This is a genomic window from Arthrobacter sp. Soil782, assembly GCF_001428435.1.
In the GTDB taxonomy this organism is placed as follows: Bacteria; Actinomycetota; Actinomycetes; order Actinomycetales; family Micrococcaceae; genus Arthrobacter_D; species Arthrobacter_D parietis.
The window spans coordinates 115344-173014 of record NZ_LMSO01000007.1; the positions used below are offsets into that span (position 1 = coordinate 115344).

At 64.1% G+C, this 57671-nt stretch carries 47 protein-coding genes, 1 tRNA gene and 1 riboswitch (2 of these 49 cut by a window edge); of the genes, 36 read left to right on the forward strand and 12 right to left on the reverse strand.

The genetic code is table 11. The features are described 5' to 3' along the window. Both ASH00_RS08100 and ASH00_RS08105 read left to right on the forward strand, forming a co-directional pair. Positions 1-286: the 3' portion of a DUF4192 domain-containing protein gene (locus ASH00_RS08100; RefSeq protein WP_056547212.1), read on the forward strand. 968 nt of this gene lie to the left of the window's left edge; the window shows 286 of its 1254 coding nt (coding positions 969-1254); the start codon falls outside the window, past its left edge; its stop codon occupies positions 284-286. Between the two features lie 343 nt (positions 287-629). After that, a complete protein-coding gene (locus ASH00_RS08105; RefSeq protein ID WP_235563232.1) occupies positions 630-1847 on the forward strand; it encodes an RNA polymerase sigma factor in 1218 nt (405 codons plus the stop codon). A gap of 124 nt (positions 1848-1971) precedes the next feature. On the opposite strand, the gene ASH00_RS08110 is transcribed toward ASH00_RS08105, so the two are convergent. Beyond that, a complete protein-coding gene (locus ASH00_RS08110) occupies positions 1972-2196 on the reverse strand; it encodes a DUF7455 domain-containing protein (protein WP_056547219.1) in 225 nt (74 codons plus the stop codon). 251 nt (positions 2197-2447) lie between these two features. Between ASH00_RS08110 and ASH00_RS08115 the strand changes: the two genes are divergently transcribed. Further along, positions 2448-4544 (forward strand): DNA gyrase/topoisomerase IV subunit B, encoded by a 2097-nt coding sequence (locus tag ASH00_RS08115; RefSeq protein ID WP_056547222.1) that lies wholly within the window; start codon positions 2448-2450, stop codon positions 4542-4544. A gap of 69 nt (positions 4545-4613) precedes the next feature. On the opposite strand, the gene ASH00_RS08120 is transcribed toward ASH00_RS08115, so the two are convergent. Both ASH00_RS08120 and ASH00_RS08125 read right to left on the reverse strand, forming a co-directional pair. Then, positions 4614-5606, reverse strand: a complete 993-nt coding sequence (locus tag ASH00_RS08120; RefSeq protein WP_056547225.1) for a M56 family metallopeptidase — start codon at positions 5604-5606, stop codon at positions 4614-4616. Positions 5607-5611: 5 nt separating this feature from the next. Beyond that, positions 5612-5983, reverse strand: coding sequence for a BlaI/MecI/CopY family transcriptional regulator (locus tag ASH00_RS08125; protein ID WP_056547226.1), 372 nt, complete (start codon positions 5981-5983; stop codon positions 5612-5614). Positions 5984-6194: 211 nt separating this feature from the next. On the opposite strand from ASH00_RS08125, the gene ASH00_RS08130 reads away from it, so the two are divergent. The 4 genes from ASH00_RS08130 to ASH00_RS08145 are packed head-to-tail and all read left to right on the forward strand — an operon-like array spanning position 6195 to position 13196. Next, entirely contained in the window at positions 6195-7769 is a 1575-nt protein-coding gene (locus tag ASH00_RS08130) for a cytochrome ubiquinol oxidase subunit I (protein WP_056547229.1), read from the forward strand. 39 nt (positions 7770-7808) lie between these two features. Further along, a complete protein-coding gene (gene cydB / locus ASH00_RS08135) occupies positions 7809-8831 on the forward strand; it encodes a cytochrome d ubiquinol oxidase subunit II (protein ID WP_056547231.1) in 1023 nt (340 codons plus the stop codon). Further along, complete coding sequence (gene cydD, locus ASH00_RS08140; RefSeq protein ID WP_056547234.1) at positions 8828-12217, forward strand: thiol reductant ABC exporter subunit CydD; 3390 nt, start codon at positions 8828-8830, stop codon at positions 12215-12217. Before cydB ends, cydD begins: the two co-directional genes overlap by 4 nt. Beyond that, positions 12204-13196 (forward strand): GNAT family N-acetyltransferase, encoded by a 993-nt coding sequence (locus ASH00_RS08145; protein WP_056547237.1) that lies wholly within the window; start codon positions 12204-12206, stop codon positions 13194-13196. The genes cydD and ASH00_RS08145 overlap by 14 nt, the downstream gene beginning before the upstream one ends. A 9-nt stretch (positions 13197-13205) precedes the next feature. On the opposite strand, the gene ASH00_RS08150 is transcribed toward ASH00_RS08145, so the two are convergent. Then, the gene (locus ASH00_RS08150; protein WP_056547240.1) at positions 13206-15683 is read right to left on the reverse strand and encodes a DNA gyrase/topoisomerase IV subunit A; all 2478 of its coding nucleotides are present in this window, start codon (positions 15681-15683) and stop codon (positions 13206-13208) included. A 122-nt stretch (positions 15684-15805) separates the two neighbouring features. On the opposite strand from ASH00_RS08150, the gene ASH00_RS08155 reads away from it, so the two are divergent. From ASH00_RS08155 to ASH00_RS08170, 4 genes are all read left to right on the forward strand, one after another. Continuing rightward, positions 15806-18520 carry a bifunctional acetate--CoA ligase family protein/GNAT family N-acetyltransferase gene (locus tag ASH00_RS08155; RefSeq protein ID WP_056547242.1) on the forward strand — a complete coding sequence of 905 codons (2715 nt, stop codon included), beginning with the start codon at positions 15806-15808 and terminating at the stop codon, positions 18518-18520. Between the two features lie 85 nt (positions 18521-18605). Continuing rightward, positions 18606-19283, forward strand: a complete 678-nt coding sequence (locus ASH00_RS08160) for a DUF5998 family protein (RefSeq protein ID WP_082565995.1) — start codon at positions 18606-18608, stop codon at positions 19281-19283. Positions 19284-19291: 8 nt separating this feature from the next. Next, the gene (locus ASH00_RS08165) at positions 19292-20485 is read left to right on the forward strand and encodes an alkaline phosphatase family protein (RefSeq protein ID WP_235563233.1); all 1194 of its coding nucleotides are present in this window, start codon (positions 19292-19294) and stop codon (positions 20483-20485) included. A 3-nt stretch (positions 20486-20488) separates the two neighbouring features. After that, a complete protein-coding gene (locus ASH00_RS08170; RefSeq protein ID WP_056547248.1) occupies positions 20489-21220 on the forward strand; it encodes a thymidine kinase in 732 nt (243 codons plus the stop codon). A gap of 12 nt (positions 21221-21232) precedes the next feature. On the opposite strand, the gene sepH is transcribed toward ASH00_RS08170, so the two are convergent. Continuing rightward, the gene (sepH, locus tag ASH00_RS08175; RefSeq protein ID WP_056547250.1) at positions 21233-22519 is read right to left on the reverse strand and encodes a septation protein SepH; all 1287 of its coding nucleotides are present in this window, start codon (positions 22517-22519) and stop codon (positions 21233-21235) included. Between the two features lie 277 nt (positions 22520-22796). On the opposite strand from sepH, the gene ASH00_RS08180 reads away from it, so the two are divergent. Next, the gene (locus ASH00_RS08180; RefSeq protein WP_056547253.1) at positions 22797-23096 is read left to right on the forward strand and encodes a DUF4193 domain-containing protein; all 300 of its coding nucleotides are present in this window, start codon (positions 22797-22799) and stop codon (positions 23094-23096) included. 50 nt (positions 23097-23146) lie between these two features. On the opposite strand, the gene ASH00_RS08185 is transcribed toward ASH00_RS08180, so the two are convergent. Then, complete coding sequence (locus ASH00_RS08185; protein WP_056547256.1) at positions 23147-23617, reverse strand: DUF3093 domain-containing protein; 471 nt, start codon at positions 23615-23617, stop codon at positions 23147-23149. 195 nt (positions 23618-23812) lie between these two features. Between ASH00_RS08185 and dut the strand changes: the two genes are divergently transcribed. The 4 genes from dut (at position 23813) to ASH00_RS08205 (ending at position 26204) form a co-directional block, all read left to right on the forward strand. Then, positions 23813-24292, forward strand: a complete 480-nt coding sequence (dut, locus tag ASH00_RS08190) for a dUTP diphosphatase (protein ID WP_056547259.1) — start codon at positions 23813-23815, stop codon at positions 24290-24292. Positions 24293-24347: 55 nt separating this feature from the next. Beyond that, positions 24348-25130 (forward strand): DUF3710 domain-containing protein, encoded by a 783-nt coding sequence (locus ASH00_RS08195; RefSeq protein WP_056547262.1) that lies wholly within the window; start codon positions 24348-24350, stop codon positions 25128-25130. Between the two features lie 79 nt (positions 25131-25209). Beyond that, positions 25210-25470, forward strand: a complete 261-nt coding sequence (locus ASH00_RS08200; protein WP_235563234.1) for a hypothetical protein — start codon at positions 25210-25212, stop codon at positions 25468-25470. Beyond that, positions 25467-26204, forward strand: a complete 738-nt coding sequence (locus ASH00_RS08205; RefSeq protein ID WP_442854347.1) for a DUF3159 domain-containing protein — start codon at positions 25467-25469, stop codon at positions 26202-26204. Before ASH00_RS08200 ends, ASH00_RS08205 begins: the two co-directional genes overlap by 4 nt. Before the next feature lie 10 nt (positions 26205-26214). Here ASH00_RS08205 and ASH00_RS08210 read toward each other — a convergent pair whose 3' ends face one another. Both ASH00_RS08210 and ASH00_RS08215 read right to left on the reverse strand, forming a co-directional pair. Next, positions 26215-26877, reverse strand: coding sequence for a potassium channel family protein (locus tag ASH00_RS08210; protein WP_056547268.1), 663 nt, complete (start codon positions 26875-26877; stop codon positions 26215-26217). Beyond that, positions 26874-27548 carry a potassium channel family protein gene (locus ASH00_RS08215; RefSeq protein ID WP_056547271.1) on the reverse strand — a complete coding sequence of 225 codons (675 nt, stop codon included), beginning with the start codon at positions 27546-27548 and terminating at the stop codon, positions 26874-26876. Before ASH00_RS08215 ends, ASH00_RS08210 begins: the two co-directional genes overlap by 4 nt. A gap of 93 nt (positions 27549-27641) precedes the next feature. Between ASH00_RS08215 and ASH00_RS08220 the strand changes: the two genes are divergently transcribed. The 4 genes from ASH00_RS08220 to dxs all read left to right on the forward strand — a co-directional run bounded on the left by ASH00_RS08220 (position 27642) and on the right by dxs (position 36046). After that, a complete protein-coding gene (locus ASH00_RS08220) occupies positions 27642-29618 on the forward strand; it encodes an APC family permease (protein WP_056547274.1) in 1977 nt (658 codons plus the stop codon). Beyond that, positions 29615-30916 carry a class I SAM-dependent RNA methyltransferase gene (locus ASH00_RS08225; RefSeq protein WP_082565996.1) on the forward strand — a complete coding sequence of 434 codons (1302 nt, stop codon included), beginning with the start codon at positions 29615-29617 and terminating at the stop codon, positions 30914-30916. The genes ASH00_RS08220 and ASH00_RS08225 overlap by 4 nt, the downstream gene beginning before the upstream one ends. A gap of 171 nt (positions 30917-31087) precedes the next feature. Continuing rightward, positions 31088-33895 (forward strand): aconitate hydratase AcnA, encoded by a 2808-nt coding sequence (gene acnA, locus ASH00_RS08230; RefSeq protein ID WP_056547277.1) that lies wholly within the window; start codon positions 31088-31090, stop codon positions 33893-33895. A 177-nt stretch (positions 33896-34072) separates the two neighbouring features. After that, complete coding sequence (gene dxs, locus ASH00_RS08235) at positions 34073-36046, forward strand: 1-deoxy-D-xylulose-5-phosphate synthase (RefSeq protein ID WP_056547280.1); 1974 nt, start codon at positions 34073-34075, stop codon at positions 36044-36046. Positions 36047-36061: 15 nt separating this feature from the next. Here the strand turns inward: dxs and ASH00_RS08240 are convergent, their stop codons facing one another. Continuing rightward, the gene (locus ASH00_RS08240) at positions 36062-36691 is read right to left on the reverse strand and encodes a vitamin K epoxide reductase family protein (RefSeq protein WP_056547283.1); all 630 of its coding nucleotides are present in this window, start codon (positions 36689-36691) and stop codon (positions 36062-36064) included. Positions 36692-37103: 412 nt separating this feature from the next. Here ASH00_RS08240 and ASH00_RS08245 point away from each other — a divergent pair, with 412 nt between their 5' ends. The 13 genes from ASH00_RS08245 to ASH00_RS08305 all read left to right on the forward strand — a co-directional run bounded on the left by ASH00_RS08245 (position 37104) and on the right by ASH00_RS08305 (position 50778). Then, on the forward strand, positions 37104-40469 hold the full coding sequence (locus tag ASH00_RS08245) for an Rne/Rng family ribonuclease (RefSeq protein WP_056547285.1): 3366 nt from the start codon (positions 37104-37106) through the stop codon (positions 40467-40469). A 93-nt stretch (positions 40470-40562) separates the two neighbouring features. After that, positions 40563-40678: riboswitch (TPP riboswitch) on the forward strand. Continuing rightward, positions 40670-42250, forward strand: coding sequence for a bifunctional hydroxymethylpyrimidine kinase/phosphomethylpyrimidine kinase (locus ASH00_RS08250; protein WP_056547288.1), 1581 nt, complete (start codon positions 40670-40672; stop codon positions 42248-42250). It overlaps the preceding riboswitch by 9 nt. Positions 42251-42403: 153 nt before the next feature. Next, positions 42404-42712, forward strand: coding sequence for a 50S ribosomal protein L21 (gene rplU, locus ASH00_RS08255; protein WP_056547291.1), 309 nt, complete (start codon positions 42404-42406; stop codon positions 42710-42712). A 56-nt stretch (positions 42713-42768) separates the two neighbouring features. Further along, positions 42769-43029 (forward strand): 50S ribosomal protein L27, encoded by a 261-nt coding sequence (gene rpmA, locus ASH00_RS08260; RefSeq protein ID WP_026545518.1) that lies wholly within the window; start codon positions 42769-42771, stop codon positions 43027-43029. Positions 43030-43160: 131 nt separating this feature from the next. Then, the gene (obgE, locus tag ASH00_RS08265) at positions 43161-44768 is read left to right on the forward strand and encodes a GTPase ObgE (RefSeq protein WP_056547294.1); all 1608 of its coding nucleotides are present in this window, start codon (positions 43161-43163) and stop codon (positions 44766-44768) included. Positions 44769-44811: 43 nt separating this feature from the next. Then, entirely contained in the window at positions 44812-45960 is a 1149-nt protein-coding gene (gene proB, locus ASH00_RS08270) for a glutamate 5-kinase (RefSeq protein ID WP_056547298.1), read from the forward strand. Positions 45961-46002: 42 nt separating this feature from the next. Beyond that, a complete protein-coding gene (locus tag ASH00_RS08275; protein WP_056547300.1) occupies positions 46003-47340 on the forward strand; it encodes a glutamate-5-semialdehyde dehydrogenase in 1338 nt (445 codons plus the stop codon). Between the two features lie 91 nt (positions 47341-47431). Further along, entirely contained in the window at positions 47432-47668 is a 237-nt protein-coding gene (locus ASH00_RS08280; RefSeq protein ID WP_056547303.1) for a hypothetical protein, read from the forward strand. Positions 47669-47709: 41 nt separating this feature from the next. Next, positions 47710-48369: a nicotinate-nucleotide adenylyltransferase gene (nadD, locus tag ASH00_RS08285; protein ID WP_268760498.1), complete on the forward strand. Its 660-nt coding sequence runs from the start codon at positions 47710-47712 to the stop codon at positions 48367-48369. A gap of 129 nt (positions 48370-48498) precedes the next feature. After that, entirely contained in the window at positions 48499-49479 is a 981-nt protein-coding gene (locus ASH00_RS08290; RefSeq protein WP_056547310.1) for a hypothetical protein, read from the forward strand. 25 nt (positions 49480-49504) lie between these two features. Continuing rightward, the gene (gene rsfS, locus ASH00_RS08295; RefSeq protein ID WP_056547312.1) at positions 49505-49912 is read left to right on the forward strand and encodes a ribosome silencing factor; all 408 of its coding nucleotides are present in this window, start codon (positions 49505-49507) and stop codon (positions 49910-49912) included. Next, on the forward strand, positions 49909-50610 hold the full coding sequence (locus ASH00_RS08300; RefSeq protein WP_056547315.1) for a histidine phosphatase family protein: 702 nt from the start codon (positions 49909-49911) through the stop codon (positions 50608-50610). The genes rsfS and ASH00_RS08300 overlap by 4 nt, the downstream gene beginning before the upstream one ends. 92 nt (positions 50611-50702) lie before the next feature. Beyond that, positions 50703-50778, forward strand: a tRNA-Ala gene (locus tag ASH00_RS08305). Positions 50779-50824: 46 nt separating this feature from the next. Here ASH00_RS08305 and ASH00_RS08310 read toward each other — a convergent pair. Next, positions 50825-52138: a DUF2252 domain-containing protein gene (locus ASH00_RS08310; RefSeq protein ID WP_056547317.1), complete on the reverse strand. Its 1314-nt coding sequence runs from the start codon at positions 52136-52138 to the stop codon at positions 50825-50827. 257 nt (positions 52139-52395) lie between these two features. Here ASH00_RS08310 and ASH00_RS08315 point away from each other — a divergent pair, with 257 nt between their 5' ends. Further along, the gene (locus ASH00_RS08315) at positions 52396-53598 is read left to right on the forward strand and encodes a MalY/PatB family protein (RefSeq protein ID WP_056547319.1); all 1203 of its coding nucleotides are present in this window, start codon (positions 52396-52398) and stop codon (positions 53596-53598) included. Here ASH00_RS08315 and ASH00_RS08320 read toward each other — a convergent pair. Further along, positions 53595-54524 (reverse strand): 5'-3' exonuclease, encoded by a 930-nt coding sequence (locus tag ASH00_RS08320; RefSeq protein ID WP_056547320.1) that lies wholly within the window; start codon positions 54522-54524, stop codon positions 53595-53597. The genes ASH00_RS08315 and ASH00_RS08320 overlap by 4 nt on opposite strands. 381 nt (positions 54525-54905) lie before the next feature. Between ASH00_RS08320 and ASH00_RS08325 the strand changes: the two genes are divergently transcribed. Then, positions 54906-56030, forward strand: a complete 1125-nt coding sequence (locus tag ASH00_RS08325) for an App1 family protein (RefSeq protein WP_056547322.1) — start codon at positions 54906-54908, stop codon at positions 56028-56030. Here ASH00_RS08325 and ASH00_RS08330 read toward each other — a convergent pair. Then, positions 56027-57142 carry an FUSC family protein gene (locus tag ASH00_RS08330; RefSeq protein WP_056547325.1) on the reverse strand — a complete coding sequence of 372 codons (1116 nt, stop codon included), beginning with the start codon at positions 57140-57142 and terminating at the stop codon, positions 56027-56029. The two genes, ASH00_RS08325 and ASH00_RS08330, sit on opposite strands and share 4 nt — an antisense overlap. 336 nt (positions 57143-57478) lie before the next feature. Between ASH00_RS08330 and ASH00_RS08335 the strand changes: the two genes are divergently transcribed. Then, positions 57479-57671, forward strand: the 5' end (the start) of a protein-coding gene (locus tag ASH00_RS08335; protein ID WP_056547328.1) for a methylenetetrahydrofolate reductase. Its footprint extends 752 nt past the window's final position; the window shows 193 of its 945 coding nt (coding positions 1-193); the start codon lies at positions 57479-57481; its stop codon lies off the right edge, out of view.

Here is a 57671-nt window from a genome sequence, read left to right on the forward strand (position 1 = left end):
CGTGCCGGACTGGGATCGCCTTGATGCAGCGCACACCCGCTTTCTCGGGTTGACCGCAGTGGCGAGCGGGGAGCCGCGGGCGGCTCTTCTCAGCATTCTGGGTTGGCTCGAATGGGCACGCGGCAGGGGGTCGCGTGCCCACTACTATCTGCAGGAGGCTTTGGACGAAGCTCCGGGATACACCCTCGCTGAACTCCTGATGACGCTGGTCGGAACCGGTTCCCTTGCACCGTGGGCTCGCCGGCGCGAGACCGCCTGGACCTCCGAATCCCGCAGCGCGGCCTGAACCGTACACGGAGTCGTTGAGGGATTCACCGGAAGCACCGGCTGTCGGTTCGGAATTTACGTGAGGTTCGCAAAGCGTGCGACAATGGAAACGAGACCCGGTTGGGTTCGTGTTTCAGATCGACGCGTTTCAGGCACTTCGGATGTTGGTATTCACACCACCACACGTCCGCAAGGGGAATAGCGCACTCGGCAGAGCTGTTGTACGTACGAACAGTTCCCGTTGATAGGTCTGATTTCAAACACGGACTTGACAGGGTCATAGTGGTGTTGCCCTCCTTGGCGGCGCCGCAAACCGCCGTATGAAAGGTTCTTGAGTGTCGGCCAAGAAGACAACAGCACCGGTGTTAACAGAACCCGGTACAACTGCAACCAAGCGCAAGACCGCCGCTGCTAAGCCGGCATCGAAGGCCGCTACTGCTCGTGGCGCCAAGACCGCGGCAGCCGAAGGCAGCGTAGACACGAAGGCCGCTGAGGGCAGCCCCGCAAAGGTTCCTGCAGAGCAGGAGACCGCGCCGGGTGCCGCAGAAGTCGAAGGTGCAGACACTGAGGCCGCGGAGCCGGAGGCGGCTGAAGCTTCGACTGGGAGCGGGTTTGTCTACTCGGATGCTGACGACGACGATGCACCGGCACAGCAGGTCGTTTCTGCAGGCGCTACTGCGGACCCGGTCAAGGACTACCTGAAGCAGATCGGCAAGGTCGCCCTTCTCAACGCCGAACAGGAAGTGGATCTCGCTCTGCGCATTGAGGCCGGCCTGTTCGCCGAGGAGAAGCTGGCGGCGAATGAGAACATCGATCCCAAGCTGCGTCGGGAACTTGAGTGGGTCATCCATGACGGGAAGCGCGCCAAGAACCATCTTCTCGAGGCAAACCTCCGCCTCGTGGTGTCGCTGGCCAAGCGCTACACCGGCCGCGGCATGCTCTTCCTGGACTTGATTCAGGAAGGCAACCTGGGTCTGATCCGTGCTGTAGAGAAGTTCGACTACACCAAGGGTTTCAAGTTCTCCACCTACGCAACGTGGTGGATCCGCCAGGCCATCACCCGTGCCATGGCGGACCAGGCCCGCACCATCCGTATTCCGGTACATATGGTCGAAGTCATCAACAAACTGGCCCGCGTCCAGCGGCAGATGCTGCAGGACCTCGGCCGGGAACCCACACCGGAAGAACTGGCACTTGAACTCGATATGACGCCTGAAAAGGTCGTCGAAGTTCAAAAGTACGGACGCGAGCCCATCTCCCTGCACACTCCGCTCGGCGAAGATGGTGATTCCGAGTTTGGCGACCTGATCGAGGACTCGGAAGCAGTCGTCCCCGCGGATGCGGTGAGTTTCACACTTCTTCAGGAGCAGCTTCACTCCGTCCTGGATACGTTGTCGGAGCGGGAAGCAGGTGTGGTCGCCATGCGGTTCGGTCTTACTGACGGCCAGCCGAAGACCCTCGATGAAATTGGCAAGGTGTACGGGGTCACCCGTGAGCGCATCCGCCAGATAGAGTCCAAGACCATGTCTAAGTTGCGGCACCCGTCACGTTCGCAGGTACTTCGGGACTACCTCGACTAGGAACGGCGGCAGCAGGCACATAAATAGGAAGAACCCCCTCCGCGGAGGGGGTTCTTCCTATTTATGTGCCATCCATTCAGGAGGCTCCAATTATGCTGCGCTTCGGCGGACGGCCTGTGCGCGGCTATGCCTCTACAGTGCTCTGCGCCTTTTCGGTCAGCCGGGCGGTTTCATCCTGCCACTCTGACGTCTGCGGCCGGAGAGTGCTCTCAACGGCGCGGGCGTGGTGCCCGCAGAAGAGAAGCTCACCACCGGAGGACTGAAGGACTGCGCGCACATAGGCCTGGGCCCCGCACCGGTCACAACGGTGCAAAGCGGTCAGCTCACGGGTTGCTGTAGCTGTTGTCATGGATGCCTCCTTAGTGGTTCCTGTAGTTCATATAACCACTATTCGTTGCCGTTTCTTCGCAAGCTGGGTGTGCTTTCGCTGAGCGCGTACGCTCGCGGGGAGGCATCCGGCAGGGACGAACCGCGCGCCCGAGGGCCCGGCATGCCTGCCATCCACAGCGGGGACAAGGGAATATGCTTGGGAGGGTGCGCCGCTCCCGGCTCGCCGACGCTCGCCGAGATAGACCGCAATCCCAAGGAGTTTCCAAGGAAGTGGCACCCCGCTCTGAATACACAGCCCGCCATCTTTCCGTCCTCGAGGGGCTTGAGGCGGTTCGCAAACGTCCCGGCATGTACATTGGCTCCACTGATTCCAGGGGGCTCATGCACTGCCTTTGGGAGATCATCGACAACTCGGTGGATGAAGCACTTGCGGGACACGGCCAGAGCATCAAGGTCATCCTCCATGCCGACGGTTCCGTTGAGGTGCATGACGATGGGCGCGGCATTCCGGTAGACGCCGAACCCAAGACCGGGCTGAGCGGCGTGGAAGTCGTCTTCACGAAACTGCACGCCGGCGGCAAGTTCGGCGGGGGCTCCTACACCGCGTCCGGTGGGCTCCACGGCGTCGGCGCCAGCGTGGTCAATGCGCTGTCCGCGCGCCTCGACGTCCAGGTTGACCGTGGGGGCAAGACGTACCAGATGTCCTTCCGGAGAGGTGAGCCCGGGCGGTTTGCCGATGAGCGCAAGCCGTTGCCTACAGCGGAGTTCTCCCCCTTCGTCGACAGCTCCCGCCTCGAGGTCGTCGGGAGCACGAAACGCGGAGTCACGGGAACGAGGATCCGGTACTGGGCGGACCGGCAGATTTTCACTCCTGATGCCAAGTTCTCCTACGAAGAGCTGCAGGCTCGTGCGCGGCAGACTTCATTCCTGGTACCGGGACTAAGCATTACGCTTCGCGATGAGCGTGCCTTACCCGGCACGGACGGGGTAGTCGAAGAAGTCTTCCATCACGACGGCGGAATTTCCGAGTTCGCTGAGTTCCTGGCGATTGACCACGCCGTCACTGATGTGTGGCGCCTGCATGGGTCCGGCCGTTTCAAGGAGTCCGTTCCCGTCCTCGATGATCAGGGGCACAGCCGGATCGCCGAGGTCGAGCGTGACTGCGAAGTGGATATCGCGCTGCGCTGGGGGATTGGCTATGACACCACGGTAAAAAGTTTCGTCAACATCATTGCTACGCCGAAGGGCGGAACCCACCAGTCGGGCTTCGAGCAAGCGCTTCTGAAAACCTTCCGGAAAGTGGTCGAGGCCAATGCACGCAAGCTCAAGGCGGGCAGCGACAAGCTGGAGAAAGACGACGTCTTTGCGGGTCTCACCGCGGTTCTGACCGTGCGGCTCGCGGAGCCGCAGTTCGAAGGCCAAACCAAGGAGATCCTCGGAACGTCCGCCGTCCGCGCCATCGTCGGCAAGGTGGTGGAAACGCAGATCCTTGCGAAACTGAATTCATCGGCCCGCGCAGACAAAGCGCAGTCTGCGCTGCTGTTGGAGAAGGTTGTCGCCGAGATGAAGTCCCGCGTATCGGCGCGCGTTCACAAGGAAACCCAGCGCCGAAAGAACGCGCTGGAGACATCATCCATGCCAACCAAGCTTGCAGACTGCCGCATTGACGATTCCGAGCGTTCCGAGCTATTCATCGTTGAGGGTGACAGCGCGCTGGGGACCGCGAAGCTGGCGAGGTCCTCCGACTACCAGGCGCTGCTGCCCATTCGGGGAAAGATCCTCAACGTGCAGAAGGCCTCGGTGGGTGACATGCTCTCCAACGCCGAGTGCGCCGCGCTGATTCAGGTTGTCGGCGCAGGGTCGGGCCGCAGCTTCTCTCTTGATGCGGCCCGCTATGGCAAGGTCATCCTGATGACGGACGCCGATGTCGACGGCGCGCATATCCGTACCCTGCTGCTCACGCTGTTCTTCCGGTACATGCGTCCGCTGGTTGATGCCGGGCGGGTCTTCGCGGCCGTTCCGCCGCTGCACCGGGTGGAAATACTCAACCCCGGCAGTAAAGCGAATGAAACCGTCTATACCTATTCCGACCAGGAGCTTCACCGGCTGCTCGCCGCCCTCGAACGGGAGGGCAGGCGCTACAAGGAACCCATTCAGCGGTACAAGGGACTGGGGGAAATGGATGCCGGGCAGTTGGCAGAAACCACCATGGATCCGCGCCATCGCACCCTGCGTCGAGTACGGATTCAGGAGGCCGAATCGGCTGAGCGGGTCTTCGACCTTCTCATGGGCAGTGACGTTGCACCGCGCAAGGACTTTATTGTGGCCGGCGCCGCGTCGCTGGATCGCGAACGCATCGACGCCTAATACAGGGTCATCGTCTACACAGCCAGCTTGCGCAGGAGCTGAAGCAGGGAGCCCTGGAAGCCCGGCGCGTCAGCCCAGGAAACCGGGCGCGATCAGCAGGGCGGTAGGCACGGTCAGCAGCAGCGCCGATGTGGCGAGGGCCGCGAAGGTCTGTGCGGGGGTGAGCGGCGCCTGCGGCTCGAGCAGGCGGCGCAGCCGGTGAACCGTTGAGAGCGAGGCATCATCCTGCTCGGGATCTTGCGTTGCTGCGGCATCGGCCAGTACATGATCCTGTGTCTCGCCCGAATGCCCGTGTGAAACAGACGGACCGTGCGAGCCCGTCGCCACAATGGCTATTGCTCCTACAAGGGTCTCCTGGTCCACTTCCTTGACGGCCTCGTCGTCCGCGAGCATCTCGATCAGCTCATTGACCGACCGCTGCGCCAGGCGCGACGTCGGCAGCCACGGGAGCGCTGAACGCCAGGCCGCAAAAGCCCAGAGCAGCAGGTGATGCCGCTGGCTCAGATGGGCACGCTCATGCACGAGAACGGCCCGCAGTTCATCTTCGGAGAGCAGCCCCATCAGGCCGTCGGAGAGGACCGTAACGGAGCGTGCGCCGCCGGGCAGGCAATAGGCAACCGGGGCCGGGTGCTTGATCACCAGCGTGGAGGGGTTGGTGCGTGAGGGTGAACTCAGCAGATTCAGCAGGTTGCGGTGCCGTCGTCGTTGGCCCTTGATCCGCGCATAGGTGATCAGCAGGGTGAACACGAGGTGCGCGGTCAGGAGGCTTGCGGCGCTGAGTGCGAAGACGTGGACGAGGCCGAGAGTGTCTGCCGGGCGGTTATTCACCAGGATGTCCCAGAGGCCGTGCAACGCTTCGAGCAGATTATCTCCCAGCGGTTCCAGTCCCCACACCAGCATGGCGCCGATCATTGAAAGACCTCCGGCGAGCGCAATTGCCTGCCACAGGATCATCGCGGTGAACGGCGAGCGTGAGGGCCACTGTGCGCGGGAAAGGGCGATCGGTGCGGGCCATGCCAGAATCACGGCCAGCGCCGCCAGGAAGTGGGAGACCCAGAACATGGCGGCTAGTTGCTGCCCAGGAGCCGCCGGAGTGTGCGGGCCTCGCTCTCAGAGACACTGCCGATGAAGCGGGCCAGTACAGCTTCGCGGTCGGGAGCGGTTACCAGTACCTCATGCATGAGCTCCGCCGTGTGGTCTTCGCGGCTGGTCACGGCGCGGTAGCGGTGAGGGCGGGTGTCGCGTTCACGCTCAACCAGGCCCTTCTTCTCGAGCCGGGACAGGACGGTCAACACCGTGGTGACCGCGAGTTCCTTGCCTTCCGCCGTACCTTCAGGAGCTAGCGCCAATGCATCACGAAGAGTGTTCGCGGTCATGGCCTCCTGGGTGCCCCACAGTAGGTCCATCACTGTGCGTTCGAGTTCACCGAGCGTGGCCATTCTTATTCCTTTGTTGATCCTGATCTGCGGCTGGACGGACTGATTGCGGTGCAATACCACTTCCAACCCGTCTTAATCTACAGCTTTTTCGCGCAAGGTTCTACGTCATGTAGAAGTGTGCGGGAAAGTTGTTCTACGATATGTAGAATATCTTTTCTACAGAGCGTAGAAGTCGCTCAAACATCGCCAGTGCTTGAGGAATTGAGGACCTGTGGAGGCACTTGAAATTGCACGGTGGCAGTTCGGTATCACCACCGTGTACCACTTTCTGATGGTGCCGCTGACGATAGGGCTTGGCCTCGTTGTCGCTGTCATGCAGACCCTCTGGTACCGGACGGGCAAGGACCATTACCTGCGGATGACGAAGTTCTGGGGGAAGCTCTTCCTCATCAACTTCATCATGGGGGTTGCAACTGGACTGGTGCAGGAGTTCCAGTTCGGGCTCGCGTGGAGCGAGTACAGCCGGTTCGTAGGCGATGTCTTCGGTGCGCCGCTTGCCATGGAAGCGCTGCTTGCGTTCTTCGTCGAATCGACCTTCCTGGGCCTGTGGATCTTCGGTTGGCAGCGGCTGCCGAAGGTGCTGCACCTTGGAGCGCTGTGGGCCGCAGTCGTGGCGTCGGTATTCTCTGCCTACTTCATCATCGTTGCGAACTCCTGGATGCAGCATCCCGTGGGCGTCGAGCTCGTGGACGGCCGTGCCCGCATGGTGGACGCCTGGGCAGTGTTCACGAACAACACCGCCCTCGTCGCCTTCACCCACACCATCTTCGGTGCCCTCGCTGTTGCGGGCGGCTTCCTGCTCGGTATTGCCTGGTACCACCTCTGGAAGCGGCGCCGTGACGGGCTGGACACGGTCGACGGCGACGGGAAGGTCGTCGTCGGAACTGACACTTTCGGTTCCCGCGGAGTGATTGACCACCAGGTGTGGCTGCGCTCAGCGCGGATCGGCGCCGTCGTCGCGTTGATTTCCTTCGCCGGAACCGCAGTGTCAGGTGATCTGCAGGCAAAGCTGATGTTTGAGCAGCAGCCCATGAAGATGGCGGCAGCGGAAGCCGCCTGCCACGATGGAACCGGCTTCTCGGTCCTCTCGGTCGGCAACCTGGGATCGCAGGACTGCGACGACATCGTTGCGGTTTTCGAGGTTCCGGGCCTGCTGTCCTTCCTTGCGAACGGTGACTTCACTACCGAAGTGAAAGGCGTGAACACGCTCCTGCCCGAGTACAAGGAGCAGTACGGACAGACCCTGCCGGACGATCCGATGTACGGCGAGCGCGCCGGCATGAGCATTGACTACCTGCCGGTCATGGAAGTCACCTATTGGGGCTTCCGCATCATGATCGGCTTCGGCGCACTCGCCGCCTTCGCTGCCCTGGTAGCCCTGTGGATTCTGCGGAAGGGGACGGTCCCTGAGTCCCGCTGGCTGATGCGGCTTGCGGTGTTCGGAATCCTCGCGCCTTTCGGGGCCAACTCCGCGGGCTGGATCTTCACGGAAATGGGCCGCCAGCCGTTTGTCGTGGCGCCCAACCCTGACCCCAGCGGCATCGACGGCGTCTTCATGTTCACGGCCGCCGCAGTGTCGCCGGGGGTATCGCTCGCCGAACTCGTCTTCTCGCTGGTCGCGCTCACTCTGGTCTATGCCGTCCTGCTGGTCGTCGAAGTGAAGCTGCTCTTCACCTACGTGCGTGGTGGGGTTGCCTCCGCCATGCCGGAGTTGGCTGCCAGGCACGATGACGACAGTTCCTCACGCGGAAAGGACGACGACGATGTGCTCTCCTTTGCCTACTGAGCCGATCTCCACTGCGCCGCGCGGAAAGGAACCACGCACATGACCGAGCTCCTGCCCACGATCTGGTTCATCCTGATCAGCGTGTTGTGGACCGGCTTTCTCTTCCTTGAGGGGTTCGACCTCGGCGTCGGAATGCTGATGAAGCTGTTCGCGCGAACCGACCGGGAACGGAGGGTCCTCCTCAACACGGTTGGGCCGGTCTGGGACGGCAACGAGGTCTGGCTCGTCACCGCGGTAGGTGCAACTCTCGCCGCCTTTCCGCTCTGGTATGCCTCGCTGCTTTCCACGCTCTACCTGCCCTTCATCCTGGTGCTCCTCGCACTCATTTTCCGGGCAGTCGCCTTCGAGTACCGCGGAAAGATGAACAGCGACCAGTGGCGCCGCCGCTGGGATTTGGCGATCTTCCTCGGCTCCTTCACCGCAGCGGCTGGAATCGGCGCCGCACTCGCCTTGACCACCTCCGGACTTCCGCTCAACGAGAACGGTGACCGGGTGGGCGGGCCATTCGTCTGGGTTACGTTTGACGCCTTCCTTGGCGCGGCCGCCGTCGTCCTCTTCTGCCTCGCCCACGCTCTGGCGTTCCTGGTGCTGAAGACCGACGGGCCCATCCGGGAACGAGCGAGAAAGCTCCTGATACGGCTGCTGCCGCTCGCCGTCGTGCCGTTGCTGCTTTGGGCAGCGACAGTGCACCTGGCCGGCGGAACCGTGTGGACCGGTCTTATCCTTGCCGTCGCCGTAGCTGCGGCGGCTGCATCCTGGTTTGCCGAGTGGTCCTCACATGATGGCTGGGGTTTCATCTGGCTGGGTGCCGCGCTGGCGGCTTCGCTGGCATGCATCTTCGGCTCGGCCTATCCGGTCGTGTTGCCGTCAACGCTCAGCGACGCCTTCAACCTCACGGTGGAGAACGCTTCGAGCTCGCCATACACCCTCGGATTGATGAGCATCGTCGCCGCTGTCGGGGTGCCCCTCGTGCTCGCCTACCAGGGCTGGACCTACTGGGTCTTCCGGAAGCGCGTCACCGAAAAGAGCATCCCCGACGCACACTCGGTGAGCCCCCTGTGATCGACCGGCTCCTGGCCCGCGGCCCCGCCGGCATGTCCGTTCCGGTTCGTCCCGTGTACCTCCTCGGTGTTCTTGCTGCGGTCAAGGCAGTGGGGCTGGTCTTGGTCGCGGAAGCGATCGCCCGCGGCGTCGCGGCTCTCGCCGGCGGTGCCCTGCCCTCGAGCGACCTGTTGGAGCTCGGGGTGGCGGGTGCAGTGCTGCGCGCAGGCGCTGCCTGGGCGCAGCAGGGAACCGCTCAGCGCCTGGCATACGGCGTGAAGGAGCGGCTGCGGCGTGAGGCGCTTGAGCGCGTGCTTTCCGACGGCGGAACCACGAGTGGGAAGCAGGGTACGGGCGCGCTCAGCGTGCTCCTCACCCGCGGGTTGGACGGCCTCGACAAGTACCACACGCAATACCTCCCCGCGCTTGTCACCTGCGCGGTGGTTCCTCTCCTGATCGGCGCGCGCATTCTGGCTGCGGATTGGGTGAGCGCCGCGGTGATCGTCCTGACCATCCCGCTGATCCCCGTCTTCATGGTGTTGATCGGTTGGCACACGCAGGACAGGACAGCTGAGGCGAGAGCGTCGCTCGATCGGCTCTCGGACCATCTGCTGGAACTCGCAAAAGGGCTGCCCGCCCTCGTTGGACTCGGCAGGGCAAGTGCCCAGACGCGGGCGCTGGAGGACATCGGCACCGGCTACTCCCGCCGGACCATGGAGACACTGCGCATCGCCTTCCTGTCATCCCTCGCGCTCGAACTGATCAGCACGATTTCAGTGGCGGTCGTGGCCGTGTTCGTGGGCGTGCGGCTGATCCACGGCGAGGTGGGGCTTGAAGTGGGCCTGCTCGCCCTGATCCTCGCGCCGGAGTGCTACCTGCCGCTGCGGGACCTGGGGGCCGCGCACCATGCGAGCGACGACGGGCTGGAGGCAGGACGGGCGGTGCGGCACATCATCGATGCGCCACGGACGTCCGCCGCCGTGCCGGTCGGCCGCCCGGAAAACGCCGACGACGGTGCGTCCGGCGCCGAAGGCCTCACCCTGCGCTTCGAAGGCTCAGAGGCACCGATCGTTGAGAATCTCACCTTCCGCCTGTCCCCGGGGATCACTGCGCTGAGGGGTCCCAGCGGTTCCGGCAAGTCAACGCTGATGGGGCTACTGGCAGGAGTTCCCCAGCCCGGCCTTCACATTGATGGCGCGGTCAGGCCGCTCAGCGGCCCGCTCGGTTGGGTGCCGCAGCATCCCGAGCCGCTGATGGACACCGTTCGTGAAGAACTTGCCTTCTACGCGGAGTCACCGCTGGAAGACCAGGCGCTTCTTGGGCTGCTTGCGGCAGTGGACGGAAGCCAGTTGCTGGAGAAGTCCACCGGAGAACTGAGCCCGGGCGAACTCCGGAGGGTTGCGCTGGCCAGGGCCCTGCTGCGCACCGGGCCCGCCGGGGGAACATTGCTGCTCGATGAACCCACCGCCCACGTGGATGAGAACAGCTCGGCGGTTATCCGCCGAACAGTACGAAACCTGCCGTCAACGGTAACTGTTGTGCTGATCGCCCATGATGAACAGACCGCACGCCTCGCCGACCGCACGGTCGACCTCGGGTCAGCCCGAAGCCTGGCTACAGCGCCGCACACCGCGCACACCCAGAATCGAACGGGCGGAAATAACCCCGACCTGCGCGAAACCTCGCCATCTGCGCCTGCTCGATCCGGGTTGGCCGAGCCCATGATGGGCCACGGGACCGTTCGGACAGCCCTGCGAGCGCTCGCACTGGTGCGCCCATGGTCCCCCCGGTTCCTCGCAGCACTCGCTTTCGGTACGGGCTCGTCTGTTTTCGCCGTGGCCCTCACAGCACTGTCCGGCTGGCTGATCGTCCGAGCGTCCGAACAGCCGCCCATCCTCTACCTTCTCGCAGCCATCGTGGGGGTTCGGTTCTTCGGTATCGGACGCTCCCTCTTGCGCTATTGCGAACGGCTGTGGTTGCACGAGAGTATCCTGCAGACCGCTGACGCTGTCCGCCTGCGGCTGTGGCATGCGTTGCTCGGCCGTGCGGAATCCTGGCGCTCGTTATCACGCGGATCGGGTGGCATCGAACGGCTCGTGGGCGATATTGACGAACTGAGGGACACCGCCGCGCGGGCGGTCTTCCCGCCGCTGACGGCGGTCCTGACCGGTCTGGCAGCCATTTGTACGACGGCGCTGCTGCTGCCGGACGCGATTCTCTGGCAGATCTTCGCCGTCGTTACCTGTCTACTGGCCGCCCCCGCCACCGCATTGCTGGCGGAACGGTCAGCGGGAGCAGCGGGCATCAGGCTGCGTGCGGCTTCCCTTGCCCAGACCACGGGTCTTCTGCGGGCATCACGAGATGTTGCGGTCAACGGGCTCACTGCAGGCGCTCTGAACCGCCTCGCTCGGCTGGAATCCCGTGCCGCCCGCGGCCTGCGCCGCAGCTCCTGGGCCGCCGGCATCGGGCAGGCACTCGTCGTCTTCGCGTGCGCCCTGGCCGCTGTCGCCGTCCTGGCAGGCTCGGCCGGGCAGAGCGCGGAAGTAGTGGCCGTCGTCGTACTCATGCAGCTTGCGCTCATTGAGCCGCTCGCGGCCGGGGTTACGGCCGTGCAGCAGTGGGCGCCACTGGGAGCCGTGACGCGCAGGCTCGACGCTCACCTAGTGCCCGCGGGCACCCCCGCCGGCCCGGTGCTCCGGAGAAATTTTCCAGAGCCTGCGCTCGGCGAGGACGCGCCGGTGCTCGCGCTGGTGGACGCCGCTGTGGGGTACGAGCCCGGTGCTCCGGTGGTCGAGGGCGTCACGCTCTCAGTTCGGAGCGGATCCTGGACCGCACTCACGGGTCCCTCGGGCAGCGGCAAATCGACCCTCATCGGCGCACTGCTCGGGTTCCTGCCGGTCAGCAGCGGCAGGTACCTGGCAGGGGCCGCGGCGGACGGCGGAATGCTGCCCGCCGCCTGGTGCCCGCAGGAAGGCCACCTGTTTGACTCCTCGGTGCGGGCCAACCTCCTGCTTGCCCGTTCCCCGCAGGAACACGCTGATGATGATGAGCTGTGGCGGGTTCTCGAAGCCGTAGGGCTGGCCGATACCTTACGGGGGCGCACGGACGGGCTGGACACCAAAATCGGCCCGGGCGGGAACAGGTTCTCCGGCGGCGAGCGGCAGCGCCTCGCGGTTGCCCGTGCGCTGTTGACCAGAGCGTCGGTGCTGATCCTCGACGAGCCCACTGCCCACCTCGACGCCGACGGCGCTTCCCGCCTCCTGCGTGACCTGCGGAGCGGGCTGGGGGATCGGCCGGTGCTCCTCGTCACCCACGACAGCGCCGAAGCGCTCCGCTGTGACACCGGCGTCGAACTGGCTGCCGGCAGCGAGGGCAATCACTTAAGCTGGGAGCATGCCTACGCCTGAGCTCATTCCAACCCACCAGCAGCTGAGCTGGCGGGCAATAACAGCCATAGACCTTGAGGACTGGGAGTCGCTGCTTCGCCGGATGGCGGTCGCTGACAAGCCGGACTGGATCGAACAGCGCGCTGACCTGGAGGAAGTCCTCAAAGCTTCCAAGAATGATCCCGTGCTGGACACCGTCATGGGTTTCGATGATGGCGGTACACCGCGCGCCTTCGGGCGGATCAGTGCAAATCCGGGTTCGCAGCTGGTACACGTTTTTGGGGGAGTCGATCCGGAATGGCGACGGCGGGGGATCGGCCGGGCGATTCACGGCTGGCAGGTCGAGCGTGCGGGTAAGAGACTGGCGGAAGCAGGGGTGGAAGGAGGCTTCATCCGTTCCTACGTGGAGGAGCTCAATCCGGGGCATCGCGCGCTCATGGAGTCGGCCGGCGGCACCATCACCCGGTGGTTCACGGAAATGACCCGCGATCTCTCGGCGGACATCCCGGAGGTCGATCTCGACCCGGAATTCGAGATCGTAGCGTTCAGCGACGACCTCTCCGAAGCCATCCGCCTGGCGCATAACGAGGCTTTCCAGGATCACTGGGGGAGTGAGCCTCGGGATGAGGAGAGCTGGCGGTTCACCGTCACCCACCCGGAGTTTCGGGCGGAGTGGAGCCTTGCCGTCATCGACAACTCCTCCGGTGAGGTGGCCGCGTACGAGATCGCGAGCTATGACCCCGAGTCCAGGGAACTGGTCGGCCACGATGAGGGCTACACCGAGCTGCTGGGCGTGAGACGCGACTGGCGTGGGCGTCGTCTCGCACCTGCGCTCCTGGCCGAAGCCATGCGCCGTTTCAAGGCAGACGGCATGGAGAACGCCGGCCTGGGCGTGGACACCGAGAACCCCTCCGGCGCCCTCGGCCTGTATGAGCGCATGGGGTACACCCCAACGCGCCGGTCGATGGTCTTCGAGAAGCAGCTCGCGCAGCCGGAGTAGTACCGGCGCCTACTCCGGACTTGGCCCGATCGCCTCGACGGGTTGTGACAGCGCCACCCCTGACCCGTCGCGGCGCCCGTGTTCGGTCGGAAGTGCGCGGGCGACGCCGGTGGCTGATACCGCCCGCGCCGGCCCGTGTCCCGCCCACGCAAGCACCAGATGGTCCTCGCCCTTCAGGAAGCGGTGGCAACGGACACCGCCCGTTGCCCGTCCCTTGGCCGGGTACTCTGCAAACTCCGTCACCTTCACCGATCCGGGGGTGGTTCCGGGCAGCGCCTCGCTCCCGGCTGCAATGGTGACGACGACGGCGGCAGGATCTCCCGCGCGCACCACACCGAAAAAGAGGACGGTGTCCTCAGCTCCCAGCTTGATGCCGGCCACGCCACCTGCGGTGCGCCCCTGAGGCCGAACCGCGCCACCCGGGAAGCGCAATAGCTGCGCTTCCCGAGTGATGAAAACGAGGTCGTCGGAGTCCTCAGCGGCCGCAAGGCCGACCACACTGTCCCGCGGCTTGAGGGTGATTGCCTCCCAATCATCCCGGTTGAGCGGGTAGTCCGGGACTACACGCTTGACGATCCCCTGGGCGGTTCCAAGCGCGAACGTCTTGTCCAGCGGGACGAGGCCCACCAGCGATTCGCCGCGCTCCAGCGTGATGAACTCCTTGATGGAAACCCCGCCGGCCAGATTCGGTGTGGTGTTCGTCGGCGGCAGAGCGGGCATGTCCACAACCTGGAGCCGCAGCATGCGGCCCGCCGAGGTGAGGGCGCCGATCTCCGCTCGGGCGGTGGTTGCGACAACAGAGGTGAAGGCGTCGTGCTTGACGCGTTGGCCGCCGTCGGACATCGGCTCCCGTCCCGTGGTGCGGGCGAGCTGTCCTGAGGTCGAGAGAAGAACCCAGCAGGGGTCGTCGGCGATCTCCAGGGCAAGAGGCGCTTTGGCTCCGTTGCCGGCAGGAGTGGGCAGAACCGTGCCCTTCAACGGCGCGCTGGCCTCCGACTCCAGAAGCACGGTGCGCCGCGGCGTGGCGAACTGTTCCGCGATGGCGGCGAGTTCATCCGATACCAGCCCTCGCAGGCTCTGCTCGGAGCCGAGGATTTCCTCAAGTGCGGCAATCTCCCTGCGCAGCTCGTCCTGCTCCTTCTCCAGCTCGATGCGGGAGTACTTGGTCAGCTGGCGCAACCGGAGTTCAAGAATGTAGTTGGCCTGGATCTCGGTCAGATCATAGATTGCCATCAGCCGCTCGCGGGCAGCTGCGGCCTCATCCGAGGACCGGATGATTTGGATGACCTCGTCGATGTCCACAATGGCAATCAGCAGGCCTTCAACGAGGTGAAGCCGGTCCTTCTTCTTCCCGAGCCGGTAGGAGGTACGGCGCCGGACAACCGAGATCCGGTGGCTGACGTACACCTGAAGCAGTTCGACCAGACCGAGGGTGCGGGGCTGGCCGTCCACCAGGGTGACGTTGTTGATGCCGAAGGAATCCTCCATCGGCGAGTACCGGTAGAGCTGCGCCAGCACGGCGTTGGGATTGAAGCCGTTCTTGAGCTCGATGACCAGCCGCAGCCCGTGCGTACGGTCAGTCAAATCCACGATGTCGGAAATGCCCTGCAGCTTCTTCGCTGTTACAGCATCCTTGATCTTCTCGATCACCTTTTCCGGACCCACCATGTAGGGCAGTTCCGTGACCACCAACCCGGTGCGGCGGGCCGAAAGCTGCTCAACCTCCACGGTGGCGCGGGTCTTGAAGGAGCCGCGGCCGCTCGCATACGCGTCACGGATGCCGTCCAGCCCGACGATCTTGCCGCCGCTCGGGAGGTCCGGCCCCGGAACGAAGCGCATGAGGTCTTCAAGCGTGGCGTCCGGGTTGTCGATCAGGTGCCGTGCCGCTGAAATGACCTCCCCGAGGTTGTGCGGCGCCATGTTGGTGGCCATGCCGACAGCGATTCCGGTTGCACCGTTGACGAGGAGGTTCGGGAAGGCTGCCGGGAGGACCTCGGGCTGGGTGAGCTGATTGTCGTAGTTCGGAATGAAATCGACGACGTCCTCGCCGAGGTGGTCCGTCATGGTCAGGGCCGCAGCAGCGAGCCGCGCCTCGGTGTAGCGGGCGGCGGCCGGGCCGTCATCGAGCGAACCGAAGTTTCCGTGCCCGTCAATCAGGGGAAGGCGGAGCGAAAAGTCCTGGGCCATGCGCACCATGGCGTCGTAGATGGCTGCATCGCCATGGGGGTGAAGCTTGCCCATGACCTCTCCGACTACGCGCGCCGACTTCACGTGGCCGCGCTCGGGACGCAAACCCATGTCAGTCATCATGTACAGGATCCGGCGCTGTACTGGCTTCAAGCCGTCGCGGGCGTCAGGGAGGGCACGCGAGTAGATCACCGAATAGGCGTATTCCAGGAAGGAGCCCTCCATTTCGGAGGTGACGTCGATGTCGATGATCTTCTCGGTGTAATCCCTCTCGGGGGGTGTGGCTTGGCGCCTTGCCATGGTGTGTCGAATCCTTCGGCAGCTGATCGCGTAGGTGGTATGCGGTGGTCGGTAGGTCGTGTGGGCGGACGGCAACCGGGCTCCGGCTGACGGAAAAGGCAGCCGCCCACTACTGTGAGTCTATGGTGGCTGACGGACTATACCCCGAATATTGGGAGGCGGACGTCGTGTTGCGGGACGGCTCGACCGGCCATCTCCGGCCCATCTCGCCCCTGGATGCGGACGCCGTCCAGGCATTCCATATGAGGCAGTCCCAGAACTCCATCTACCTGCGGTTCTTCACCTATAAGGCCTCGCTGAGCGCCAAGGAACTCAAGCGGTTCACCGAGGTGGACCACGCGGGCCGCGTGGCGTTCGTCGTGACCCGTGGCCAGGACATCATCGGCATCGGCCGTTATGACCGCCTCGATGATCCCGACGAGGCCGAGGTCGCCTTCAACGTATCTGACGCCTATCAGGGACGGGGGTTGGGGTCTATCCTGCTCGAGCACCTCGCCGTCGCAGCCCGGGAGAACGGCATCCGGCGATTCACCGCCGAGGTGCTGCCCGAAAACCGGAAGATGATCACGGTGTTCGCCGAAGCCGGCTACGAGGTGGACCGCCGCTTCGATGACGGTGTCGTGGAGCTGACGTTCAATATCGACCCGACCGACAAGTCCCGCGAAGTGATGGAAGCACGTGAGCACCGCGCGGAGGCGCGCAGCATGCAGACCCTGCTGGCGCCGTCGTCGGTTGCAGTGATCGGTGCCAGCCGCAGCTGGGGGAGCGTGGGCTACTCGCTGCTCGAACACATCGTCGACGGTGGATTCACCGGGCCGGTTGCCGGCGTCAACCCCGAGGCGTTCGAGCTTAACGGCATGGTGGCCTACGGCTCCATTGCAGAGATACCCCATCCCGTGGATCTCGCCGTGATTGCGGTGCCCTACGATCAGGTGCTCGCTGTTGCCGGGGAGTGCGGGCGGGCAGGTGTGAAAGGGCTGCTTGTCGCGACGGCGGGATTCGCCGACGACGACGGCGAAGGACTCGCGCGCCAGCGCGCGCTGGTGCACAGCGCCCGTTCCTACGGCATGCGGGTGGTGGGTCCGGCATCCCTGGGCATCATCAACACGGATCCAGCCGTGCGGCTGAATGCATCGATGGCGCCCGAATTGCCGGAGCGCGGCGGGCTGGGCCTCTTCAGTCAGTCAGCAGCAATCGGCGTCATGCTCCATGCCGCCGCCAGCCGGCGCGCCATCGGATTGTCCTCGGCGCTGTCCGCCGGCAACCGGGCGGACGTCTCCGGTAATGACGCCATGCAGTACTGGGAGGATGATCCGAACACCCGGGCCGTAGCACTGTACCTGGAGTCGATCGGCAATCCGCGCAAATTCTCACGGATCGCACGCAGACTTTCCCGCATGAAGCCGGTTATCGTCGCCAAGTCGGACGTCATGGGACTGCAGCTGCCGCCCGGCCACGCGGTACGCACAACGCAGGCGCCCAGTGGCGCACTCGACGCGATGTTGCGGCAGTCCGGCGTAATCCGCGTCGAGACCACCGAACAACTGATGGACGTAGCGCAGATTGTGGTCGGCCAGCCTGTTCCCGGCGGAACGGGAGTGGCTGTCTTCAGCAACTCACTTGCCCTGGGGAAAGTGCTCGCGGACGCGGCGCTTGCACAGGAACTGAACGTGGTGCGGCTGAATGCGCACCTTGATCTCGACGCAGGGCAGTCCGTGGCACTGTCCGCCCTCAAAACGGCGTTCACCGAGGCACTCGCGGATGCGGAGGTGCACTCCCTCATTCTTACGCTCATTCCGGTGGTCGGGCTTTCCTTCGAGGCGATCCTGCCGGTGCTGCAGGAGTGCGGCGCCGCTGCGGCCAAGCCAGTTGTCGCGTGCTTCACCGGCGTGCTGGATCCGGCCGCGCAGCTTGAGGGGTTGCGTGCCGCCCGCGGTACTTATCCACGCCGCGGGGACGAGCCCGGAGACGGCGACGCCTCCGTACCTTGCTTTGCCAGTCCCGGAGCCGCTGTGTCTGCGCTGGGCGCGGTGGTCCGGTACGGCCGCTGGAGGGAGCGCGAGCATGGTGTGTTCGCGGAGCTGGACAGCGTCGATGAGGAAGGCGCTGCTGCCCTGCTCGGCAGTGTCCTGTCCGATGTGCGGGATGTGGGGCTGCGCCGTCTCGACAGCGGTCAGCTGCACGAGCTCCTCGACTGCTACGGCATCAACGTGCTGCCCTCGATTCCCTTCGACTCAGCTGACGAGGCTGTCGAGGCCGCAGACTCGCTGGGCTGGCCGGTTGCGCTGAAGACGGTTGAAGAGAATTTGCGGCACCGCCTCGATTTCGGCGGAGTGCGGCTCAACATCCCGGATGCCTCCGGCCTGCGCGCGGGGATCGAAGCCATGCGGGCCGAACTTCGCCCCTTCGGGAGTCCCGGCCTGGAAGTCCAGCCCATGGCGCCGCCGGGGCAGGCCTGCGTGATCAGGGCGATCGAGGACCCCCTGCTTGGACCTGTAGTGTCATTCGGGATGGCCGGAGATGCGGTGAACCTGCTCGACGACTGGGCGCACGGCATTCCGCCGCTGACCACTTCGGACGCTGCAGATCTTCTCCGGACGCCGCGGGCAAGCCGCAGGCTTTTCGGCTACCAGGGGCTGCCGCCAGTGGACGTTCCAGCCATCGAGGATCTCCTCCTGCGGGTTGCCCTGCTCAAGGACCGGCATCCCGAGATTTCGTTGCTGCGTTTCAACCCCGTTCTGGTCTCAGCCAGCGGGCTCGCCGTCCTCAGCGCAGAAATCAGCGTAGGAAACCCCCAGCAACGTACTGACAGCGCACGCCGGGCGATGCGCGACTGACTCGCCCCCAGGCAGCCCCGCCGTGCCCGGTGCCTGGGTCCACACCGGTTAGGCGTGCGCCCTCGGCATAAGTCACACTGGAACCATGACTCCATCGCTGTCGGCTGAACGCCGCGACCTGGATGCCTCCCTCGAACGAGCGGGCTTCTACCCGCGGCTGGTGGCCGACGTCGTCCATGATGCCCTGGATGGCAGGGAACCCCTCTCGCACGTGGTTCATCTGGAGACCCATTTCGAGCGGACCGAGATCCGACGGCACATCACCGTCCTTGTTCTGACCGAGGACATGCTGGTGGTCACGCACGTGGATGACCAACAACTGGACGACACCGGAGAGCAAGTAACGGCGCAGGTGTCCACCGAGTCGGTTCCGGTCAGCCAGATCCGCTCGGTTGTGCTCAGCTACCAGTACGCGCAGCCGCAGAACTACAAGCCGTCCGATCCCGTCCGTGAACTGACCCTCGGCATTGCCTGGTCCGGCGGTCAGCGGCTGGACATGGGACCGGCGAGCTGCGGCGATCCGCAGTGCGATGCCGATCACGGGTACACCGGCACCATCGCACAGGAAGACATCGTGCTTCGTGTCAGCGCGGAAGCGGACGGTCTGCAGGCGGTGCAGAACGCCAAGTCCTTCGCCCGTGCCCTGCGCACGGTGAGCACCGCCAATCCGGCCGTCTCCGGCGTCGTCGTGAACCAGCCGGGAGCAAACAGGAGGCAGCCCGGGCTGGCCACCCGTTTCAGCCGAGCCCATCACGGGCGGTAGTCCTGCCCGTGCCGACCTCACCGCTCCACACGGAGCCTCTCCCAGCCGCGCCCGCCTACGGCCGCTCAACCATCGCCGAGGTCTTCACCAGTTCTGCGGCAGCTCTCGGACTCCCCGGATTTCCCAATGCACTGGACCTGCCCGCCGCGCCTCGGGTGTGTGTGGTGCTGGTGGACGGACTCGGCGCCGCGCTGCTGCGCAAACGCTCCGGCCATGCACCTTTCCTGCGGCAGTTCCTCGACTCGTCCCGCAAGCTGGGATCCGTCTTTCCGAGCACGACGGCGGCCGCGCTCGCCTCACTCGGCACCGGATTGGCGCCGGGACAACACGGGCTGGTGGGCTACGACGTCCTGGACCCTGCACAGGACAAAGTGGTGAACATGCTCGGCGGCTGGGATGCCATGGTGCAACCCGGACGATGGCAGCCCCACCCCACGGTGTTTGAGAGGGTCGCAGCCGAACTTCCAGTCACGAGCGTAGGGCTCGCGCGCTTCGACGGGTCGGGGCTGACCCGGGCAGCGCTGCGAGGCGGCAGGTACGTGGCAGGAGGTACCCCCGAGGCACGGGTGCAGGCGGTGTGCAAGGCGCTGGGTGCGAGCGATCAGGCGCTCGTCTACCTCTATCTGAACGAGCTCGACAAGACCGGGCACCGCTCAGGCTGTGCTTCTCCCGAGTGGGGGGACCGGCTTGAAGACCTGGACCGGACCATGCGTTCCCTCGCCGCGAAGGTCCCGCCCCACACCCTGCTGCTGCTGACGGCGGATCACGGCATGGTGGATGTTGCGCCGGAGCAGCACGTCGACTTCTCGGCTGATGCCTCGCTGGTCGACGGCGTCGCGCATACCGGAGGAGAGCCGCGCATGGTTCACCTCTACACAGAGCCGGACCTGCCTGACGCCGGCATGCAGCGCCTGGTCGATTCCTGGCGGACGGCGCACAGTGCGCATGCGTGGATCCTCACCCGAAAGGAGGCGATCACCGCAGGACTGTTCGGGACAGTCTCGCCGGACGTCGAGCCTCGGATCGGGGATGTCCTGATCGCAGCGCGGGAACCGGTAGCGTTCTACGACACCCGCCGGGTCCCGGCGTCAGCACTCGAGATCGTTGGTCAGCACGGCTCCCTCACGCGTGCCGAGCGTGAAGTGCCGTTGCTTACCCTGGTGAAGCCGGGGCCCGGTCCGGTTCGGATGGTCGGACGCTAATCCATGGCCGAGCTCATTTTCTTCTCCGGGACCATGGATTGCGGCAAGTCCACCCTTGCCCTGCAGATGGATCACAACCACAGCGCCCGCGGACGCGCCGGGCTGCTCTTCAGCTCTCATGACCGTGCGGGGGAGTCTGTCATCTCGAGTCGGTTGGGACTCATGACCCAGGCAATTGAGGTCCGCTCTGACACCGATTTCTGGGAGGAGCTGGTCAGAAGCCGCACCCACGGAAGCCGCGTCGACTACCTCATCTGCGATGAGGCGCAGTTCTACACGCCCGTGCAAATTGAGCAGCTTGCGCGCATCGTCGACGACATGGCCATAGACGTCTTCGCCTTTGGAATCACCTCCGACTTCCGCACGCAGCTGTTTCCGGGGTCGCGGCGGCTGGTTGAACTGGCCGACAGGACGCAGGTCCTTCAGGTGGAGGCATTGTGCTGGTGCGGGCGCCGGGCCACGCACAACGCGCGCACGGTTGACGGCGTCATGGTCGTCGAGGGAGAACAGATGGTGGTCGGAGATGTTGAACCGTCCAGCACCGAAAGCGATCCCGGCCAGCCGCGGCTCACGGGCGGAGGGCTCGATGAACTCGATCTTCCGGCCGGTCCGGTGATCGGTTATGAGACGCTCTGCCGGAGGCACCATATGCGCAGAGTGACGGCGCATACTGCGCGCACCCACGCCGGCAGCGACGTGCCGCTGCCCTTCGATCCGGCTGCCGCACGGCTCTGAGACCGGGGACTGTTAGTCGCCCTTGGTCCCGAACACGATCTCGTCCCAGCTGGGCACGCTGGAGCGCCGGGGCTTCAGTTTCCGGTCAGCGTTCTGATCAGTTGCTTTGGCTGGAGCATCGTCCGGTTCCGATCCCGGCACTCGTTCGGGTGACCCTTCCGAGCGGCGGTCCGACCCCCTGCTCTCGGACCGCGGAACCGCAGCCTCGTCAGTGTCGCGGGCGAAGCGCTGCGGCCTCGCGATGACGCTTACTTCACGCGTGTCGGTGCTGACGCCTTCGAAAAGACGGGGAGTGCCGTCGTCGTACGTGTGGTCTTCGGAGTCTTCGCCTTCAAAAATGGAGGGAGCCAGGCTCAGCCCCGGGAAGGGAGTCGGATCAGCGCTGCCGGAATTGTCGGTGCCCTCTGCCTCGTCAGCTCCCTGGCGGGGGTGAGCGGCTGGAATGTGGCCCTTGGCGAGCATCAGGGCCAGCGCATCATCGCCGTCTTCATCCGCACCCAGCCGCTGCCCTCGGCGTGAGCGCAGTACCTCGAGCAGTTCGTCGGAATCGTCCTCTTCAGGGGAGTCAACGGCCGCATCCGTTTCAAAATCGAAGACCCTGTCTGCGACCGCACTCAGCTTCCGGGAGGGCAGCGGACCATCCAGCGGCTCAAGCTCGCTCAGGACCTGCGCCCAGCGGTTTGCGTTGAGGACCGCGCGCCGGGACGGGTTGAAAGTCCACTGCGCCGGCGGCTCCTCACCGACGGAGGCGGCGGATCCTGTGGGAAGCTCGAACCTGACCACGACCGCCCACAAACCATCCGGCTTTCGCCAGGCGTCCCATTGCGCTGTATCAGGGTCCACTCCGAAGGCGCGCAGCCGGAAGCGCACCATGTCCTCAAGCTGGGCCGGGTTTTCGCCGAAGGCGGAACGGTAACCGTCATTGGACGGCAGCGGGGAGGCGACTTCCACTCGCTGCGCCAGGTGAGCCATGTAGTCGCGTTCGGCGCGGACCGGGCCTTCGTAGCGCAGCACGTGCTGCAGTTCGACACCCGTTTCATCGACGATGTCCTGGGCGGTTGCGCCGCTGCGGATCCTCGCCTGAATATCTCGGGGCGCAAGGGAGGGGCGCTTGGCTGCGCCGCCCGGCCGCTCGGTATCAGCGGACGGTTCCTGCCGTGCCGCCGGACGTGTGGATGGCCTCGAACTCGCCATTCGCAGCGCCTCATTGACAGGCAGGCGGAACGAAGCCCCACCCTCACCGCTCAGCAGCAGATGACCTCCGCCCTCATCCACGCCTACCAGCCGTAGCTCCTGCATGAAAAACCCTCCAGCCGACATACATTACTTTCAGTGAAACTCTGCCACTCAAAGGGGTTGGCTCCTACTCCATCCCTGGTGTGGCGCGGAACTTGTGCTCTGATTGGCTTTTGAGGGAGCGATCAGCAACAATCTCTGCGGTGCGGGCACAAAAGCGGCCCTCTCAGCGTTGTGACACGGACAGGATCCTTGCGCTTCACGGCACCTTTTCCTGTAGCGCGGATTCGACCATGGCACCTATGACCACTTACATCCACCGGAGCGTGAACTACTAACTATGGCGACTGACTATGATGCGCCGCGGAAGACAGACGACGAGGTCAGCGAAGACTCGATTGAAGAGCTGAAGTCCCGCCGCACGGACAAGCAGTCCGCGGTTGTCGACGAGGATGAGACGGAGGCTGCGGAAGGCTTTGAGCTTCCCGGCGCCGACCTCTCCGGCGAAGAACTGCTCGTGCGCGTGCTCCCCGCCCAGGCCGACGAATTCACGTGTGCCTCGTGCTTCCTGGTGCGTCACCGCTCACAGATTGCGAAGGAAAAGGGCGGGTTGGCCTACTGCAAGGACTGCGAAGGCTGACTTCCGCTATCTTCGGATGCTCTCACCCATTCGTGTCGCGTGCCGAAGCGTCACACTCCCTGCGCCGGGGCGGTCAGCGCGGCTTTGAGCTGCTCCGGCCGCCTCGTCGACGTTAACCAATACGGCGTGGGATCCTCTGCGTCCTCGATCGTGATCCTGACAACGGGCGAGATCCACCCGCGAATGCAGAGGTAGGCCCTCCCATGCAGCTCGGTTCCGCGCTGCGCGGTGGCGTCGGCGCCTGTGAATGCCGTGACGTCGCCGAGGTACCGGCGCTCGATCTGTGCCTTGCCCACCTGGAGTTCCGCAGCGGTTACCCGAATTCGCGGTGTGGACAGCACCAGGAGTGTGGTCAATACGGCCGCAACAACGACGGCGGCAACAATCCCCGCCTCGATGCTGATCGGTATGAACGTGAACACCGAGGCGACGGCTGCGCCGGCCACCACCATCCAGATCCACGGTGCCGGCCACAACTTCTCTTCGTAAAGAACCGATTCACCGGCGGATCCTGTAGGCATGTCAGCTAGCTAAGCACCTTTCCGACCGCTTTTCATCCTGGCGCGAAGGCGCTGGCCCGCAGGTGGAAGCGCTAGAGTAAAAGGAGCAACGGGCTCCGGCGCATTCCGCGCTTTGGGCGCATCGCGCCGGTGAGCAGCGCGTGCAGTGCCCGCGACCAAAGAACCGTGCCATCAAAGAATCGTGCAGGAGAAGACATGCTTGATACCGCGGAAGCTCTATCCGTGCAGATCAAAATGCTCGACGACGGACTCGAACCACCTGCTTACGCACACGCCGGTGACGCCGGCGCCGACCTGTCCACGAGGATCGACTTCGAACTCCAGCCGGGCGAGCGCGCACTCATTCCTACCGGTGTCTGCATCGCACTGCCGATAGGGTACGCGGCGTTCGTCCACCCCCGGTCGGGGCTGGCTGCACGGCACGGAATCACTGTGGTCAACGCGCCCGGCACGGTAGACGCCGGTTATCGCGGAGAAATTGCCGTGACGCTGCTCAATACCGATGCGTCGACGCCGTTGACTTTCCGCCGGGGCGACCGCATCGCCCAGCTGGTAATTCAGAAGGTGGAGCAGGCGACATTCGTAGCGGTGGAGAACCTTCCGGACTCAGCGCGCGGAGCCGGCGGTTTCGGATCCACGGGCGGATTCGCTCCGACCGCAGAAGCCTCACGCTGACGCAACCGACCGGCAGCGACCAGCTGCCCATGACCATCGAAGGAGGGACCCGATCATGATCTTCGGGCGCCGCAAGAAAAGCCAGCATCAGAGCGAAGCAGCAGAGACAGCTCAAGACGACACGGCATCGATCTCGCCAGACGAAACCGCAGGGGACCGCGAAGAACTTGGTGAAGAGAATGCTCCAGCTCAGGCTGAGCCGACTCCCGGACGTGCTTCAACAGGACCATTCGATGAGTCGGAGAAAGACACAGCGGCGGGGTACATCGACCTCGGCGCCCTCCGCATTGCCGCTGCCGAGAACCTTCAGCTCCGCCTCGAGGTTGAGGAACGGACCAAACGCGTGATCGCTGTGACGCTGGATATCAATGGTTCCAACCTGCAGCTCCAGGCCTTCGCCGCTCCACGGTCGGAGGGGCTCTGGGATGAAATCCGTGAGCAGATTGGTGCCTCGGTGGGCTCGCAGGGCGGAACCGTCTCGGAGCGGCAGGGCGAGTTCGGGACTGAACTGATTGCCAAGCTACCCGCGCAGACACCGGACGGCCGCGCCGGTTTCCGCGTTGCCAGATTTGTCGGCGTTGACGGTCCGCGGTGGTTCCTCCGGGGAGTGTTCGGCGGCCCCGCTGCCATGGATCCTGCCATCGCCGGGCCCATGGAGCAGCTCTTCCGCAACGTGGTTGTAGTTCGAGGAGACCATCCGCTGCCTCCGCGTGAACTCCTTCCGCTCAAGCTGCCGAAGGACGCCGGAGCGCCGAAGCAGCCTGAGCAGCCTGAGCAGCCGAAAGCGACACCGGATGACCCGCTTCGGCGGGGCCCCGAGATCACTCACATTGGCTGACCACGGTGCACCAGGGAACCCGGCAGCGGCACCATTACCGGCGCGCGGACGGTTCGCCGGCAGCGGCTTCGTCGAACGGGTGAGGATTCTGCCACGCAGCTCCGCGCCGCAGTTCGACGCCACGATTGCCCTGCACATCCAGCGGGCTGCCTCCCCGGCCGCGGAAGCCGCGCCCCCGGGAACCCGTGTCCGGCTTGTCTGGATCGGCCAGCGCCGCATCCCGGGGATCGACCCCGGAGTCGATCTGGCTTTCGAGGGCATGGTCAGCCTGATCGACGGCATTCCCACCATCCACAACCCGCGGTACGAGATTGTCTGCCGTCCTGAGGAGTCACTGTGAACCAGCCCGCTGAGGACCGCACCGGCGGCGACGCCTTGGATAATCCCGGGGAACCGGTTCCAGACTCGAGCATGAGCGCCCTTGCCGGCCAGTATGCGGCAAAAGCCGGGGTTCGTCAGGACGAAAGCGGGCGAATTGACGTCCTCCAGTCGATTGGGGGTATGCGTGGTCTGGCCGAGAGCATCCTTCCGGGTCTTCTGTTCACGGTGGTCTTCACCATCCTGCGGGACCTGCAGATCTCGCTCATCGTTGCCCTTGCCGTCTCGGCCGTCTTCACGATCACTCGATTGCTGACCAAGACGCCGCTCACCCAGGCTCTGTCCGGGCTGATCGGTGTGGGAATCTGCGCGTTCGTCGCCAACCGGACCGGCAACGCGGAAGACTTTTTCCTTCCCGGTTTTTTCACCAATGCCGCGTACATCGTGGGCATGGTCGTTTCCATCGCGGTCAAGTGGCCGTTGGCCGGGCTGCTCTTCGGCTTCATCCGGGGAGAGGGAACCGAGTGGCGCAGGAACGCGTCGAGGATCCGGGCCTACTCGTTGGCCACCTGGCTGATCGTTGCCGTGCTCGCGCTGCGGCTCATCGTGCAGGTGCCGCTATATCTGGCAGACAACATCGCGGCGCTCGGCACCGCCCGGGTTGCGATGGGAGTTCCGCTCTATGCCCTCGGGCTGTGGTTCGCCTGGCTCGTCTCCCGGCCGGCGTTTGTGAAAAAGGAGCATCCCCCGGCCTGACGCGGGCTTGTCAGGAAGCGGGCCGTAGAGCTGCTCTCAGGGCGTCTTCCGCGGCAATTGCAGCGACGAAGAACAGTTCATCGCCGGCTTCGACGACATCATCGGGGCTGGGCGTGATGGGAGCATCGTCACGGAGGATCGCCACGGCCGTGCAGTCGGCCGGCAGTTCAATCGATCCGAGAGTCCGTCCCACGAGCGGGGAATCCTGCGGAACAGTGAACTCCACAATCGCTGAGACACCGGTCTGTAGCGTCAGCAGTCGCACCAGGTCGCCGATCTCCACCGCTTCCTCCACGAGCGCGGTCATCAGTCGCGGAGTGTTCACCGCTACATCCACGCCCCAGGAGTCGTCAAACATCCAGTCGTTCTTCGGGTTGTTGACCCGGCCCACCGTGCGCCCTACCCCAAACTCGCTCTTTGCGAGGAGGGAAACCACCAGATTCACCTTGTCGTCACCGGTAGCCGAGACAACGACGTCGGCCTCGTCCAGCCGGGCGTCCTTCAGGGTGGTGAGTTCACAGGCATCGCCGATCAGCCAGCGCGCGCCCTTCAATCCGCTTCGGCCGACCACCTCCGGCTTCTCGTCAATCAGCAGGATGTCGTGGTTATTGGAGAGAAGTTCCCGCGCGATGGATGACCCGACACTTCCGGCCCCGGCAATGACAACCTTCATTCCTGCTCCTCCCGAGGCGGCTTCGACAGTACCCGAGCCACTTCGTCTGTTGCGACAGTTTCCATCATGGCGTGGACTACATCGCCTTCCTGGTAGCTGGTCCCGGAGACCGGCAGCATTCCCTCGCCGAATCGGGTGAGGTAAGCAACGCGGACCCCTGCCGCTGATTCGATTTCCTTCACAGACCTGCCGAGCCAACCGTCATGGAGTGCGAGTTCACCGAGGATGAGCCTGCCCGAGGATTCACGGAAGTCACCGTTGATGCTCTGTTCAGGCAGAATCCGGCGCAGAACCTGGTCCGCGCTCCACCGGACCGCGGCCACCGTGGGTATTCCCAGCCGCTGGTAGATTTCGGCCCGTCCGGGATCATAGATCCTGGCGACGACGTGCGGCACGTGAAAGATCTCCCGGGCAACCCGGGTTGCGAGGATATTCGAATTGTCTCCGCTGGAGACAGCCGCAAAGGCATAGGCGTTTTCAATGTCGGCGTTTTTCAGGGTGTCGCGGTCAAACCCCACACCCGTAACCTTGCGGCCGCCGAATGAGCCCCTCAGCCGGCGGAACGCGCGGTCGTCCTGATCGATGATCGCAACGCTGTGCCCGGACTCGTCGAGCGTATGCGCAAGGCTGACTCCCACCCGGCCGCAACCCATGATTACGAAATGCGCCACTGACCACCCCTGGTTGTCTGCTTCCCGATTGTCAGACCTAAGCGTAGTGGTCCGGTAGAGGCGACGCCGCTCAAACGCGCTAGTCTGTGGGCTGTGCTGACATTCTTCGAGGCCGTCAAGCGGGTGCTGGTGGGCAAACCGTTCCGCAATGACCGGCTCCGGCATGAGACCCTGCCCAAGAAGATCGCCATGCCGCTGTTCTCCACCAGCGCGCTGTCCTCGGCAGCGTACTCGCCGGACGAGATTCTCCTCACCCTCGCGCTGGCGGGCGTTACAGCTGTTGCTGTGTCGCCCTGGGTGGGTCTCGCCGTCATCGTGGTGCTGCTGGTGGTCATAGCGTCCTACCGTCAATCAGTGCACGCCTATCCTTCAGGCGGTGGCGATTACGAGATCGCCCGGCGCAATCTGGGCAACGGGGCCGGCGTGACCGTCGCCGCGGCCCTCATGGTGGACTACGTCCTCACCGTGGCGGTGTCGGTCTCCGCCGCCGCGCACTATCTAATCTCGCTGGCGCCGGCCCTGGCGGGCACGCAGAGCGCGCTGGCGGCGGGCGCCGTCGTCGTTCTGGTGCTTGTGAACCTGCGGGGGTTCACACGGGACGCACGGGTCCTGGCCGTCCCGTCCTATGTCTTCATGGCGGCAATCCTTGCGCTCTGCGTGGCCGGGATCGTGCAGCGGCTCAGCGGGACGCTGGGGGAGGCGCCGAGCGCCCGTTTCGAGATCATTCCGGATCCGGCGTTCGAGAGCGGACTGGTAGGACTGGCCGGAGCGCTGCTCATCCTGCGGGCGTTCTCCTCGGGGGCGGCCGCGCTGACCGGAGTGGAGGCTCCGAGCGCGAACGTGCCGAGCTTCGAACCACCGCGCGGCCGCAATGCAGCGAGCACGTTGCTCATCCTGGGCGTGGTCGCGTCGCTGATGACGGCGGGGGTCATCTACCTGGCGAACGCGACCCGCGTGCATGTGGTGCAGAATCCGTCGGAGCAGCTGCTGCTTGATGGCGAACCCGTGGGAGGATCCTACGTCCAGAACCCGGTGATCAGCCAACTTGCCAGAACCATCTTCGATGGCGGAAGCCTGCCGTTCATCGTGGTTGTGTCAGCGACTGCGCTCATCCTCCTGCTGGCCGCGCACGGAGCGTTCAACGGCTTCCCGGTGCTGGCATCGATCCTCGCCAAGGATGGGTACCTTCCACGTCAGCTGCGCACCCGGGGAGACCGGCTCACCTTCAGCAACGGCATCATGGCGCTCGGCCTCGGGGCCGTTGCACTGATCGTTGTCTTCCGGGCGGACGTCACCCAGCTGGTGCAGTTGTACATCGTCGGCGTCTTCGTCTCCTTCACCGCCACCCAGCTCGCGCTGATCAAGCACTGGACCCGGGAACTGCGCAGCACCGTCGACAAGAAGCACCGCCGGCAGATGAACAAGTCCCGCGCCATCAACTCGATCGGATTCGTACTCACCGCCGCAGTGCTCGTGGTGGTACTGGTGACCAAATTCGAGTTCGGAGCCTGGATCGCAGTCCTTGCGATGGCGGTGCTCTTCGCGGTCATGCTCAGCATCAAAAAGCACTATGACCAGGTGGCGCGTGAACTTGCGATCGACGACGCCGCCTCCGCCCGTGCCCTGCCCTCCCGGGTCCACGCCGTTATTCTCGTGTCGCATGTGCGTAAGCCGGTCCTGCGCGCGCTGGCCTTTGCCCGCGCGTCCCGGCCCTCAAAACTCGATGCGATCGTGGTTGATGTCGACGCCGAAGAGACCCGCCGCACGCTCCAGGACTGGGATCGGCTCGAGCTCCCGGTGCCGATCACCGTCCTCGCCTCGCCCTACCGGGACACCATCCAGCCGATCATGGACTACATCAAGTCGATGCGGCGGGATTCGCCGAGGGACCTCATTGTGGTCTATATCCCGGAATACGTCGTCGGTAAATGGTGGGAACAGCTGGTCCACAACCAGACCGCGCTGCGCATCAAGACCCGGCTGCACTTCGAGCCGGGGGTTATGGTGGCAAGCGTGCCATGGCAGTTGGCATCCTCCGACGCCGCCCGCGAATCCCAGGACCTCAGGTGACCCAGAACCCAGAACTCGAACTGACCATCGGTCCGCCCGCCCACGGCGGGCACTGCGTTGCCCGGCACGAGGGCAGGGTGATCTTCGTGCGCCACGCGCTGCCCGGAGAGGTGGTGAAGGCACGCCTGACCGAGCACGACGACGACGCCCGCTTCTGGCGCGCGGACGCCACGGAGGTGGTCCAGTCCTCTTCCGACCGCGTGAACCACCCATGGCCGTTGGCTGACGCCGGCCTCGCCGGACTGCGCGGCACCCGTCCGGTGGGAGGCGCGGAATTCGGTCACATCGACCTGTCCGCGCAGCGCCGTCTGAAGAGTGAAATCTTCTCGGAGCAGCTTGCGCGCCTTGGAAAGATCGAGCGGGACATCACCGTCGAACCGGTTCCCGATGAAGCGCCGGACGGGCTGGGATGGCGCACCCGGGTGGGTTTCGCCGTCGATGCAGACGGGCATCTTGCCATGCATGAGCACCGCTCGAACGTGCTGATTCCGGTGGCCGATATGCCGCTGGCCGTTCCTGCGATCAATGGCCTGGCGCTTTGGAACCTGGACTTCAGCGGCCTGGATGGAGTGGAAGTCGCCGCGGGGTCCGGGGATGATGAGCCGCTGGTGCTGCTCAAGACCCGACAGGATCGGCCTGGCCGCAGAATCCGGGCGGTAGCTGAGGAAATCCAGGGCGCGTCGGTGGCGGCGTGGAACCCTGGAACGGGCTCGCTGACGCAGCTGACCGGTAAGACCTGGGTGCGTGAAACCGTTGGAGGCCATAGCTTCCGGGTCACCGGAGAGGGCTTCTGGCAGATCCACCGTAGTGCCCCGGGAGTCCTGACAGCGGCGGTGCTCGAGGGCCTCGATGCAGCGCCCAGCCTGCGGTTGGCGGATTTGTATGCCGGAGCGGGATTGTTCACCGCAGCGCTCGCTGAACGCGTCGGTGAGGCGGGATCCGTCCTCTCCGTCGAGGGATCACCGGCAGCGAGCCGTGACGCTCGGAGGAATCTCCACGGGCGTGCCCACGTGGATATCGTGCAGGGCAAGGTGGAGAAGGTGCTGCGTGAGCGCCGGCCGCATCTGGACGCCGTCGTGCTGGATCCGCCGCGGGCCGGTGCAGGCAGGGAGGTCGTTCGGGCCATGACCGGAACCGGCGCAAAATCGGTGGTCTACGTATCCTGCGATCCGGCTTCCTTCGCCCGCGATGCCGCCTACTTCACGGCGGAGGGATGGAGCCTTGAATCCCTGCGCGTGCTTGACCTGTATCCGCACACGCACCACATGGAGTCGGTGGCAGTCTTCCGCGGAGCGTGAGCGCTCGATCGCTGCATACCGATAGGATGAAAATGTTGTTCCGCGTGGACTTCGCGGCCTTATGATCGACGCGAAAACCCGACACCTGCTCCTGCTGGAGTCTTAGGTACTCCTAACTAGCAGCTCGCGCCCGCCGGAACAAGGATAGAAGACGGCGAGAGGAGTCCTGACATGAGTAGTGTGGACAGCTTCGGTTCCAAAGGCGTACTAGACGTCGCCGGTGCCGAATATGAGATTTTCCGGTTGAATGCAGTTGAAGGCGCCGAGAGCCTTCCGTACAGCCTCAAGGTTCTGCTCGAGAACCTGCTGCGCACCGAGGACGGCGCAAATATCACTGCGGATCACATTCGCGCCCTCGCAGACTGGGACGCAGACGCCCAGCCGAGCACCGAAATCCAGTTCACTCCGGCGCGCGTCCTGATGCAGGACTTCACCGGCGTGCCCTGTGTCGTGGATCTGGCCACCATGCGGGAAGCCGTCAAGGAGCTCGGCGGAGATCCGGCGCGCGTCAACCCGCTCGCACCTGCTGAAATGGTGATCGACCACTCCGTGCAGATCGACGTCTTCGGCAATTCCGAGGCGATCGAGCGCAACATGGAGATCGAATACGAGCGCAATGGCGAGCGTTACCAGTTCCTGCGCTGGGGCCAGACCGCCTTTGATGACTTCAAGGTTGTTCCCCCCGGAACCGGCATTGTGCACCAGGTCAACATCGAGTATCTGGCGCGTACGGTCATGACCCGTTCGGTGGACACCGAAACAGGCACAGTGCTGCGTGCCTATCCTGACACCTGCGTCGGCACCGATTCCCACACCACCATGGTCAATGGCCTGGGCGTGCTTGGCTGGGGCGTCGGCGGCATCGAGGCCGAGGCCGCAATGCTTGGCCAGCCCGTATCGATGCTGATTCCACGCGTCGTCGGCTTCAAGCTCACCGGCTCAATCCCGGCCGGCGCAACGGCAACCGACGTAGTTCTGACCATCACGGAGATGCTCCGCAAGCATGGCGTCGTCGGGAAGTTCGTTGAGTTCTACGGTGAAGGCGTTGCAGAGGTTCCGCTGGCCAACCGCGCCACCATCGGCAACATGAGCCCGGAATTCGGTTCAACGGCCGCCATGTTCCCAATCGACGACGTGACGCTCGAGTACCTGCGCCTCACTGGTCGCTCCGAAGAGAGTGTCGCACTCGTGGAGTCCTACACCAAGGAACAGGGCCTCTGGCATGACCCCTCGCGTGAGATCCGTTTCTCGGAGTACATCGAGTTGGACCTGTCCACCGTTGTTCCTTCCATCGCAGGGCCAAAGCGGCCCCAGGACCGCATCGCCCTGACGGACTCCAAGGAGCAGTTCCGCAAGGACATCCACAACTACACCGGTAACGCTGATGATTCAGCGCTGGACGAGGCGCTCGAGGAGTCCTTCCCGGCCTCAGACGTTCCTGCCATGACGTCCACGCTCAAGCATTCCGCTGCAGCGTCGGCAAACGGACGGCCGTCCCGGCCGGTCAAGGTCAATATGGCGGACGGGCGGGAATTCATCCTCGACCACGGTGCAGTGAGCATCGCGTCGATCACCTCGTGCACCAACACCTCGAACCCGTCAGTGATGCTGGCCGCGGCGCTGCTTGCCCGGAATGCCGTGGACAAGGGCCTCGCTTCGAAGCCCTGGGTGAAAACTTCCGTGGCACCCGGCTCGAAGGTTGTCACCGATTACTATGACAAGTCCGGGCTGACTCCCTACCTGGAAAAGCTCGGCTTCTTCATCGTGGGCTACGGCTGCGCCACCTGCATCGGTAATTCCGGTCCGCTTGAGGAGGAAATCTCCAACGCGATCCAGAACAACGACCTCTCGGTTGCTGCAGTGCTCTCGGGCAACCGGAACTTCGAGGGCCGCATCAACCCCGACGTCAAGATGAATTACCTCGCGTCGCCGCCGCTGGTCATTGCCTACGCACTGGCTGGGACCATGGACTTCGACTTCGAGAATGATCCGCTCGGACAGGACGAGTCGGGCAACGACGTCTTCCTGCAGGACATCTGGCCGAGCCCCACCGAAGTGCAGCAGGTCATCGATTCTTCGATTGACGAGGCCATGTTCTCAAAGGGCTACGAGGGAGTGTTCGACGGCGATGACCGCTGGAAGGCGCTCGATACCCCGGAGGGCGACACCTTCGCCTGGGCGGAGGACTCCACCTACGTACGCAAGCCTCCGTACTTTGAGGGCATGCAGGCCCAACCGGAGCCGGTAGCGGACATCGAGGGAGCCCGAGTGCTCGCCAAGCTCGGTGATTCCGTCACCACCGACCACATCAGCCCCGCGGGATCGTTCAAGTCCGACAGCCCGGCTGGCCGTTACCTCCTCGAGCATGGCGTAGCCCGGAAGGACTTCAACTCCTACGGATCACGTCGCGGCAACCACGAGGTAATGATCCGCGGCACCTTCGCTAACATCCGGCTGCGCAACATGCTGCTCGATGGAGTGGAGGGTGGCTTCACCCGCGACTTCACGCAGACCGGTGGACCGCAGGCTTATATCTACGATGCCGCGATGAACTACCAGGCCGCAGAGACACCGCTGGTGGTCCTCGCGGGCAAGGAATACGGTTCAGGGTCATCGCGTGACTGGGCTGCCAAGGGCACTGCGCTGCTCGGAGTCAAGGCCGTCATCGCAGAAAGCTACGAGCGTATCCACCGGTCAAACCTGATCGGTATGGGTGTGCTGCCCCTGCAGTTCCCTGCCGGTGAAAATGCTGCAACGCTCAAACTGACCGGAACTGAGACGTTTGCCATTGAGGGCGTCACCGAGCTGAACAACGGCAACTCGCCGGCAACCGTCAAGGTGACCGCCACTCCGGAAGAGGACGGTAGTCCGGTCACCTTCGATGCTGTCCTCCGCATCGACACGCCGGGTGAAGCTGACTACTACCGCAACGGCGGAATTCTGCAGTACGTCCTGCGCCAGTTGGCAGCGGCGTCCTGACCGAGCCTCCTCCGTCCATGCAAAACACGCCGTTCCCGGTATTGGGAGCGGCGTGTTTTGTGTTGCACCGGCGGCGCGCGACGGCCGCGGGCACGGCTGGGCGGCAGGCCGCGTTAGAGTTAACAGCGTGTGAGAACGCACCGGTGCCGTGAATCACAAGTAGCAGAAGGAGGCGCGATGGGACTCCTGGAGACCATCCACAGCCCACAAGACCTCACCAGGTTGTCAGGACAGCAGCTTTCCCGCCTGGCAGCGGAGATACGTGCCTTCCTCATCCGTACTGTGTCACGAACCGGCGGCCATCTGGGTCCCAATCTGGGCGTTGTCGAGCTGACAATCGGCATTCATCGGGTGTTTGACTCCCCTCGCGACAGCATTGTCTTTGACACCGGGCACCAGTCCTATGTGCACAAACTCCTGACCGGACGTCAGAATTTTGATTCTCTGCGCCAGCAGGGCGGGCTCTCGGGCTATCCTTCCCGTGCTGAATCAGTCCACGACGTCGTTGAAAGCTCGCACGCCTCGGCGTCGCTTTCGTGGGCGGATGGCATCTCGCGGGCGCGCGTGTTGAACGGCGAGGAGGATCGCACTGCCGTTGTCCTGATCGGCGACGGCGCCCTGACCGGCGGAATGGCCTGGGAAGCGATCAACAACATCGCCGCTGACCAACGGCGCCGGGTCGTGATTGTCGTCAATGACAACGGTCGCTCCTACGCACCCACAATCGGCGGAGTTGCTGACTACCTCGCCTCGCTGCGGCCAACCCTTGACACGGTGCGTACCCACCGCGTGTATGAGGGCACCCTCGACTGGTGGAAGCGCAAGCTGCAGAACGGCGGTACAGTGGGGCGCTTCGCCTACAAGAGCCTGCACGCCACCAAGAAGGGCGTGAAGGACTGGTGGGCACCGCAGGGCCTCTTCGAGGATCTGGGCATGAAATACATCGGCCCCATCAACGGTCATGACGTCGCCGCGGTAGAACACGCACTGAATCAGGCCAAGAACTACGGTGGTCCGGTCATCGTCCACGCCATCACCGAGAAAGGCCACGGCTACGCGCCCGCGCGCGCCGATGAAGCGGATCAGTTTCACGCCGTCGGAATCATTGATCCTGAAACCGGCGAGCCGATCGGCGCCGGGGGAGTACAGTCATGGACCTCGGTTTTCGCCGAGGAAATTGCGGCCATAGCCGATGAGCGGCAGGACATCGTCGGCATTACCGGTGCCATGCTCATTCCGGTCGGGCTCCACAAGTTTGCCGCGAACCACCCGGACCGGGTGTTCGACGTCGGCATTGCGGAACAGCATGCTCTCACCAGTGCAGCCGGCATGGCTTTTGGCGGCCTCCATCCGGTGATCGGCCTGTACGCCACCTTCCTGAACCGTGCTTTCGATCAGCTTCTGATGGATGTCGCCCTCCATAAGGCGGGCGTGACCATTGTGCTGGACCGCTCCGGAGTTACCGGGCCGGACGGCGCGAGCCACCATGGTATGTGGGATCTCTCGATGCTGCAGATCGTACCGGGGCTGCACCTGGCGGCGCCTCGTGATGCCACCCGGCTTCGGGAGGAACTCCGCGAGGCGGTGGCCATCGGCGATGCACCCTCGGTGGTGCGTTACTCGAAGGGTAACGTCGGTGTCGAGGTGGAGGCTGTTGAACGGCTCTCCGACGGGGTGGACGTCCTTTGCCGCAGACCGGCCGGTTCCCGCCAGAATGATGTCCTGATTGTCAGCGTCGGAGCCATGAGCGAACTCGCGCTCGATGTATCCAACCGGTTGGGGGCCCAGGGGATCAGTTCCACCGTCATCGATCCGCGGTGGGTATTGCCAGTGGCCCGCTCAGTCATTGAGCTTGCTGCCGAGCACCGCATCGTTGTCGTCATCGAGGACGGGGTGCGTGCCGGCGGCGTCGGTTCGCGCATTCGGCAGGAGATGCGCTCTGCCGGCGTGGACACGGCACTCAATGAGGTTGGCCTGCCGGTGGAATTCCTTGACCATGGCTCACGCAGCGAGGTTCTGGAGCGTGTTGGGCTGACTGCCCGGAAGGTTGCACAGGACACAGTGGAGCAGGTGCTCGGAACCAAGGTGCCCGTGGCGCGTCCGTTGCCCGGTGAGGTGCCTTCGGCCACGGGTCAGCTGCCTAAGCTCTAACCCGACGGACACAGCTCAGCCGAGGAATGCCCGGGAAAAACTGAAGAACACAGAGGCCGCGGTCGCTACGAGCAGCAGCACGGTGAGCGGCCAGGCCCATTCGGCAAGGAACCGCCGTATGCCTCCGGGCGCCGGAAGATCTCCACGGATGATGTTCCGCGCGGTCAGCAGGACAGTCAGGACGATCAGAACTGCCCACACCGCCATGCAGTACAGGCACAGGATGTGGATCACGAACAGTGCCTGGCTCCAAAGCCAGACGACAAAAATGAACCCGAGGCTGACTCCGGTCTGCAGGCCGCGCCAGTACCAGCGGGCCGGATGCGCACCCGAGAACAGGACCATCGCCGTCGTGAGGATGATCGTGAAGGCAACAAGGCCGATCAGCGGATTGGGAAATCCGAACAACGCCGCCTGCCAGGTGCGGAACACCTCGCCGCAGGAGACAAACGGGCTGATGTCGCAGGACGTCACGTAGTTCGGATCCTCGTACAGCGCGATCCGTTCCAGGACCAGTTGCCCCGAGGCCAGAAAGCCGACGACGCCGCACACGGCCATCAACCACGCCATACCGCGGTCGCCGGCGAACGCAGGTTGAGTGTTTCCGCTCCAACCCGCCGGCTCTATCCGGGCGTCCTCGGGCATGCACCCCTCCTCGGTATCGTTGTGCCGGCTTGTTTGCCACCAGCGAGTCTAGCGGCCGGTACAGGCGGTGGTGATGGGCGTGTGAGACAATGAACGTGGCTGGTGCGGGAACCACATTCCGGTGCCGGTCCAGTGACAGGCTTCCGGTTCTGCCGGCGACGCTCCTGCGGATTTGGCACTTCATGGTGAACCCCGCAGAATCCGCCGGGCAGGACCCGCGCTGGTTTTCAGCGATCGGGCAGGAAAAGCGCCACTGGTCTTCGAGTGATGCCGCGCCCCATGGTTGGCGCGACCTCGAACGACACAATAACGACTTCCGGGTGGTGCGTGCACTCACGCCGCGGACACCCGACCAAGCGCCTCGCGGCGACGGAATGTGGACGCCGTTCGCGGGGGTGGAGCACAGCCGAATATGGATACAAACGCATCAGACAGCTCAGAGGTCCTGACGGACACAGCTGAGCAGCAAGCGCCGGCGCTCAAGGCACCGCGTACCCGACGCCAGAAAAATGAGGATGCAGCTGAGCGTCCGGAAGCCGCACCGGCGGTCGCTGACGGTGAAGAGGCCGCGCAACCCGCGCGCCGCCGGACTTCCCGGCGGGCGTCACAGCCTGAAGTCAGCCTGCCCGAGTCCCCATCCCAGCCGCCGTCGGTCGGTTCAAACGCCGGTGCTTCCGGAACTTCTACTGACGCCCCGACCGGCGAAGCTGTCGTCGAAGAGGGCCAGTCCTCGAGCGATGCACCCGCAGCAGAAAAGAAGCCCGTACGCACCCGGCGTACCCGCAAATCCGCGACCGATGTGAGTCCTGAGCCGTCCGCGGCCTCAGCGAAGGCGCCGGATGAGTCCGGTTCCTCGCCGGAGCGGCCCGTCCGCCGTCGTCGTGTGGCAACGAAGGCAGCCACCGTGGAGGGGGCTACCGGAGAGTCGGCAGTAGAACCGCCAGCAGCAGTTGAGCCTGCTGCCACGGAAACTGTTGCGCCGGATGTCCAGACTGCCGGTGCTCCCGAAGCGCCGGCGGCCGAAGAAGCCCCCCGCCGATCCCGACCGACGCGCAGCCGTCGCGCAACACGCAGCGCGGGGCCTGCAGATGACTCCGCCGATTCCGGGAGCGCTGGAACGGGCGTAAGCCAGGACGCTCAGCCGGCTGCCGGCGCACCGGAGGCTGCGGCTGCACCAGACGCTGCGGCCGACGAGGACGTCGCTTCCGGGGGCGCCGAAGCGGATGACCGTGCCGGCCTGGACCCCTTCGCCGTTCCGGATTCGCCGGTATCCTTGCTTTTCCATGCTCCGGACCTCACCGCGGTTGTGCCGCGGACGCCGCCGAAGACCGCTCCGAAGGCTGTTACTGAAGACGCCGAAGACAATACCGAGGGCGACGACGACGGGCGCGGACGCCGCCGGAGCAGGCGCAGCAGGAGCCGCAGCCGGGGGACGGAGTCTGAGGCCTCCGAATCCGGGCCGGAGGTCCGGAACCAGGGGCCGGAGGAGAGCGAGCCGGTGACCTCCCGCCGTCGCCGTCGCCGTCGCCGCGGTGATGAGGACCTCGAACTTACCGGCGGGCAGGATGATGATCCGCCGAACACGATCACGCGTGTCCGTGCGCCGCGGCAGAGCCAGGAAGCGCCGTCGGACCAGGTGACCAGCGTGAAGGGATCCACCCGGCTGGAAGCCAAGAAGCAGCGCCGTCGTGAGTCGAGGGATTCGGGCAGGCGCCGCCAGGTCATCACCGAGGCGGAGTTCCTTGCACGTCGTGAATCCGTTGACCGCCAGATGGTGGTCCGCCAGCGCGACGACAGGATCCAGATCGGTGTCATGGAGGACGGAGTGCTCGCGGAGCACTTCGTGTCCAAGACCCAGCAGGATTCGTTGATCGGGAACGTCTACCTCGGCAAGGTCCAGAACGTCCTGCCCAGCATGGAAGCTGCGTTCATCGATATCGGGCGGGGACGCAACGCCGTACTGTATGCCGGCGAGGTCAACTGGGACGCGGCCGGACTGGACGGCCAGCCGCGCCGCATCGAGCTTGCGCTGAAGTCGGGCGACCCGGTGCTGGTGCAGGTCACCAAGGATCCGGTGGGCCACAAGGGCGCACGGCTGACCAGCCAGATCTCCCTTCCCGGGCGGTACCTGGTGTACGTGCCGGGCGGCTCCATGACCGGAATCTCCCGCAAGCTTCCCGACGTTGAGCGCAATCGCCTCAAGCGGATCCTCAAGGACCGGCTCCCGGAGAACGCAGGCGTCATCGTGCGCACCGCGGCAGAGGGAGCCAGCGAAGAGGAACTGACCCACGACATCAACCGCCTCCGCTCCCAGTGGGAGACAATTGAGGGCAAGGCGAAGTCAACCAAGACGCTCGCGCCGGAACTGCTCTACGGTGAACCGGACCTGACCATCAAGGTGGTCCGGGACGTCTTCAACGAGGACTTCTCCAAGTTGATCGTCTCCGGCGAGGAAGCCTGGGACACAATAGAGGCGTACGTCATGTACGTCGCCCCGGATCTCGTGGGCAGGCTCGAGAAGTGGACGAAGGACGAGGACATCTTCACTGCCCGGCGCATCGACGAGCAGATCCACAAGGCACTGGACCGCAAGGTGTTCCTGCCTTCCGGCGGCTCGCTGGTGATCGACCGGACCGAAGCCATGACCGTGGTCGATGTGAACACAGGCAAGTTCACCGGCAGCGGCGGCAATCTCGAGGAAACCGTCACCAAGAACAACCTTGAAGCGGCTGAGGAAGTCGTCCGGCAGCTTCGCCTGCGCGACATCGGCGGCATCATTGTCATCGACTTCATCGACATGGTGCTCGAGGCGAACCGCGACCTAGTGCTGCGGCGGCTCGTCGAATGCCTCGGACGGGACCGGACCAAGCATCAGGTCGCTGAGGTCACCTCGCTTGGCCTCGTCCAGATGACCCGCAAGCGGATGGGAACCGGGCTGCTGGAGGTGTTCGGCGAGAACTGCGAGCACTGTGCGGGTCGCGGTGTCGTCACCCATGACGAACCGGTTGAGCACCGCAGGCACGCTGTGTCGACGGAGAACCACCAGCAGCACCTGCGCCAGGAGAAGATGTCCCGCAGCGAACGCAAGCGCCGGGCGAAAACTCCGCCGGTGGAGGAGGAGCACGTTTCCGCGCCGGAACCGAGGGCCGATGACGCCGAACGCCTGGCTCGTGCCGAAGCCGCGCGGGCTGCCCTGGCCAGCATCGCCGCTGCCACTCATGCGGCGCATGAGCACGATCACGGGCAAGGAGTCTCGCCGGTGGCGGAAGCGCCGTCGTCGGCCGCTGTGCTGACTATCAATGGGGAGCAGGTGACGCTGCCCAAAGCGGAGAACGCGCCTGCTTCCGTCCGTGCGGAGCCGGCCCTGACCCTGGAGAGTCTGACGGAGGCCTTCAACCGCTTCCCTGCGGCGGGTGGGGCGGATTCCGGCAGCCCGGCGCGCGAGGATCCTGCGAGCCCGGCCAGCGGGACCATGGCGCCTGCGGAGGACGAACCGGCGCATCGGGCCCCGGCGGGCCAGGAGGCGGCGAGACAGGGCATGTCCGCGGACGGCTCCGGTGCGGCGCCATCGTCCGGCCACCGTAAGCGGCGGCACCGCGCCGCCAGCAGCGCCCAGGGTTCGGCTGAGAACGCCACGATCGAGCGCGCCGCTACCGTGGCGGACGCACCGGCAGCCGGAACACAGTATGTTGCACGTGCCGGCAAAGCTGCGCCCAAACCGCAGCAGTCGGACGAGCCCATGATCCTGGGAGTCGGAGTGCCGGCCTCCGAGCTGTAGCAATCGTTGCTCGACAGAACGCGCCGTTCCCGGTCTGAAGGGGGCGGCGTGTTCTGATTGCGGGCGGTGAGCTCCCTGCACGGTAGGGTAGGCCACAGTGACACGCGGTGCCCGGTTCCGGGCTGAGATGAAACGCGTTGAACCTGATCTAGAGATGGCCGTCAATAGGCGGCCTTTGGCCTAGCGGAGGGATGTCGCGGATGAGTATTCGCACGCTCGTAGACACAGTGAAGCACACAGAAGCCCTATCGGTTCCAGCGCGGGCGCGGACTATTCCGCACGTGCTGAGCATTGCGGGAACAGACCCCACCGGCGGGGCCGGTCTTCAGGCTGACCTGAAAAGCATCGGGGCGCAGGGTGGCTACGGTATGGCGGTAGTTACTTCCCTTGTTGCGCAGAACACCCGCGGGGTGCGCAGCGTGCATACACCGCCGTCGACGTTCCTCGATGAACAGCTGCAGGCGGTCAGTGATGACGTCACCATTGATGCGGTGAAGATCGGGATGCTCGGAGACGCGGAAACCATCCGCACAGTCAGGCGATGGTTGCCGCGAGCGACCGGGGCCGTCATCGTCCTCGATCCGGTCATGGTTGCAACCAGCGGGGACAGGCTGCTGGCCTCCGATGCGGAGGACGAGTTGCGCGCTCTGGTGCCGTTCGCTGACCTCGTGACGCCGAACCTGCCCGAGCTCGCGGTACTGCTCGGCGAGCCGGTTGCGACAGGCTGGGAAGCGGCTGTGGAGCAGGGCAAACGGCTTGCAGCTTCAACGGGTACCTCGGTGCTGGTCAAGGGCGGCCATCTGGAAGGTGCCCTGGAGTGCCCGGACGCGCTCGTAGACGCGTCCGACGACGCCGGCACAGTCTCCGTGGTGGGCGGTACTCGCATCGGTACACGGAACACGCACGGTACCGGCTGCTCCCTTTCGGCGGCCCTGGCGACCGTCCAGACGCGCACCGGGAACTGGCACCAGTCGCTGCTGATCGTGAAGAAATGGCTTCGGGGCGCGCTCGAACGGGCCGACGAGCTCAACGTGGGGCAGGGAAACGGACCGATCCATCACTTCCATGAGTTCGTACCCGGGCCGATCCCGGCGCCCCCGCCAGAGGAGCGCCCGTTCAGCGAGCAGGTCTGGGAGCTCACCACAAGCCACCGTCTGGCGATCGAGACGCTCGGGTTCGTACGGGCGCTCGGCGACGGTAGCCTGCCGCCTGAACAGTTTGCGTATTATCTGGCCCAGGACGCCATGTATCTGAGGGGCTACTCGCGCGTGCTGTCCAGGGCAAGCGCTCTTGCACCCAGCGAGGCTGAGCAACTCTTCTGGGCGAAGTCGGCACTCAGTTGCCTTGAGGTGGAATCCGAGCTCCACCGGACGTGGCTGACCGGACGCGGGCAGTCACCGGCCCAGGGGCGGGTGACGAGGGCCTACGTTGACCATCTGCTGGCAGCCTCTGCCAACGCAGGCTACGCCGTCCTGGTGGCGGCGGTCCTGCCGTGCTACTGGCTTTACGCACACGTGGGCAATGCCCTGCACTCGCAGTGGATCGGCAACGGAGCCAGCCCGGACCACCCGTACGCAAACTGGCTGGAAACGTACGCCGATCCAGCGTTCGCGGAGGCTACCGCACGTGCAATCTCCATCGCAGATTCGTGTTTCGCTGCTGCCCCGCCCGCAGACAGGGAGGCAATGATCGAGGCGTTCGGAGCATCTGCCTGGTATGAACATGAGTTCTTTGACGCGCCGACACGCCTTGATTTGCGGGATTCCGCGAAATTGCCGTAATCTAGATCTTCGGTGCGGCGCCCTCGTATGGCTATTTTCGGGGCGTGGATGCATCGTGAGTGCACTAGCACCCCTCCGGCTGCGCTGAGAACAGCGTACGGTCCCGGAAACAGTATGCAAACAGTTTGATCGTCGAGAGAAGTGAGTTCCCAAGTGGTGTACGCGATTGTCCGCGCAGGCGGCCGCCAAGAAAAGGTTTCCGTGGGAGACCTCGTAACCCTTGACCGCGTCCCCGGTGAGGCCGGCAGCAGCTTCCAGCTGCCTGCTCTCCTTCTGGTAGACGGCGACAAGGTGACTTCAGCAGCACAGGACCTGGCAAAGGTCAGTGTCACTGCCGAAATCGTCGAGAATCTTCGGGGCCCGAAGATTGTTATCCAGAAGTTCAAGAACAAGACCGGCTACAAGAAGCGCCAGGGTCACCGTTCAGAGCTCACCAAGGTCAAGATCACGGGTATCAAGTAACCGCTGCAGGTTCCTTGATCCAAAGATTCTGTTTCAGAAAAGGGCAGGCATAACAGATGGCACATAAGAAGGGTGCGAGTTCCACTCGCAACGGTCGCGACTCCAACGCGCAGTACCTCGGCGTGAAGCGCTTCGGCGGACAGGTCGTCAAGGCAGGCGAAATCATCGTCCGCCAGCGCGGAACCCACTTCCACCCCGGCGCCAACGTCGGTCGTGGCGGCGATGACACGCTGTTCGCCCTGGAAGCCGGTGCCGTTGAGTTCGGTACCCGCCGTGGACGTCGCGTTGTCAACATCGTGGGTGCGGCTGCCGAGTAGTACTCGCAACCGCACACCATAGCAGCGTTATACAAGAGCACTAGGGTGGGGTGAGCCAATCAGGCTCACCCCATTTTCTTTTAAGCCGATAAACTCGGCAAAAATGAGAACTTTCTCAAGAGGAGTACACCGTGGCAAGCTTCGTTGACCGGGTAGTTCTGCACGTCTCGGGCGGCACCGGCGGGCACGGGTGCGTCTCGGTCAAGCGGGAGAAGTTCAAGCCGCTGGGCGGGCCTGACGGTGGGAACGGCGGCGACGGCGGAGCCGTCATCCTTCGTGTGGAACCGCAGACCACAACCCTGCTGGACTACCATCATGCCCCGCACCGGCATGCCACCAACGGTGGAAACGGCATGGGTGACTGGCGCGAGGGAAAGAGGGGCGAGACGCTCATCCTTCCCGTTCCGGACGGCACGGTGGTGAAGACGCGCGACGGCGAAGTGCTGGCTGACCTTGTCGGCGCCGGTACCGAGTATGTGGCAGCAGCCGGTGGACAGGGTGGTCTCGGTAACTCCTCACTATCGTCGCAGAAGCGCAAGGCACCCGGGTTTGCACTCCTGGGTATTCCGGGTGATGCCCGGGATGTGGTGCTGGAACTCAAATCCATCGCTGACATCGCCCTGGTCGGGTTCCCCTCGGCCGGCAAGTCCAGCCTCATTGCCGCCATGTCTGCGGCCCGCCCCAAGATTGCTGACTACCCGTTCACCACCCTGCGTCCCAACCTTGGAGTCGTACAGGCCGGTGAGGTCCGCTTCACCATCGCGGATGTCCCCGGACTCATTGAGGGCGCGAGCGAGGGCAGGGGACTGGGCCATGACTTCCTTCGACACGTCGAACGGTGCGCCGCCCTCGTCCATGTGCTTGACTGCGCCGCGCTTGAGACTGACAGGGATCCGCTGAAGGACCTTGAAATCATTGAGAGCGAGCTTGATCGCTACGCCGTTGACATGAGTTACGCCGGTCCCGGCGGTGAGGTTGTGCCGCTCAATGAGCGTCCGCGCCTGGTGGCACTCAATAAGGTGGATGTGCCAGACGGCCGTGACATGGCAGAGTTTGTGCGTCCGGAACTTGAAGCCCGCGGTTACCGTGTCTTCGAGGTGTCAGCTACAAGCCATGAAGGGCTCCGGCAGCTCGGGTTCGCGATGGCGGAGATTGTGCGCGAGGCCCGCGAGCTACTCAAAACCGCACCTCCGGTTGTGGCTCCTCCGGTGCTCCGTCCGCGCGCAGTCAACGAAAAGGGATTTGTCATCCGACGCGAGGAGAAAAACCTCGAACCCCTCTTTCGGGTGTTGGGTGAGAAGCCCGAGCGCTGGGTGAAGCAGACCGACTTCACAAATGACGAGGCTGTTGGCTACCTTGCGGACAGGCTCGCTAAGTTGGGTGTTGAGGAACAGCTCTTCAGGAGCGGAGCGAAGCCGGGGGACACCGTGGTGATCGGCGAGGGCGACGGCGTCGTCTTCGACTGGGAGCCAACCATGATGGGCGGTGCTGAACTTCTCGCTTCTCCGCGCGGTACCGACATCCGTTTGGCCGAGTACGTGCGCCCCACGCGTGACCAGAAGCGTGAGGACCACCAGAACCGGAAGGATGCGCGGGCCGCAGCGCGCGAAGAACTCGAGGCAGAGCGGAAGGCCGGCATCTGGACGGAGTCGGTCAACTACAAGCACTCCGGTCCGAAGGCAGCGAAGAACGACGGCGCCACCGACACCGGCTCCGGCGGTGACGCTGGCGAGGACTGATTTCGCCGAGCACCAGAAAATCCGCAATCAACAGAAGGAATAGATGACAGTAAAGCGCCCGATCAAAACCCGCTCCGGACTGGCGAAGGCCAAGAGAATCGTTGTCAAGGTAGGTTCATCTTCCCTCACGTCGCTCTCCGGAGGACTCTCCGATGAAGCGCTGTTCGCCCTGTCCGATGTGCTCGCTGCCCGCCATAACGAAGGAACCGAGGTCATCCTTGTCTCCTCGGGAGCAATTGCAGCGGGCCTCGCTCCGCTTGGACTCCCACGGCGACCGAACCAGCTCTCGTCGCAGCAGGCAGCTGCCAGTGTGGGGCAGGGCCTGCTCATGGCGCGCTACACCCACGCATTCGGCGCTCACGGGGTCACCGTCAGCCAGGTCCTGCTCACCCTCGATGACCTGATACGGCGAAGCCACTACGCGAATGCGCACCGCGCAATGGAGCGGCTCCTGAACTTCGGCGTGGTGCCCATCGTCAACGAGAACGACACCGTGGCAAGCTCCGAGATCCGTTTCGGGGACAATGACCGCCTGGCTGCCCTGGTTGCCCACCTGGTCAAGGCTGATGCGCTGATCCTGCTTTCTGATGTCGACTCCCTCTATGACGGTCCACCCAAGGACGGAGCAAAGCGCATCCCCGAAGTCCGTGGACCTCAGGACCTCGAAGGGGTGAGCATCGGCAAGACCGGGAAGGCCGGGGTCGGTACGGGCGGTATGGTGACGAAGGTCGAAGCTGCCACGATCGCCGCTTCCTCCGGCATTCCAGCACTGGTCACATCGGCGGATAACGCCGGACCGGCATTGGCTGGAGAGGACGTGGGAACCTGGTTCAGCACCAACGGCCGCCGCCAGCCGATCCGCCTGCTCTGGCTGGCCCACCTGGCCCGGATTCAGGGAACGCTCACGCTTGACGACGGCGCGGCCAAAGCCGTGGGGGAGCGGCGGCGGTCGCTCCTGTCGGCGGGAATCGTTTCAGTCGGCGGAGAGTTTGAGGCAGGGGATCCCGTCGAGATGGTGGACCGAACCGGTTCGGTCATTGCCCGGGGGCTGGTGAACTATAGCTCATTCGAGTTGCCGCGGATGCTCGGCAGGACCACCCGCGAGCTGTCGAAGGAACTCGGCAGGGAATACGAGCGTTCAGTGGTGCACGTCAACGACTTGGTCGTGCTCAATACGGTCGCACCTTCCTGACCCCGGCTGGGGTTGGGAGGACGCGCTCGTTAGACTGGAGTGATGACTGACGTGACTACACAGCAGACTGCCCATCAGACAACCACCGAATCCGCCGACGGCGAGCAGCCGGCCACGCCGGTGAACGTCGAGCAGGCTGTGCACGCCATAGCGGACCGCGCCAGAACCGCGTCGCGGATCGTTGCCCGGGCCAACCGGTCCCATAAGGACAAGGCGCTCGAAGCCATAGGTGAGGCACTCGTAGCCAATCAGGGCGCCATTCTTCGAGCCAACCAGAAGGACCTGGAGTCGGGGCGTGCCAAAGGTACCTCAGCTGCCCTGCTTGACCGGTTGAGCCTGAGCGAAGAACGGATTGCGGGTTTGGCCGCAGCGCTGGAGAACCTTGCCGGCCTGCCGGATCCCGTGGGTACCATCGACCGCGGGCAAACTCTGCCTAATGGCGTCCGTCTCCGGCAGGTCCACGTTCCCCTCGGTGTGGTCGCAGCCATCTATGAGGCCCGGCCCAATGTGACGGTGGACATCGCCGGCCTCGCACTGAAGAGCGGCAACGCCGTCATCCTGCGTGGTGGCAGTGCCGCCGCTCATACCAATGCTGCGCTGCTTGGCATTATCCGGGATGCACTGGACCGCACCGGGCTGCCTGCGGATGCCGTGCAGACTGTGGACGAGTTCGGCCGCGAAGGAGCCAACGTCCTGATGAAGGCACGCGGACGGGTGGATGTACTGATTCCCCGCGGTGGCCATGACCTGATCCAGACGGTAGTCAGCAATGCAGCCGTACCCGTCATTGAGACGGGCGAAGGCAACGTTCACATCTTCCTCGATGAGAGCGCGGACGAGGAAATGGCGGTAGACATCCTGCTCAATGCCAAGACACAGCGCCCCAGTGTCTGCAACACGGTTGAGACCCTCCTCGTGCACAAGGACGCGAAGGCTGCCCCGGCAGTTCTGGAAGCACTGTCCGGTGCCGGTGTGCGTATCCACGCAGACGCCCGGATTCAGGCTATCCTCCCGCAGGGCGTAAGCGCTGATACAGCCAGCGAGGATGACTGGGCGCGTGAATACATGGATCTCGACATCGCGGTTGCAATGGTGGACACCGTGGATGAAGCGCTGGAGCACATCCGGACCTGGAGCACCGGCCACACCGAAGCCATCATCACCAATAACCTGGCACGGTCTGAAGAGTTCATTGCCGGTGTGGATTCGGCGGCCGTCATTGTCAATGCTTCCACGCGATTCACCGACGGCGGCGAGCTCGGCCTGGGCGCCGAGGTCGGCATCTCCACTCAGAAGATGCATGCCCGGGGACCAATGGGCTTGCGCGAGCTGACCACCACGAAGTGGATCATCCAGGGCGACGGACAGATCCGGCGGTAGTAACGCGTAGGATAGTACCGAAACAGTACTGAAAGTACGCGCTGACCCGCGTCCGGCGGCGGGCGGACACCTCGTTCCCAAGGGGAGAAGAATGCTGACACAAATCCTCAACGTTGCTGTTGTTGCAGGCGAGACTGCCGAGCACCACACCGAGCTTCCGATGCCTGCCATCGCGTACGGCGCTATCATCATGGGGTTGCTGTTGTTGCTGATGTTCGTCACTATCGCGTTCACCAGCCTGGGGCACCGGCATGAGGCAGTGCAGGAGCACGCCGATCCCCATCGCCAGCATCCGAACAAGCATGATCACGGCGAATCGGCCCACTGATCTCGTTGACCGCTCCGCCCGCGTCCACCCCTGAGCAAGGGATACTCCCGAACGCTCGCCCTTCCGACGGCCCTGCCCGCTGGCGTCTAGGAGTCATGGGTGGAACTTTCGATCCGATCCACCACGGTCACCTCGTTGCGGCCAGCGAAGTTGCGGCAGCCTTCGACCTCGACGAAGTCGTCTTTGTTCCGACGGGCCAACCTTGGCAGAAAAATGCCCAGGAAGTCAGCCCGGCCGAGCACCGCTACCTCATGACCGTAGTGGCCACAGCATCGAACCCGCGGTTCACGGTGAGCAGGGTGGATATCGACCGCCCGGGCCCTACCTACACGATCGACACACTCCGGGACCTGAGAGCTACACGGCCGGAAGCGGAGTTGTTCTTCATCACGGGCGCAGACGCCATGGCGCAGATTCTCTCCTGGAAGAACGTGGATGAGCTGTGGTCTCTGGCGCACTTCGTCGGTGTCACCAGGCCTGGCCATGAACTGAGCACGCAACGCAAGGACGTCAGCCTGATGGAAGTTCCGGCTATGTCGATTTCTTCGACAGACTGCCGTCGCCGAGTCTCGGGTGGAGAGCCGGTCTGGTACCTGGTTCCGGACGGCGTCGTGCAGTACATCGCAAAGCACGGGCTCTACCGGAAAGGTGCCCCTGAGACGGGAACGCCGGTCCAACCTGAAGTGTCCACAACAACATGACAATCACTGGGTGAAGAAGTAATGAGTAACGGTCACGAGTCCCCGCAGAGCCGGAGGTCGCTCCGACAAGCGAGCGCAGCCTCCGCCGGGGACCACTTGCCGTCGCAGGGAAGTTCCGAGGGGGCACTGATGCCCGGCCACCGGCCGCCGGCGCAGTCCGGCAAGCCGGCGGCTGTCAGCCTTGAACCTGCGCCCCGCGAACGGCGCAGCCGGCGGGCAGCGAACGCTCCTGTGGACGCGCCGTCGGCCGTGTCGGCTCCGTCCACGGAACGTCTGTCGCAGGTCCGTGCCCGTGACCGCGAAATGCTGCGCAGCTACCGTGCGCTGGCTGACCAGCAAGTTGACCAGCCCGCAGGCATCCCCACCCGACGCCAACTTCGTCTCCAGCAGCAGGCAGCCCGCGAGAAGGCGCTGCAGGCTGAAGGCACTCCGCTCACGTCGCCCGCCGAGGTAAGCCCATCTGACGTTGCTCATCCGGACGGGATGACGGTGGAGCAAGCTCTGGCTGCGCGTGAAGCAATTGCCCATCAGGCGCAAAACCAGGTGGCGGTCATGGAAGCGGCGGCGAAGGACGATCCCTTCTCGGTTGACTTGGAGATCCTCGCCCAGCAGAAGGCACTTGCCGAGCGTGCAGCCGTGCTCAACACGCGTGCGCAGAAAATCCAGCAGCTCACGCAGGAGAACCGGCAGCGCAAGCCGCTGCTCAATGACCCGACAACGGCGCACAATCTCTCGATCGTTTCCCCGGTCGAGTTCGTTCGGGCTCCGACGGAAATTCCGCAGGGTGCTGCGCCCTCGACCTCCCACATCCCGGTTGTGACTGCGCCCGCTGTGCCGAGCAGGCCGCCGTCGTCGGCGCTGTCTCCGGATTCTGCGGGACGCTCGCAGGTGCTAGCGCAGGCGGAGGCAATGGTCCGTGAACAGCGCCGCCCGGGTTCCGACGGCGCCACTCCCATCCGTGCGCGCAGCGCCCACGGATTGGAGCCCCTTGATGCGATGACGGCAGGACTGGCACGTGTCCAGCGAATGCGAATCGCGCAGTATTCGGTAGTAGGTTTGGGCGCTCTGGCGCTCATCACCGGAATCATGATGATCGTCGGCCGCTTTTAGCAGCCGACCACACCCTAGGAGATTAGTGAGCGCATCGGAATCGTCCATTGCGATTGCCCGCACCGCAGCACGCGCGGCGACGGACAAAATCGCACAGGACATCGTGGCCATGGATGTCAGTGAACGCCTGGCGATCACTGACGTCTTCCTTGTGGCCTCAGCCCCCAGCGAGCGCCAGGTCAACGCCATTGTTGACGGCATCGAAGAAGAACTCTCAAAGCAGGACCTGAAGCCCGTACGCCGCGAGGGCCGGAGCGAGGGCCGCTGGGTACTGCTTGATTACGCTGAGGTGGTCATCCACGTGCAGCACCAGGAAGACCGCGTTTTCTACGCCCTGGAGCGGCTGTGGGGCGACTGCCCCAAGGTTGACCTGCAGCTGGAGGGCGCGTCGGGCGCTGCTCCCGCAGACACCGCGTCAGCCGACGCCGAGTGAGTCCGCGCGCCGTAGACAGCGCAGCTGGGGACTCCGCACCGGAGGGTCGGCGGATCGTTTTCTGGCGGCACGGCCGGACTGAGTGGAACGCCCGCGGCCTGTTCCAGGGCCAGGAGGACATCGCGCTCGATGATCTTGGCAGGCAGCAGGCTGCACAGGCAGCCCACGAGCTGAAGCACCTGTCGCCGTCGCTCATTGTGTCCTCGGACCTGGAACGGGCGCGGGATACTGCAGCGGCATTGAGCGTAGCCACGGGAGTGCCTGTGGGTACGGACCCACGCTTCCGGGAGACCTATGCCGGCCAATGGCAGGGACTTGCGTTCGCGGAGATCGGCGCGAGGTTTCCCGAGGAGCAGCAGGCGTGGCACGAAGGTGATCCTTTTGTTGCTGCCGGCGGTGGAGAGAGCCGGTCGGACGTCGGCGGGCGCATGAAGGCGGGGACGCTCGAGGCCGTCGCTCAGTTGGCGCCGGGACAGACGCTCGTCGTGGTCAGCCATGGCGGAGCGATCCGCGCAGGCGTTGCCGCCCTGATGGGTATCCCGGCGAACCTATGGGGATCGCTGGCTGGTGTGGCCAACTGTCACTGGTCGGTTCTGGAGGAGCTGAATCCGTCGTCGTCGGCGGTGCCGCTCAGATGGCAGTTGACCGAGCATAACGTCGGGCTGGCATCCATGCCGTCGTCGCCGCTGGAAGGTTGAATCGACGCCGTCGCGCCGATTTTGCGGGGGCAGGAAAATTGTCTAAACTGAACAAGTTGCTTCGGCCTGATCAGGGCGGGATCAACGGGTTTGGGGCTGTGGCGCAGCTGGTAGCGCACCTGCATGGCATGCAGGGGGTCAGGGGTTCGAGTCCCCTCAGCTCCACCAACAATCCGCTGGAAACAAGGGAAGTAGCCTTGGTTGCAGCGGATTTTTAGGTGGCCGGCACACCTTCGATCTTGTTCTCTCGGAATGCTTCGACAAATAGTGCGTGGTCTCGGCGGACGTCCGCTGCGTGTTCAGTGCAGGAATCGATGAGGTCATTGATGAATTCCTCTTCCTTGCCTTGAACTACTTTCAGGATCGCCGCTTCTGTCTGAAATGACACGAGGTCATGGTCACTATCCTCGTCTGTGGAACAGTGGATCTTCGCGGTTGCCCGGCCGAGAACTTCCAACACCGGCTCGATCTGCTCCGGTTCAGTAAGCTCCTCCCAACTGAGATCGCGTTGATAGGGGGAAAGCTCCGTGACGACGAATGCGGTGCCGCCGATTGTTGTATAGCCAAGGTACGGATCCGTGTTTGTCTGCAATGAACGCTGGCTGATGACCGCCCGCTGGGCGTCATGGGTGAAATAGTCACGCACCCGCCCTTCCGTGACTATTCTGCTCGGTGCAGCGACATTCGCCTGTTTCATCGACAGGATGATGTCGTTCTCTTGAGCTTCGTCAAAGCCCTCTATCAAGATGTTGTATGCGGGCAATCCGGCACTGCCAATCCCGAAGCCGTTCTTGCCGATAATGTCCTTGACCCGGAAAAACACGGGCCGCTGGTAACGGTCATGTTGGGGGATGGTTTTAAGGTATTCCTCGAAGGCAGCCGACACACGGCTGAATTCCTCTTCGTTCAGCCGCCGTGTTGAGTGGTCCTCGGAAAAGCGGCGTTCGTGATCCTCGATAGTGGTCAAGGACTTCAGCAGGCCGATTCTGCGTGCGGACCTCGCCGCCTGCAGCACGGCATGGATGCTTCCCTTCGTATTGCTCAGGCCCAACGCGAAGTCTGCCTGGCCGTCGCCGGCGTAGCCCTTCACCTGATCCAGATAAGCCTGAAGGTAGGTGTTGGCCAAACCCCGTATCGATTGTTCCGGGAGGGCTTTCTGCCAACACAACAGAGCCAATGAGGTGAGGAAGCGGCGCAGGTCCCAGGAGAAGTGTCCTATGTACGCCTCATCGAAATCGTTGACGTCGAAGGCGAGGGTGCCTTCGCTGCTCATATAGGTACCGAAGTTACCGGCGTGGAGGTCGCCTTGGATCCATACCCTCGCGGTGCGCTCATCCGCCCATTTGTCCTCGAGATTTTCCATGTCAGCGTAAAAGATGGAAGCACTGCCTCGGTAGAACGCGTACGGGTCCGACGCCATCTTTCGAAATCGCATTCTGAAAGCCGCGGGGTCGGCTTTCATCAGCGACTCAAGAGCATTGACAAGCGTGTGCGTAATCATTGTCTGGCGTTCGGCTGATTCAATCATCCACTTACGCTAGGCAACGTACCTGCGTGGAGTATGAGTAAGAACTCTGATTCAGCTGGTGCCCCCGGCGTCGACGCTCAGCGCGCGTGTCACACTCAGGGCTGCGGTGGGAGCGGTGCTTCACTCCCGAGCGTCTGATCGAGTTCCGCCCGTGAGGCCGAGCTGGCTCGGATGGGTCTCATGGGGAGCGATGAAAAAGGCAACGTGATGACTTCGCATAAACGGTGGAAAATCGGACATGTGTATAGATTGACGCTATGACCCCGCTTTCCGAGCTCACCCTTGCACAGCTGCAGCAGCGGACCAGCGTCAAGTGGCGAACCTACGCAGCTGATGTTCTGCCGCTGTGGGTCGCCGAAATGGATGTGTCCCTGGCACCGCCGATCCACTCCAGGTTGAAGCGTGCCATCGACCTCGGAGACACCGGCTATCCTGCGGGAAACGAATACGCAGAAGCGTTTCGGGAGTTCGCCGCTGCCCGGTGGTCGTGGGACGGTGTCGTTCCGGACCGCGTTGCGCTGGTTCCGGACGTCATGCTGGGAATAGTGGAAACCCTTCGGCTGATCACCGGTCCGGGGGACCCGGTGGTAGTCACTCCACCCGTTTACGCGCCGTTCTTTGCGTTCATCGAGCATGCGGACCGGAAGGTCCTTGCAGTACCGCTCGGTGAGGATGGACGGTTGGATCCGGTCGCTCTCGATGATGCATTCCGGAGGGCACGCTCCCAGTCCGAGCGCCCCGTGTTTCTCCTGTGCAACCCGCACAACCCCACCGGAACAGTCCATACACGCCAGGAACTCGAAGGAGTCGCCGTCCTTGCTCAACGGCACGGTGTGCGGGTCATCTCCGATGAAATCCACGCCCCGCTTGTACTCTCGGGCGCCAGCTTCACACCGTACTTGAGCGTCGCCGGAAGTGAAGACGCGTTTTCACTTGTTTCCGCCTCGAAGGCCTGGAACCTTGCCGGGCTCAAGGCGGCTCTGCTGCTCGCCGGTCCAGCCGCAGCATCGGACCTGGCCCGGCTTCCCGAAGAAGTCGGCCACGGGGCGAGCCACCTCGGTGTGCTTGCCCACACGGCCGCCTTCCGGGAGGGTGGCTCGTGGCCTGATTCACTCCTCACGGGCCTCGACTATAACCGGGCGCTGCTGGGAGACCTCATCGTTGAGCATCTTCCCGGGGCGGCGTTGACCAGGCCGGAAGGGACGTACCTGGCATGGCTCGACCTTCGCGAGCTCGGATTCGAGGAGGGTGCGGGAAGCGGCGGTCTAGCCGTCGTGACCGAGCTTGCGGGACCGGCACGGTTTTTTCTCGACACCGCCCGCGTTGCGCTCAGCTCAGGGCACGTCTTCGGAAGCGGCGGAGCGGGTCACGCGCGCATCAACTACGCCACCCACCCGGACATCCTCACCGAAGCCGTCCAGCGCATGGGCCGCGCGCTCCGGGAACGGTCGGCCAACTAGCCGCGGGCGGCGTACGCCTTCAGCACGCGGTCCGCCGCTCCGCCGAGATTCCACTGGTCAGCCAGTTTCTTCAACTTTTGTTCGTGATCGGTATCGAGCGGCCTGATCCGTGACTCGAATGTTCCGACGTCGAGGTCCCTGACCACATTCACCACGGTTGGGGCGACAGCGAGGTAATCTGCTGCAGCTGTGAGCTTCTGGCATATCGACGCAGACATCGAGCTGGAGGGGTTCGAGGCCGCTTCCATGATGCCGTCCAGGTCAACAAACTCCTTGAGCAGGCTGGCCGCTGTCTTATCGCCGATGCCGGAAACTCCGGGCAGCCCGTCCGAGGCGTCGCCCCGCAAGGCAGCGAAGTCGGCGTACTGGCCGGGGAGCACTGCGTACCTGCTTACCACCGTCACATCGGTCACTGCTTCAAGTTTGCTCATGCCGCGAGCGGTGTACAGGACGCGGACGCCGGTGGCGTCGTCGATAAGCTGGAAAAGATCGCGGTCACCGGTGACGATATCCACCGGCGCGGCTGCCTGGCTGGCAAGGCTGCCGATGACATCATCTGCTTCGTGGTCAGCCGCGCCGATGATCGGGAGGTCGAGCGAAGCCAGGACTTCGCGGATCAGGGGCAGCTGAGCAACCAGTCCCTCCGGCGTCTCCTCGACATCAGGACCGTCGGGCACCTTCCTGGCGACCCGGTGCTCCTTATAACTCGGGATCAGCTCCACGCGCCATTTCGGCCGCCAGTCATCATCCCAGCAGGCGACGAGGTGCGTGGGTTCGTAATCGGTCACCAGCCGGGAAATCATGTCGAGCAGCCCGCGCACGGCGTTGACAGGCATCCCGTCGGCTGCTTTGAGACTGTCCGGCAGCCCGTAGAAGGCGCGGAAGTATAGGGACGGAGTATCCAGGAGCATCAGTCGTTCGGCCACACATCGATACTGCCACGGTCAGGCGGAAGAATGACGACGCCGGTGCCCCGTCCGGCGATGAACGAAAGCTGGGCAGATAAATCCATTTGGTTGACGAAACCTCTTGAAGGTTGGAGTGATGAAGTTCACACTGGAAACGGCAACTCAAAGCACGAACGAAGCATGGGGCGATCATGAGCGGACTAATGCGATGCCGCCAGTGTCAGAGGACCTGGCTTGTCGAAAGCAAGACTGCTGAAACAGTCACTTCCCAGAATCACGCCTTCCTCAATCCGGGGCATAGAACGGTCACGGTCTGGAAACGGGTGGAGCAGCATGCCGAAGTGAGCGCCTGAGGGATTCCTCCTGTAGGGACGCCTCTGACCGTGCAAGACTGGTCGCATGGCATCCGACAAGGCATCACCCGAGCCTCCCGCGCCCCCTCCGCATGAGGACGAGGTGCGGGAGCGAACCCACCTCGGTTTGATGATCGGCGACACATGGCATGCGCTGCAGACCCGCATCGCGGAGCAACGGGGCCGCGTGGAGACGATCATCCCGTACACCGGTTACGGCACCACAAGCTGGGTCCGCATTCTGGCACGCGTTGTGCTCTCCAATCCCCGCGATCTCCAGCCGCTCGAAGGCAAGGAGATGATGAAACCTATCAAGGAGGGGCTGCGGGGGTGGCGCAACTTCGTCAGTGCCCCGGTGCGCTACGCCGAGGTGACACTCGAAATCGACGGAACCAGCGCGGTCGTGCATGCGGACCGCGGCGGAGTCATCGACGTTCACGTAGAAGCCTCACTGAAGCCGGGGTGGCATACCGTCCGGATCAAGTCGGGTGACTCAGTTGTCGCAGACGCTCCAGTCCGTGTTGTTGAAGACGACGTGACGTTCGGCGTTGTCTCCGATATCGACGACACCGTGATGGTGACTGCGCTGCCACGGCCGTTCCTGGCGGCCTGGAACACATTTGTTCTCGACGAGCATGCCCGCACGCCGACTCCCGGTATGTCGGTGCTCATGGAAAGGATTGTGCGGCAGAATCCCGCAGCGCCGGTCCTGTACCTCTCCACGGGCGCCTGGAACGTGGCTCCGGCGCTAACCCGTTTTCTGTCGAGAAACCTCTATCCGGCCGGGCCCAAACTGCTGACGGACTGGGGCCCCACCCGGGATCGCTGGTTCCGGAGCGGCCAGGAACACAAGCGATCCTCGCTCGAGCGGCTCGCGGAGGAGTTTCCGTCAGTGAAGTGGCTCCTGGTCGGCGATGACGGTCAACACGACGAGGCGATCTACGCCGAATTTGCCCGGAACCATCCGGGAAACGTCCGGGCGATTGCCATCCGCCAGCTCTCACCAAGCGAGGCGGTACTGGCCGGCGGCCGGTCGAAGAAGAGCCCGGCCGGATCCACCCCCGGGATTCCGTGGGTTTACGCCAGGGACGGCGCGGGCATGTCCGAGCAGCTGAGCAAGCTGGGGATTGTCGAAGGCGCTGTGCGCATTGATCCGGAGGACGAAGCCTAGCTTTGGTTCTGCTCGGAATCCGGCACGACTTCCTCATACGGCGACGTCGATTCGGCACGCACTGTCAGCAGAATGCGCCGCAAATCCATGCCAAGGGCAGCCGTTGCCTGGATTCGCTGTTCCGCTGCTGCGCCGGAGGCGATCTCCTGCATCAAGCGTTCCACAGCGGCCTCCGCGTGTGTCATGGTGGGTCCATCCGGATCCCAGGCATTCAACGCCTCCGCGGTGCGCACAATTGCATCACGAAGGGGGTCGACAAGCGCCGGCGGCAGGGGAGTGGATTCCGGGGTGTGCCAGATGACCCCCGCCAGCACCTCCGTCATGTCCTGGACGTGGAACGCGATCCGTTCCATCGCCTGCAGGCGCTGGTAATCAGCACTCAGATCCCGCTTGTGGCGCAACCGCCGCGGGTTTCCGCGCCGGCTGCTATCCGCCAGCTGGACCGCGGAACGCACCTCCTGGCCTAGGTTCGACATGCTGCTCTCGCGCTCCGCCCACTCCTCGTGCTCAGGCGGCCAGGACTCGCCCAGGGCCGCAGCCATGTCCGAGAGCTGCTGCGCCAGCAGTTCCCGGAAATTCCGGAGCCCACGGAGCGCACCGTCGAGGTGAAGCGGCGGAAACACCAGCATGTTCACCGACAAGCCCACGACCACCCCTACCAGCATCTGAATGAGGTATCCGAAGGAATACTCCTCCGGGCTATCGCCACCGACGAGGAGGACAAACAGCGAGGCGATCGGTATCCAGTCACGCCCTGCGCCCAATTTCGGCAGCCCGGCGGCAAGGACGCCCACGCCGACGACGATGGCGACGGATACCACCGAGACGTCACCGATGAGGATGATCGGAAACGCCAGAGCAAAGCCGACGGTCAGCCCGATGAGGGTCTGCAAGCCCTGACGGGCCGAGCCGGCGACCGTCGGGTACATGCAGGCCACCGCGCCGAGCGGAGCGTAGTACGGGTATTGGGCAGCGACGCCGGGCACCCGCAGCGCGATCCACCAGGCGATGGCGGCAGCGAGGGCTGTCTTGATTGCCAGAAGCACCCTCTCATGGGTGATCAGCTTTCTCGCGCGGGTTCCGGCCGCCGAACCGGTAAGTGAGCTTAGCATTTCTCAAGTATGACAACCGATTATGAGAGTCCAATGAGCGCACGCCTACCGCGGCCGGAAATAAATGTTTCGCGGATGTGCAACATTCTTGAAGGCGTGCTTGCCGGTGCCGTAACGTTCAGGTCAAGTTACTTCCGTAACGGGTCAGCGACTCCCCATCGAGGGAGTGTGGGTGCCCCCATGTGGGCCTGACATTTGTTTCGCAGGAGTTCCCTTCAGCGCGGCCGCGCTGTTGTGTGGACTTTCTCCTGCTTCCTTTCCCTTATTTCATTCGGTCTCATCCGCGCTCAAGCTTTGAGCAGCGGTAACCGGATGTCCTAACGACCGAGGATACGAATGTCACCACCGTCCAAGTCCGCCCATTCCGTAGGTCCCCCGGCTTCGCAGCCTTACCCCGCCCTTTCCTATGAGCTTTATCCTCCCCGCAGTACCGCTGCGGCTGAAACACTCTGGCGCACCATCCGTGAACTGGAGCAGACCAGTCCGGATTACGTGTCGGTGACCTACGGCGCCTCCGGTTCAAACCGGG

Coding starts and splice junctions, on each gene's coding strand:
- ASH00_RS08110 (WP_056547219.1), bottom strand. CDS start 2,196: ATGACAACAGCTACAGCAACCCGTGAGCTGACCGCTTTGCACCGTTGT.
- ASH00_RS08120 (WP_056547225.1), bottom strand. CDS start 5,606: ATGTTCTGGGTCTCCCACTTCCTGGCGGCGCTGGCCGTGATTCTGGCA.
- ASH00_RS08125 (WP_056547226.1), bottom strand. CDS start 5,983: ATGGCCACGCTCGGTGAACTCGAACGCACAGTGATGGACCTACTGTGG.
- cydB (WP_056547231.1), top strand. CDS start 7,809: ATGACCGAGCTCCTGCCCACGATCTGGTTCATCCTGATCAGCGTGTTG.
- ASH00_RS08145 (WP_056547237.1), top strand. CDS start 12,204: ATGCCTACGCCTGAGCTCATTCCAACCCACCAGCAGCTGAGCTGGCGG.
- ASH00_RS08150 (WP_056547240.1), bottom strand. CDS start 15,683: ATGGCAAGGCGCCAAGCCACACCCCCCGAGAGGGATTACACCGAGAAG.
- ASH00_RS08155 (WP_056547242.1), top strand. CDS start 15,806: ATGGTGGCTGACGGACTATACCCCGAATATTGGGAGGCGGACGTCGTG.
- ASH00_RS08160 (WP_082565995.1), top strand. CDS start 18,606: ATGACTCCATCGCTGTCGGCTGAACGCCGCGACCTGGATGCCTCCCTC.
- ASH00_RS08170 (WP_056547248.1), top strand. CDS start 20,489: ATGGCCGAGCTCATTTTCTTCTCCGGGACCATGGATTGCGGCAAGTCC.
- sepH (WP_056547250.1), bottom strand. CDS start 22,519: ATGCAGGAGCTACGGCTGGTAGGCGTGGATGAGGGCGGAGGTCATCTG.
- ASH00_RS08180 (WP_056547253.1), top strand. CDS start 22,797: ATGGCGACTGACTATGATGCGCCGCGGAAGACAGACGACGAGGTCAGC.
- ASH00_RS08185 (WP_056547256.1), bottom strand. CDS start 23,617: ATGCCTACAGGATCCGCCGGTGAATCGGTTCTTTACGAAGAGAAGTTG.
- dut (WP_056547259.1), top strand. CDS start 23,813: ATGCTTGATACCGCGGAAGCTCTATCCGTGCAGATCAAAATGCTCGAC.
- ASH00_RS08195 (WP_056547262.1), top strand. CDS start 24,348: ATGATCTTCGGGCGCCGCAAGAAAAGCCAGCATCAGAGCGAAGCAGCA.
- ASH00_RS08210 (WP_056547268.1), bottom strand. CDS start 26,877: ATGAAGGTTGTCATTGCCGGGGCCGGAAGTGTCGGGTCATCCATCGCG.
- acnA (WP_056547277.1), top strand. CDS start 31,088: ATGAGTAGTGTGGACAGCTTCGGTTCCAAAGGCGTACTAGACGTCGCC.
- dxs (WP_056547280.1), top strand. CDS start 34,073: ATGGGACTCCTGGAGACCATCCACAGCCCACAAGACCTCACCAGGTTG.
- ASH00_RS08240 (WP_056547283.1), bottom strand. CDS start 36,691: ATGCCCGAGGACGCCCGGATAGAGCCGGCGGGTTGGAGCGGAAACACT.
- ASH00_RS08245 (WP_056547285.1), top strand. CDS start 37,104: ATGGATACAAACGCATCAGACAGCTCAGAGGTCCTGACGGACACAGCT.
- ASH00_RS08250 (WP_056547288.1), top strand. CDS start 40,670: ATGAGTATTCGCACGCTCGTAGACACAGTGAAGCACACAGAAGCCCTA.
- rpmA (WP_026545518.1), top strand. CDS start 42,769: ATGGCACATAAGAAGGGTGCGAGTTCCACTCGCAACGGTCGCGACTCC.
- proB (WP_056547298.1), top strand. CDS start 44,812: ATGACAGTAAAGCGCCCGATCAAAACCCGCTCCGGACTGGCGAAGGCC.
- ASH00_RS08275 (WP_056547300.1), top strand. CDS start 46,003: ATGACTGACGTGACTACACAGCAGACTGCCCATCAGACAACCACCGAA.
- ASH00_RS08280 (WP_056547303.1), top strand. CDS start 47,432: ATGCTGACACAAATCCTCAACGTTGCTGTTGTTGCAGGCGAGACTGCC.
- ASH00_RS08290 (WP_056547310.1), top strand. CDS start 48,499: ATGCCCGGCCACCGGCCGCCGGCGCAGTCCGGCAAGCCGGCGGCTGTC.
- ASH00_RS08310 (WP_056547317.1), bottom strand. CDS start 52,138: ATGATTGAATCAGCCGAACGCCAGACAATGATTACGCACACGCTTGTC.
- ASH00_RS08315 (WP_056547319.1), top strand. CDS start 52,396: ATGACCCCGCTTTCCGAGCTCACCCTTGCACAGCTGCAGCAGCGGACC.
- ASH00_RS08325 (WP_056547322.1), top strand. CDS start 54,906: ATGGCATCCGACAAGGCATCACCCGAGCCTCCCGCGCCCCCTCCGCAT.
- ASH00_RS08330 (WP_056547325.1), bottom strand. CDS start 57,142: ATGCTAAGCTCACTTACCGGTTCGGCGGCCGGAACCCGCGCGAGAAAG.